Genomic DNA, 56115 nt, shown 5'->3' with positions numbered 1-56115 from the left:
GAGCACCGCCCCGGAGGCGAAGTCCCAGTCCCAGATGGCATCGTTGGTGGCTTCGGCGACCAGGCGATAGCGTTCCTGGGTTTCCTTGAGCGCAAGGCCCGCCAGGTGTTCTTCGGTGCGGTCACGCAGGATCTTGACGAAGCCGAGGGGCTCGTCGTCGTCATCGTTCAGCGCCATCATCTCGCCGGAAGCCCAGAAGCGCTGCCCGTCCTGGCGCAGGTGCCGGCGCTCGTCGATGGCGCTGCCGTCGCGCAGGGCCTTGGCCATCTCGTACTCGGCACGACGGTTGGCACGGTCCTCCGGGGTGAAGAAACGCGAGGCATCCTGGCCGATCATTTCCTGGGCGGTCCAGCCCATGACCTGCTCGGCACCGGGATTCCAGTCGGTAATGAGCCCCTCGGAGTCGCAGACCACGATGGCGAACTGGGTGGTGCTCTCCAGCACGGCGCGGCTGCGTGCCTTGCTGGGCCGGCGGATGGCGCCGGTCGGGGCCACGGCGCGGTCCTCGGTGGACCGCAGGGCGGCGCGCAAACGCAGGACTTCGGCTTCGAGTTCCTCGCGCGTCAGCGTTGCCAGGGGTGCCTCACTCATCTTGCAGGGGATCCTCGGGAAAAAGGGGTCTGAGCATCGTTCGACCACGAAAGCGGCAGAGTGTGGCGGCCTCGTGCGACGCAGGATAGGCCTTGCCGCTGATCGGCAGGCTGGGCGGAAGGAACGGCCCGGCTACTGCCCGTATTGCGGCTGCGACCAAGCGAAGCGGCCAGGGCGTAGAGGTCGCCGGGATAGAGCGGGGCAGGGGAGGCGGCCGACGGCAGCGGCTGGCACGCGGCTGTTGGGTGGCGCTGAGGAAACGACCCCTTGCGCCAGGGGAGGAGCGATGGCACCTCGGAACCCGCTTGCCGTCGGCGACCTCTACGAAAGCAAGCGGCGGCCCTTGGGATCGCCAGAATCCTTCCCGAACGGACCGCGCAGGAGCACTTCGAGCATGACCATGGAATCCTCCCCTGCAACCGCGACGCTCAAACGCGCCATCACCCTGCCCATGCTGCTGTTCTTCATCCTCGGCGACGTCCTGGGTGCGGGTGTCTATGCCTTGGCGGGTACCATCGCCGGGCGGGTTGGCGGCGCCATCTGGGCGCCCTTGCTAGTTGCCTTGCTGTTCGCCCTCCTGACCGCGGCGTCCTATGCCGAGCTGGTCACCAAGTACCCCAGGGCGGGGGGCGCGGCGGTGTTCGCCGAGAGAGCCTTCGGGCGGCCCTGGCTGTCCTTCCTGGTGGGCTTCTCGATGCTGGCCGCCGGGGTTACCAGTGCCGCAGGGTTGGCGGTGGCCTTTGCCGGTGGCTATCTACAGGCACTGGTGCCCTGGCCCGCCAGTTGGGTCTGCCTGGCCTTCCTAGTGCTCATCGGCCTGCTCAACGCCCGGGGCATCAGGGAATCGCTGTCGGTCAATCTGGTGATGACCCTGATCGAGCTGTCAGGCCTGGTGATCGTCGTCGCGGCGGCGGCCTGGTTCGTCGTCCAGGGACAGGGCGAGCCGGCGCGGCTACTGGAAGTGGATGCGCCCTCGGCCACCGTGGCCATCCTCGGTGCCTCGCTGCTGGCCTTCTATTCCTTCGTCGGCTTCGAGACCTCGGCCAATCTGGCGGAGGAAGTGCGTGACGTCAGCCGCGTCTATCCGCGAGCGCTGTTTGGCGCTCTGGTCATCGCCGGCATCGTTTACATGCTGGTGGGCGCCGGCGCCGCCCTGGTGCTGCCGGTCGACCAGCTCAAGGCGTCGGGCGCACCGCTGATGGACGTGCTCGGTGCCTCGGGCCTGGGGGTGCCGACCCGGGTGTTCGCCGTCATCGCCCTCATCGCCGTGGCCAACGGCGCACTGCTGACCATGATCATGGCCAGCCGCCTGGCCTATGGCATGGCCCGCCAGGGCCTGCTGCCGCCGGTGCTCGGCCGGGTGCTGCCACGGCGACAGACCCCCGGGATCGCCATCCTCGCCACCACCGCGGTGGCCATCGCCCTGACCTATACCAGTACCCTGGATGTGCTGGCCGAAACCGTGGTGCTACTGCTCCTGGTGGTGTTCATCAGCACCAACCTGGCGGTGCTGGTGCTCAAGCGCGACCGGGTCGAGCATGCGCATTTCCGCGTCCACTGGCTCTTTCCGGTACTGGCCCTGGGCTCCTGTGCGCTGCTGCTGGCCCAGCAGGGCGCCGCGACCTGGTGGCGCGCCGGGCTGATGCTGCTGGTGGGTGTGGCGCTCTATGGGCTGACGCGGCTGGCCGGTTCGCGCCGGGTCAACGCCTAGGCGCCCACCAGGGCGTAGAGGGTCCGCATGTCGGCCGGCTTGGTCAGGTGATGATCGAAGCCGGCCGCCAGGGCCTCGGCCTGGTCCTGGGGCTGGCCCCAGCCGGTCATGGCGATCAGCCTGACCCCCTGGCCGGCCGGGGTCGCGCGGATCGCCCGGGCCAGCTGGTGACCGGTCAGGCCGGGCATGCCGATGTCGGAGATGACGATCTCGGGGCCATAGCTCTGGAACAGTGTCAGGGCTTGCTGGCCATCGTAGGCGACCCGCACTTCGTGGCCATCCAGCTCGAGGAGTTCGGCGATGGTGTCGGCGATGTCGGGGTTGTCGTCGGCGACCAGGATCCGGCGAGTGGCGGACGCTGCCGAGGCGGCGGCCACGGTCTCCAGCGCGCTGGTGGGTGGCGCCACCGTCAGCGGCAGGCTCACGGTGAAGCGGCTGCCCTGACCCAGGCCGGCGCTGGTCACGGTGATGTCGCCACCCTGCAACCGCGCCAGTTCGCGGGAAAGGGCCAGGCCGATGCCCAGCCCGGGCGAGCGCTCGGTAAGGCGCGGATCGAGCTGGCCGAACATCTGGAACAGGTCCGCCAGGCGCTCGGGGGCGATGCCGATGCCGTTGTCGGCGATGTCTACCCGCACCTCGGTCTCGCTCGCCTGCACGGCGAGGGTGATCCGGCCTCCTGCCTGGGTGTAACGGGCGGCGTTGCCCAGCAGATTGATGAAGATCTGCTCCAGGCGCAGCGGATCGGCATGCAGCCAGAGGGGCGCCTCAGGCAAGTGCAGCGCGAAGGTCTGGCGCTTCTCCTGCATGGGCGCCAGGGTCGCCTCGGCGGCGGCCTGGAGTACCGTCTGCAGGGTGACGACGGCGTTGTGCAGGGTGATGCGGCCAAAGGTGATGCGCGAGATGTCCAGCAGATCGTTGAGCAGGGCGCCCATGCGTTCCACCTGTCGCTCGATGGTCTGGCAACTGCGCCGCTGCTGTTCGGCCGAGGCCTGGGGCGCGGCGATCAGCGCCGCCGCCTGGCGAATGGGGGCCAGCGGATTGCGCAATTCATGGGCCAGCACGGCGAGGAATTCGTCCTTTTGCCGGTCGTTGTCGTGCAGCTGTTGCTCCTGGCGCTTGCGCTCGCTGATGTCGAGAAACCAGACCGCCACGTTGCCGTCGAAGGGCGTGGCGCTGATCTGCAGCCAGCAACTGGCGCCGCTGGCATCGGCACCTTGCACTTCCACGGACCAGGCCGCCTCACCGGCCTGGTGCTCCGCACAGAGCTGCAGGATCCGCGCACTGGCCCAGGGCAGGCGGGCGTTCGCAGCGCTGCCGTCGAGGTCCAGGGTGGTGGCGCCGATGGGGTTGAGATAGTCCCAGTTGAAGGCACCCGCGGCAGCGGGCACGGCGATGCCGAAGGAGACCTGGGAGCTTTCCAGGGCCACCCGCAACCGGCGTTGCGAACGCAGGGCGGCCTCCTGGATGCGGGCGCGGTCGATCACCAGCACCGCCTTGGAGGCGCACAGGTCGGCCAGGCGCTGCTGGCGCGGCGTGGGTTCCCGGGCTTCCGGCAGGTGGACGGTGATGGCGCCGAGCGTGCCGTGCAGGGTACTGCGCAGGGGCACGGCATGCAGGGCGGCGAAGCCCAGGCGCTGGCCCAGGGCGGCCAGGGCGGCGAACTCGGGTGCGGCCGCCAGCGCCGGCACCACCACCCGGGCATCGCTGCGCAGCGCGGCGGCACAGGCGCTTTCCGCCAGCGGCAGGGTGGCCAGCTGCGCCTGATCTTCCGCCGAGAAACCGGCCGCGAAATACAGCTGCGGCGGCTTGTCGTCTTCCAGTAGCGAGACGCAGCCCAGGGACGTCTGGTGGAAGCGACAGAGGACCGCGAGGATCTCCTGCAATTGCTGCGGCAGCGAGGGCAACTGCAGCAGACGATGATTGAGCCGCTGCAGGACCTCCAGATCGGCGACCTGCAGTTGCAGCTGCTCCTGGCTCAGTTGCAGGTTGCGCAGGTAGTCGTCGCGTTCCTCTTCGATCAGCCGGCGGGCTTCGGCCGCGGTCAGCAGCGCTTCGCCCACCTGGCGGATCTCCAGCACGTCGCTGTCGGGCAGCACCGGCGGCAGGCGCTGCCCCAGCGCCTGGGCGGCCTCTTGCAGTGCCTGCACCGGCCGGCTGATCCGCCGCGACAGCAGCAGGGCCATCGCCCAGGCGAAGACCACCGACAGCACCAGGCCGCCGCCATAGAGCGCGAAGGAGCGATTGGCGGCTGCGGCCACCTCTTCGGTGGGGATCGCCGTGGTCACGGTCCAGCCGGAATCGGGCAGGCGCACGAAGGCCGTATAGACCTCGTGACCTTCCCGGGTACGGGCGGTACCGACGCCTTCTTCGCCGGGCTGGGCCAGGATCTCGGCCAGAGCTGGCAGGGCCGGCTCGCCCAGGCTCTCCTCGTGCAGGCTGGTACGGGCGACGCGCAGGCCATGGCGATCGAATACCGAGCCCACCCAGTCCTTGGGCAGGGCGCGGGCCATGCGCGCCGCGCGGATGCTCTCCGGTGTCATCACCGCGGTCAGCACGAAATTCAGCCGACCTTCGCGCAGCACCGGGACCCGGATCGGAAAGGCCAGCAGCCCGGCGGGTCCGCGGCCCAGTTGCCCGATCACCGGCCGGCGCTGGGCGAGCACCTCGGCAAAGCTGTCCGGTTCGGCGAGAGGACCGCCTGCGGGCCGGTTGACGCTCGATATCCGCCGGACGACCTCGCCCTCCGGCGTGGCGAGCAGCACCGTTCGCCAACCTGGCACCAGCGGCAGGATGCGCCCGACCAGGGTGTCGAAATCGCTCAGGTCACCCGTCCGCAACAGGGGCGACTCGGCCAATGCCTGGAGAATGGTCACCGAGCGGCGCAATTCGCTTTCGATGGTGGTGGCCGCCTGGCGGCTGGACTCCAGGGCTCGCTGTTCGGCTTCGTGCTGCTGGTGTTGGACGAGCAGCCAGAGCCCCAGGCCGGCCACCAGCGCCAGGGGCACGATTCCGGCGAAGGCGATGGCCAGCAGGCGATTGCGCAAGGGGACCAGACGCGCAGGGCGAAGCTTCGTCGGCGGCATGGGGATTTCGATTGAGGAAAAGGCTCATTCTAGCCCGACTGCGCATGGCAATTGGCCAGGGCGGCGGCTGCTCGTCAGCTTGCTGCATCGTCCTGGAGCCCGCGTCGGCTCTAGCCTGCAGCTCCTGGTGGGTGCGCCGTCGATCGCCGATGGGTGGCTATTCAGCCAGTGACGGTAGCGCCGACCAGAAGGGGTGAACATGCCTTTCCTGCCTGGAGTCGCGCCATGCGTACCCTGAAATTGTCGGCCCGCTCGGCCGTGTGCTTTGCCGCCGTTACCCTGTTGCTGCTGGTGCTGGCGGCCACCTCGGCCGTGGGCCTCAACGCGCTGTACAAAGCCGAGCAGGATGTCGAGACCAACTGGATGGCCAGCATCGCCCAGACGGCGAAGATAGACTCCCTCGTGCTCAGGCTGCGTCTGGAAACCCTGCGCATGGTGGCCTCTGAAGACGAGCAGATGAAGCAGACCGCCGCGGCGACCATCGCCCAGGCGCGCGGCCATCTGCAGCAGGAGGTGGCGGCCTACCAGGCCCTGGTGGCTTCACCTGAGGAGCAGCGGTTGGCCGATGCCGTGTCCGCCGGCGCCAAGGCCTACGATGCGCGCCTCGACGAGATCGTCACCCTCGCCCGGACCCGTCCGGCCAGCGAAGGGACCGCCTACGTCAATGCCAACATCCGGCCGCTGACCAACGACCTGCAAGAGAAGATCGTGGCCCTGGCGGACTTCAACCAGCGCGGCGCCAAGCAGGCCGGCGAACTGGCGACCCAGACCTACAGCCATAACCTCTGGCTACTCGGGATCATTTCCGCCGTGGCCGTGGTGCTCACCGTGGTGCTGGCCACGCTCTATACCCGCAGCATCCTGCAGCCGCTGCGCCAGGTGCTGGCCGTCAACCGCCGCATTGCCGAGGGTGATCTGCGGGTCGCGGCCCAGGCCGACGGCCGCGACGAGATGGCCGACCTGATGCGCGCCACGGTGCAGATGCAGCAGACCCTGCGCGACACCGTCAGCCACATCGGCGAAGCCTCGACGCAGCTGGCTTCCGCCGCCGAAGAGATGAACGCCGTGACCGAAGAGGGCAGCCGTGGGCTGCAACGGCAGAACAGCGAAGTGGAGCAGGCGGCTACCGCGGTCAACGAGATGACCGCCGCCGTCGAGGAGGTGGCGCGCAACGCCGCCTCGGCCTCGACGTCCGCGCAACAGTCGGAGCGCTCGACCGGTCTGGGCGCGGCTCGCGTCACCGAGACCGTCAACGCCATCCAGTCGCTGACCGGCACCGTGTCCCATACCAGCGAGCAGATCGTCGCCCTGGCCGGGCAGGCGCAAGGCATCGCCACCGTGGTCGACGTGATCCGCGGCATCGCCGAGCAGACCAACCTGCTGGCGCTGAACGCCGCCATCGAGGCCGCCCGGGCTGGCGAGCAGGGCCGTGGCTTCGCCGTGGTCGCCGACGAGGTGCGGGCCCTGGCCCACCGGACCCAGGAATCCACCCGCGAGATCGAGCAGATGATCGGCGGCATCCAGAGTGGTTCGGAAGGCGCTGTCCAGGCCATGCAACGCAGCCGCGACGAGGCTACCGCCACCTTGAAGATCGCCAACGAAGCGGGCGCGGCCCTGGAGGAGATCGCCCGCTCCATCACCGAGATCAACGAGCGCAATTTCCTCATCGCCACGGCCTCGGAAGAGCAGGCCCAGGTCGCCCGGTCGGTGGACCAGAATCTGGTCAGCATCCGCGACCTGTCGATCCAGACCTCGGCCGGGGCGCACCAGACCGCCGCCGCCGCCCATGAGGTCTCGCGCCTGGCGGTGGACATGAATCGCCTGGTCGGCCGCTTCTCGGTCTGATCCGACTGAACGGTGGTGAAAGGCCCTGCCGAGCGCTCCTCGGCAGGGCCTTTGCATTTCTGGCATGCGGGCAGGGGATCAATGGACGGGAACCCGCCTGGGGGCCCAGTGGGTCTGCAGCCCACTACTCCAGGAGAGATGGCCATGTACCTCGTCCAGTTGCTGCTACCCCTGAACGACAATGACGGCCAGCGCCTGTCCGGGGCGCTGTTCCAGGAGGTGCGCGAGGAACTGGTCGCGCGCTTCGGCGGGCTGACCGCCTTCAGCCGGGCCCCGGTGGAGGGCCTGTGCCAGGACGAGGCGCAGTGCGTCGAGGACGACGAGCTGCTGGTCTACGAGGTCATGACCGAGGCCCTGGATCGAGCCTGGTGGGAAGGCTATCGGCACCGTCTGGAAAAGGCCTTTCGCCAGCGCGAGATCATGATCCGCGCCCAGCCGACGGAGCGGCTCTAGCCGTCCGCCAGCACCACCCGGGCCCGCCCGGCGCGCTTGGCCTGGTACAGGGCGCCATCGGCGCGGCGGATCAGTTCGTGGACGTTGAGGCTGCCGGCGGTGCCGTGGGCGATGCCGATTGAGGAGGTGGTCGCCAGGCGGATGTCCTGCAGCGTCCAGGGCTCCTGCAGGGCCAGGCAGAGGCGCTCGGCCAGTGCCAGGGCGGTGGTGGCGGAGGTGTCGCGCAGGAAGACGATGAATTCGTCTCCACCGATCCGCCCGAGCAGATCGTCCGGGCGCAGGCAGGCGCTGACCCGGGTGACGAAGGCCACCAGCAGCCGATCTCCCACCTCGTGGCCGAATTCGTCGTTGATCGCCTTGAACCTGTCCAGGTCGAGGTAGAACAGGGCGCACTCCGCCTGGGGGGAGGCGACCGCCAGGTGACCGACGATCTGGTCGAGGATGCTGCGTCGATTGGGGATGCCGGTCAGGGCATCCAGGTAGGCCAGGGACTTGAAGCGTCTTTCGCTGTCCTGCAGGGCGGTCTCCGCCAGTTTGCGCTCGGTGACATTGCGACTGACGATGGTCAGCAGCTGGCGTCCGCCCTGGGCATCGAAGTGAGGCGTCTTGATCACTTCCCAGGTATTGATGCGTCCATCCGGCCCCATGAAGGACTTCTCGATCTGCGTGGCCACACCATTGCGCCAGGCGCGCTCGTCGGTCTCGATGTTATAGGCGAAGGCCTGGGCATGATCCGGAAACAGCTCGATCAATTCGGCATCGGTGATGCCCACGTAGTCGAAGCCGAGCATGGCGTAGGCCTCGAGCACGATGCGATTGACGAATAACCAGCGCCCGCGGCCATCCTTGGCGATGATGAATTCCTGGATCGAATCGAGGAGGGCGCGCAGATCGACATCGGAATCGGCAGGAGACATGGGCAGGGCCTGGCAGTCGCGTGGGTTTTCAGGCTATCGGCCCGCCAGCCTGGAAAATGAGGCCCTTCATCAGGTCACCCGTCGCCTGGCGCGGACCGGCGACAGGCGCAGTGGCGCGGAGCGGCTGCCGACGAATGGCAGCGGTCGCCAGGTACTGCCTTTGACGGCCGCAAGCGGAGCGGCACCGTTCCGGCGCGGGCTCGGCCAGGAACCAAGGCCTTTTCCGCGGGCCGAACGAGGTATTCATCAGCTGCCAGATGTGCCCTTCATGCAGACCACGACAAGAGCCGTTACCGGCCAGTACGCCGCCTCGAACCCGCTCAACCTGCAACCGGCCCGATCGCTCTATCAGGAATTGCTGGTGGAGCAGCCGGGCGTCAGGACGCAGGAAAGGGCTCGACGCTTTCTCGACGACCAGCTGCAGGCGGTATCTGGCATGACCGCCGACCTGCCGGAAGACCCCGAGGGCCTGGAAGCCTGGGTGCTGGAGAACAACGCCCGGGTCGGCGCCCGGTACCAGGACTACCTGGCGGCCCGCAAGGCTGGTGCGCCGCGCCGCTACTTCGGCAGCAAGGCCCATGCGCTGTACTTCCTGCGTGGCGTGGCGCCTACCAAGCTGGTGGATGGCGCCTGGCTCTATGGCACGCTCGCCCACTGGGATGACCTGCGCTATCGGGCGGCCATCCAGATCTATCTGGAAGAACTGGGCGACGGCCAGCCGGACAAGAACCATGTGGTGCTCTATCGCAAGCTGCTGGCCAGTCACGGCTGCGAAGATTTCTTGCAGCTGAGCGACGAGCACTATGTCCAGGGCGCGATTCAGCTGGCCCTGGCCCATAACGCCGATCACTACCTGCCCGAGGTGCTCGGCTTCAATCTGGGTTACGAGCAGTTGCCGTTGCACCTGTTGATCACCTCTTACGAGCTCAACGAGCTGGGTATCGACCCCTATTACTTCACGCTGCATGTAACGGTCGACAATGCCGGCACCGGTCATGCGCGCAAGGCGCTGCAGGCGGTGCACGACGCCATGCCGGCCGAGGGCCGCGCCGCCTTCTACCAGCGCGTGGTGCAGGGCTACCTGCTCAATGAACTGGGCGCTGGTACCACCTCGGTGATCGGCAGCTTCGATCTGGAGCAGGCGGTGATCGAGGTGCTGGCGGAGAAGAGCACGGTTGGCCGCTATGTACATTCGGACTATTGCCGCATCGGTGGCCGCAGCGTCAGCGACTGGCTATGCGCTCCGGCGCAGATTCCCGACTTCCTCCGGGTGATGCAGGAGCAGGGCTGGATCAAGCGTCACGAGGACCCGGTCAACAGCCGCTTCTGGCGGCTGATCCAGGGCGAGCGTGCCGAGATGTTTGGCGTCTTCACCGCCTACGAGCAGCAGTTGATCCATGACTGGATCGCCGGTGACTTCGTGCACAGTGGGGCCCGGAACCCGGCTGCCACCGAGCGGGTGGCGGTGTTGCCGCGGCGCGAGGTGAGCTTTCGCGCTCGCCAGCGTCAGCAGGAGCGCCTGTGTCCGGCGCTGGAAGCCGAGCAGGGTACGGCGGCCAATGCCAGCAAGGCCCAGGCGAGCGACTTCGATCGTGATGAGGTCGCGCTGGAGCAGCGGCTGGCGAGCCAGCCCAGTCGCGCGGCCGCCATGGCGCTGCTGGTGGAGCAGCTGTCACCGGCGCGCCATCACAGCCGTGCCGGCCTGCTGGCGACGCGGCTGTTCGTCTCCCTGTTGGACTGACCCCTATTCAAGGACCCGCGAGGGTCCTTTTTCATTTCGACTGTCATTGAAGGAACCACCCGTGACGGCCATGGAACATCCCGAACGCACCGCGACCAGCCCTGCCGCGGCCGCTGCCCTGAAACTGCTGATCGAAACGCTGCGCGCAGCGGACTATCACTTCATCACGCCCACCCCGGCCTCCCACGCGCGGGTCAATGCCCGGCCAGGCAACGCCTGGGCGCGGGATCTGCAGGGCATCTTCGGCTGGAGCCGGCCGTTTTCCCCCGAGCTGCTGCCCGGTTCTCTGGTCGCCATACTGGCGGCCGCCGAGCTGCTGACCGCGGTGCCGAGTGGCTGGCGCAGCCGGGTGCGGGTGTCGAGCCTGGGCGACCAGTTGTTCGTGCATTCCGCCTATCCCACCGAGGACGCCGATGCGGTGTTCTTTGGCCCCGACACCTATCGCTATGCCAATGCCCTGGAAGCCCAGCTGCGCTTCGAGACCGGTGACATCCGCCGCGCCGTGGACATCGGCAGCGGTGCCGGTCCCGGCGCCATCCTGGTCGCCCTGGCGCGGCCCGATGCCGAGGTGCTGGCGGTGGACATCAACGAGCGCGCCCTGGCCCTGACCCGGACCAACGCCGAGCTGGCCGGGGCCGACAATGTCAGCGCGTGCTATAGCAACCTACTGAACGATGTGGTGGGCGACTTCGATTTCATCCTGTCCAATCCGCCCTATCTGGTCGATCCCGGCGAGCGTGCCTATCGCCATGGTGGCGGTCCCCTGGGGGCCGGTCTGTCCCTGGCCATCCTGGACACGGCGCTGCAGCGCCTGGCGCCGGGCGGTACCCTGCTGCTCTATACCGGCGTTGCCATGGTCGATGGCCGTGATCCATTCCTCGAAGAAGTCCGCACCCGCCTGGATGGCCAGGACGTGGCCTGGCGCTATCGCGAGGTGGATCCGGATGTCTTCGGCGAGGAGCTGGAGAGCGGCGTCTATGCCCATACCGATCGTATCGCCGCCGTGGTCCTTACGGTAACCCGGTCGCACTGAAGGCGTACGCCAACGGCTACACTGGCGGGCGCTGCTATTACCCGCCCGTGTCCCGGAGTCCGCCATGCAACTGCTGCTGAACCAGACCTCGCCCTATGCTCGCGCCGCGCGCGTCACCGCTTTGGAAGCCGGCTTTGGCGAGCGACTGGCGCTGGTGTGGAGCGACCCCTGGAACGAGGACGCGCAGCTGTTGGCCGCCAATCCGGCCAACAAGGTGCCGGTGCTGATCACCGATGAGGGTGTGACCCTCGGCGAGACTCTGCTGATCTGCATCCATTTGCACCAGCTGGGCGGCGGCAACCCGCTTGCGGCCGAACGCCTGCAATTGGCCGGCCTGGGCCAGGGCCTGATCGACGCCGCCTTCGGCACGGTGATCGCCCGCAAGCAGGGCGGTGCGGCCCAGGGTGAATCGGTGCTGGGCGCTCGCCGGCTGGCGGCCATCGGGCGCCTGCTGGCGCGCCTGGACCAGTCTTCCACCCTGGATGCAGAGGACCTTGATTTCAGCCACTACCTGGTAGCGGTCGGGCTCGACTACCTGAGCTTTCGGCTGCCGGAAATCGACTGGTCCGCGCACCCGCGGCTGGTGGCCTTTCACCAGCGGCTCCTGGCGCGTCCCAGCTTTGCCGCGACGAGCTTCCAGTAAGGCAAAAAGCCCCACGCGGCGGCCCCCGCCAACCGCGTGGGCAAGCCCTAGAGCTCGATCAGGATCTTCAGCTGGGTCCCGGCCTTGTCCAGCAAGGCTTCGAAGCCCTGTTCCACCACGTCGTCCAGCGCGATGTGGCGGGTCACGACCTTCTCGGCCGGCAGTTGGCCGCTGGCGATCAGGGCCGCCACCTGGGGCCACATCAGCGTCGAGTAGCACCAGGAGCCGCGCAGGTCGACGTCCTTGTAGGTCAGGGTGAAGCCATCCAGCGCCGGGGGCTTGCCCTGCATCCCCACCTGGACCACCACACCCTGGCGGCGGACCGCCTCCAGGCACAGCCCCAGCGGTGCCTCGGCGCCCACGCATTCGAAGGCCACATCTACCCCCACGCCCCCGGCGGTGCGGGCACGCACCTCGCGCAGCACATCGGTGCTGCCGGGATTCAGGGTGATGAGCCCCTCCACCAGGCGGTGGGCCATCTCCAGGCGGTTGTCGTTGAGGTCCACCAGGAAGATCCGCGTGGCACCCGCCGCGCGGGCAGCCATGACCTGCAGCTGGCCAATGGGTCCGGCACCGGCCACCAGCACGCTGTCGCCAGGCTTCACGCCGCCCCGGTGAGTGGCATAGACGGTCACCGCGGTGGGCTCGATCAGCGCCGCGTGCGCGGTGCTGAGATCGTCCGGCATGGGGACGGCGTTGTAGTCCTCCACCAGGGAGTACTCGGCCATGCCGCCCCAGGGATGGGACAGGCCGATGATGGCCAGTTGTTCGCTGAGCTGGTACTGGCCGCGACGACCGTAGTAGTCGTCCCGTGGCGAGACCATGGGCTGGATGGAGACCCGGTCACCGGGTTTCACCGACGTCACTTCGCTGCCCACGGCCTCCACCACGCCGGAATACTCATGGCCGAGGATCTGCGGCACCTGGCCGCCGGTGTAGCTGTGCGGCGCGGTGGGAATGAAGATGGGACCGCCGAGGTACTCGTGCAGGTCGGTGCCGCAGATGCCACAGAACTGGTTTTTCACCAGGACCTGGGTGGGGCCCGGCTCGCCGGGGGCTGGGACGTCTTCCACCCGGATGTCGCGGGCGGCATGGAAACGGGCTGCTTTCATCGTGAGGCTCCTCTAGCGTTCGCAGCGGGGCAGGAAGGCCTGGATCAGGGCATTGACCCGGTCCGCGGCCTCCATCTGCACCATATGGCCCTGGCCCTCCAGGATCTCGACCTGGACGGTTCTGGGCAGGCCTTCGGCATGCTGGACCGGAATGATGGCGTCGGCCTTGCCCCAGATCACCAGGGCGGGCAGATCGCCGTCGAGTGCCTGGCGCAGCACCTGGGCCTGCTGGCCATTGGGGAACAGTGTGCCGGCCAGTCGCTTCAGAGCCTGGTCCACCCCTTCCAGGCGCTTGTACTTGAGCAGGTCTTCCAGCAGTGGCCGGGTGACCAGCCCGGGATCGCTGAACAGCAGGCTGACCGGTCCCTTGAGCTGGTTGCGGCTGGTGGCGGCGACGAAGCCTTCCAGGTAGGCGCCATTGATGTCCCGGCCCAGTCCCGCACTGCCGATCAGGACCAGGCCGGCGACCCGCTGCGGCGCCGTCTGCGCCAGTTGCAGGGCCACGGCGCCACCCATGGAGTGGCCGACGAGCACGGCGCGGGGGATGTCCAGATGGTCGAGCAGAGCCAGCACGGCGGCGCCCAGCTCGGCGAGATCCGCCGTGGCGAGCGTCTTGCCGGACTGGCCGTGACCCGGGAGGTCCAGGGCGATCACCCGGCGCCCGGCGGCCAGCGCCTCGTGGTTGAACAGCCAGTTGTCCAGATCGCCGGAAAAGCCGTGGATCAGCACCAGCGGCAGGCCGCCTGCACCGCGCTCCAGATAGCGCAGCGGCCGGCCGTCGAGTTCGATGCGCTGGGCCTGGGGACCGGCATCGGCGGCGTCTTCGCCACCAGGCACGAACTCCTCCTGGAAGCGCGCGATCACCGCCTCGATCTCTTCGTCGCTGGCCTCGCCTTCCACCACGATGGCCAGCAGGGCGCCTACCGCAAGGGTCTCGTCCTCGCGGGCCAGGCAGCGGCGCAGGGTGCCGGAGAAGGGCGCCTCGACGCTGCTGCTGATCTTGTCGGTCTCGACATCGAGCACCTCGTCGCCCTTGGTGATGCTGTCGCCTTCGGTCTTGAGCCAGGCGTTGACCCGACCTTCGCTCATGGACAGGCCCCACTTGGGCATGGTCAGGGTATGGATCTGGCTCATGCGGCCTGCCTCCCTTGGGTGATCTTCAGTACGGCGCACTCGATCTTGGCCGCATCGGGGATATAGAGGTCTTCCAGCGCATCGGAGAAGGGCACCGGGGTGTGCGGCGCCGTGACCAGCTGTACCGGGGCGCGCAGGTCGTCGAAGGCGTGCTCGGCAAGCAGGGCGGCGATGTCGGTGGCCACCGAGCAGCGCGGATTGGCCTCGTCGATGACCACCGCGCGGCCGGTCTTCTCGACGCTTTCCAGGATGCTGTCGCGATCCAGCGGGCTGGTGGTACGCAGGTCCAGCACCTCGCAGGAGACGCCCTGGCGCGCCAGGTTGCTGGCGGCCTCCATGGCCAGGTGCACCATGCGGCCGTAGGTGATGAGGCTGACGTCGTCGCCCTCACGCAGGAAGCTGGCCTCGCCGAAGGGGATGGCGTAGGACTCCTCTGGCACCTCGCCCTGCATCCCGTAGAGCAGCTTGTGCTCGCAGAAGATCACCGGGTCATTGTCGCGGATGGCCTGGATCAGCAGGCCCTTGGCATCATAGGGGGTGGCCGGGCAGACCACCTTGAGGCCGGGGATATGGGTCCACCAGGAAGTGAGCATCTGCGAATGCTGGGCGGCGGCGCGGAGGCCCGCGCCGACCATGGTCCGCAGCACCAGCGGGGTGACCGCCTTGCCGCCGAACATGTAGCGGAATTTGGCCGCCTGATTGAGGATCTGGTCCAGGCAGCAGCCGGCGAAGTCGACGAACATCAGTTCGCATACCGGCCGGGTGCCGCGGGCGGCGGCGCCCACCGCCGCGCCGACGTAGCCGAGCTCCGACAGCGGGGTGTCCAGCACCCGCCCGGGAAATTTGTGGTAGAGGCCCTTGGTGACCCCGAGCACGCCGCCCCAGGCGTCCTGCTCGCCAGGCGCGCCCGCACCGCCGGCGTTGTCTTCGCCCATGAGGAAGACGGTGGGGTCGCGGCGCATCTCCTGTTCCAGGGCTTCGTTGATGGCTTGCTGGTAGCTGATCTTTCTGGCCATGGTGGCGCTCCTTGTTGTTTTCCGATCAGGCGTAGGTGACGTAGACGTCGGTGAGCAGGTCTTCCGGGCCGGGCTTGGGATCGGCCTTGGCCTTGCGCACGGCGTCTTCGATGAGCTGTTCCACCTCCTGGTCGATGCTGTCGAGCAGGGCGGGCTGGAGTTGGCCGGAGCGCGTCACCCGCTCGCGGAATTGCATCAGGCAGTCGCGCTGCTCCCGGGCCTGCTTGACCTCGTTGGGATCGCGATAGGTCTGGGCGTCGCCCTCGAAGTGGCCGAAGTAGCGGGTGAACTTCACCTCGATCAGCGAGGGGCCTTCGCCGGCCCGGGCGCGGGCCACGGCGGCCGCGGCGGCTTCATGGACGGCGAAGAAGTCGAAGCCGTCCACCGTCACCCCGGGCATGCCGAAGCCGGCTGCGCGATCGGCGATGTGGTCGCAGGCCACCGACCAGTTCGAGGCGGTGGCCTCGGCGTAGCCGTTGTTCTCGGCGACGAAGATGCACGGCAGATTCCACACCGAGGCCAGATTCATGGCCTCGAACACCGCACCCTCGTTGGAGCCGCCGTCACCGAAGAAGGCCACGGCAACGGCGTCGCTGCCCTTGAGCTTGGCGGCCAGGGCGGCGCCGGCGGCCAGCGGGGCGCCGGCCCCGACGATGCCGTTGGCACCGAGCATGCCCTTTTCCAGGTCGGCGATGTGCATGGAGCCACCCTTGCCCTGGCAGACCCCGGTCTTCTTGCCGTAGATCTCGGCCATCATGCCGTAGACGTCCACGCCCTTGGCGATGCAATGGCCGTGGCCGCGGTGGGTGGAGGCGATGCTGTCCTCGTGGCCCAGGTGGGCCATGACACCGGCGGCCGAGGCCTCCTCGCCGGCATAGAGGTGGACGAAGCCGGGAATCTCGCCGGTGGCGAATTCCACGTGCAGCCGCTCTTCGAAGACGCGGATGGTGCGCATCACCCGGTAGGCATGGCTCAGGTTTTCGACGCTTACGGTCTCGCTCATCTTATTGTTCTCCAGGATTGCCGAGGGCCGACGCGGGCAGGCGGCGGACCAGCAGGCGCTGCTGCGCCGCCAGCTCCAGTACCCGCTCCACGTCGATGCTCAGGGGGCCGTCGAGGTCCAGCGTCACCTGCGGACGCTCCTCGGGGCCGAATTCGATTTCCCGCTCGCCGTCCAGCGCCAGGGTGCCGGTGGCCAGCGACAGCATCCGGGGTTCGCCGGGCAGCAGCAGGCCACTGGCGGCGATGCCGGCCTGGGCCAGCACGCCGGGGGCGAGGGGAACGGTCAGTTGCGCCGGGGCTTCCGGCTCCAGTCGCACCCAGCCGCCATGGGGAGCGCTGCGCGCGACGGGGTGCCAGAGACCGCAGAGGGCCGACAGGCCGATGGCCCAGGGCTCGGCGAAAGTGGTGAAGACTTCCGCGAGATCCTCCACCCGGGTCACCGCGCGGGCACCGAGATAGGTCTGGCGACAGACCGCCACGTCCACCAGCGCCCAGTCGCGGATGTCGCGTTCCGGCACTTCCACCCGCAGCCGCTTGTTGCGCCGCAGCGCCAGGGCCGGGTCGATGCGGCCGCTCGCCACCAGGCCACCGGCCAGGCCGGCGCTGGTGGCCTCGCGCAATTCGGGAAAGGCATTGTTGGTGCCGGTGGACAGGGTCAGCAGCGGCAGGTCGCCCACCTCGGCGGCCACCGCCTTGTGGGTGCCGTCGCCGCCGAGCACGGCGATCACCGCCGCGCCCTGGGCCAGCAACAGCCGCGCGGCGCGCCGGGTGTCGTCCACGGTCTGGGTCAGCGGCAGGTTGAGAAACCTAAGCTCCGGCCAGCGCTGCTCGCGGGCCTGGCGACTGCCGCTGGCCTTGAGCACGGCGGCCGCGATGCCGGTCATGTCCGGCGGCAGCAGCACCCGCTCTACGCCGGTGGCGCCAAAGGCCGCCAGCAGGCGCATCACCACCCCGGCCTTGTCGGTGCTGGAGGTCAGGGCGGCGTTGCCGGTCAGCCGGCGCAGGTCACGGCCCGAGGCCGGGTTGGGCAGGATGCCGACGGTTACGGGCATGGCTGAGCTCCGAGGCACGGGCCGGTGGTCAGGGCAGCCGTGCGGTGATGCCAGGGTGCGCTCATGGGTCTGGCCCTCTTGTCGTTGTGATAGGCGCCTCGCAGAGCCCTGAGCAAGGCCGGTGCCAAACCGTGATGAATCCGCTGCAGTGCAGGCAAGGCGCGGGTTTGAATGGAGGCGACTGGTCGTAGGAGGGGCGACTCCGCGCGCCGGGGCGTCTCACGCCTGCGACGGGAGGGCGAGACGCTGAGACGATTCGTCTCACGACGCGGCGGACTTGAAGGCCGGGGCCAGGGGGCGCTAAATGAAGGGCAGAACAATGACCGGCCTTCCATGCCATGACCGGAATTCAGGGAGAGACGTCCATGTTGTCTACCCAGGCCCGCTATCACGCCCGCGCCATCGACCAGGCCCTGCGCGCGCCCTTGCGCGCGGCCAGTCCGCCCGGGCGCATCCTCGATTCCTGGCGCCGTTCCTTCGAGCAATATCAGCTCGACCCGGGCTCTCTGCGGGGGCCGCGCATCCTTTCGCGCTACGAATTGCGCCAGCACCAGCAGGCGGCGGAAGACTTCCTGCGCGTCGCCGATGGCGAACTGGGCGCCCTGCATGCGCGGGTCGAGGCGGCCGACTACTGTGTGCTGCTGGCCGACGCCCAGGGCCATACCCTGGATTACCGGGTCAGCGACCGGCTCGATGAGGAATGCCGCCGCGTCGGGCTCTATCTGGGTACCTGCTGGTCCGAGCAGGAGGAGGGTACCTGCGGCGTGGCCGCGGTACTGACCGACCGGGCGCCGGTCACGGTGCACAAGGCCGATCACTTCCGCGTGGCCTTCACCGGACTGACCTGCACCGCGGCGCCGGTGTTCGCGCCGAGCGGCGAGTTGCTCGGCGTGCTGGACGTCTCGGCGCCGCGCTCGCCGGACGACCGGCGCAGCCAGCTGCTGATCCAGCAATTCACCCGCGACAGCGCCCAGCGCATCGAGAATGCCTACTTCATGCACAGCGCCCGGGGCGACTGGGTGCTCTGCGGCCATGCCCAGGCCAGTTATCTCGATACCCAGCCGGAATTCCTGCTGGCCTGGGATTCGAATGGCCGCCTGACCGGTCTGAATCGTCCGGCCCGGCAACTCTGCCTCAATCAGCTGGGCTACCTGCCGGAGCGCCTTGACGAGGTGTTCGGTCGCGACGCCTCGGCCCGTTTAAAGGAGGACGATCCTGAACCCCTGCGCCTGGGCGAGGCGCAGCTCCACGCCCGGGTCCGGGCGCCGCGGCCGCGCACGGGTGTGGTGATTCCCCTGGTGCGCGAAGCCCTGGAGACCGAAGACGAACAGGAGCCGCAGGTCAGCCAGGCGCTCGCGACCGCCCTGCGTCTCTATCGCCACGGCCTGCCGATCCTGGTGACCGGGGAGACCGGCACCGGCAAGGAGGTCTTTGCCCGCGGCCTGCACCAGGGCGGCGATCGCAGCGCGCGGCCCTTCATCGCCCTCAATTGCGCAGCGCTGCCGGAAAGCCTGATCGAGAGCGAATTGTTCGGTCATGCCGCGGGGGCCTTTACCGGCGCCCAGCGCCAGGGTCGCGACGGCCTGATCGTGGCGGCCGATGGCGGCACCCTGTTTCTCGACGAGATCGGCGACATGCCCCTGGCCCTTCAGACGCGCCTGCTGCGGGTGCTGGCCGAGGGTGAAGTGCTGCCGGTGGGCAGCGCCCAGGCGCGGCGGGTCGATGTACGGATGGTCTGCGCCACCCACCGCGACCTCCAGGCGCGGGTCGCCGCCGGACTGTTTCGCGAAGACCTGTTCTATCGCCTCAATGGCGCCGTCTTCCAGCTGCCACCACTGCGCGAACGTGCCGACCGCCTGGCGCTGGCGCGACGGCTGCTCGAAGAGGAAGGCGGCGAGCGTCCTGCGCCGGCGCTGACGCCCCAGGCGCAGGAGGCCATCCTGGCACATGACTGGCCGGGCAACGTGCGCGAGTTGCGCAACGCGCTGCGTTACGCCTGCGCCCTGTGCGACGGTGCCCGCATCACCCTCGATCACCTGCCGGCCAGCCTGCGCCCCGGACGCGCGTTGCTCACCGAACCTGAGCCCCAGGTCGACAGCCCGGAGCGACGGTCGATCCTGGCGGCCCTGGTGCGGCACCGCTGGAAGGCCATCCCCGCCGCCCGTGCCCTGGGTGTTTCCCGGGCCACCCTCTATCGGCGGCTCAAGCTGCACGGCATCGTCATGCCGCATCGCCAGACCGAAGACTGAGCTCTTCCGCCGAACGGTCGTGGGGCACGGCGGCTGCCCTGGCGCGGCGATCCCGGCGATCAAGCGAAGCGCTTGCCGTCGGCGCGCCGGGCCCCGGTCGTCCCAGGCGGGACGTCAGTGCGGTCGGCCATGGGTCACACCTCAGACACAGAACCGAGGAAGATCCCTGATGCGTACCCTGCCACTGCTCCTTGCCCTGCCTGCCGCCCTGGCCCTGTTGAACCGCACCTCGCCCCGGCGTTCCGGGCGGCCTGATCACCCGCAACTGAGCGGCCGGACCATCGTCGTCACCGGCGCCTCCAGTGGTGTCGGTCGTGGCGTGGCTCTGGCGCTGGCCCGGCACGGTGCCAATCTGGTGCTGGCAGCGCGGCGCAGCGAGGCGCTGGAAGCCCTGGCGGTCGAGGTCCAGGCCCTGGGCGTGGCCGCCCTGACAGTGCCCACCGATGTCGCCGACATGGCGCAGATGACTGCCCTGGCCAAGCAGGCCGAGCAGCGCTTCGGTCGCATCGACGGCTGGATCAACAATGCCGGTGTCGTGGCGGTGGGCCGCTTCGAGGAGATCCCGCTGGACGATCATCTGCGTCTGCTGGATACCAATGTGAAAGGCGTGGTTATTGGCACTCACCTGGCCCTGCAGCGCTTCCGTCGCCAGGGCTATGGCCGGCTGGTCAATGTGGCGTCGGTCGACGGCGAGATCCCCCACGCCTATCAGGCCTCCTATTCGGCGTCCAAGGCCGCGGTGCTCAGCCTTGGCCGGGTGCTCCAGCAGGAACTGCGGCGTGGACGCCAGCCCAACATTCAGCTGTCGACGGTGCTGCCCTGGGCGCTGGATACGCCGATCTGGGGCCATGCGGCCACCTATACCGGCCACCGTCCCGATCTGCCGACCAAGGACGCACCGGACAAGGCGGTGCAGGCCATCGTCAAGGCGCTGGTGCAACCGCAAAAGGAAATCACCGTAGGCTACAAGGCGAAGCTGGCCTACTGGGGCCATCGCCTGGCGCCGGAACTCAATGAACGCTTCACCGCCGATGCGGTGCAGCGCGCCGAGATCGACTGGAACCCGGTCAAGACCGCTACTTCGGGCAACCTGCAGCAGCCCGATCAGGCGGGGCAGGGCGTACGGGGTACGAATTTCTGAAAGGTGACCGTCCGAGCTAGTGCCAGGATGCGTACCGCGCCCCATCCCGTGTTTCGGGACCCATAATGGTCAGCTCTCCCTGGGACGCAAGGGCGGTCTGCAGCGCCCTGGCCAGGGCCGGCTGGGTGCAGAGCAGGGCGGTCGGGGCGATGCCGGCCAGGCTGGCGGCAAGCTCCGGTCCGTACGCGGGAGCCGCCGGATCGAGCTCCAGCCGCGGCAGCAGCGGTAGCCCCTCCGCCAGCATGATCTGACAATGCGCCTGCAATTCGGCGTCGGCCTCAGCGACCGACCGTTGCCGGGCGGTCACCAGGAGGATCTGACGATGCCCGAGCGCTATCAGATGCCGGGTGGCCAGGGCGATGCGTTGGCCATGCGCTTCGGCGTGACGACAGCGGATTGTCCCGGCGGCCAGCGCCACGCCTACCGGGGGAGAGATTGCAGGGGTACGCAGGTGGAGGGCGGGGCGGGTATCCATGGATTGGCCTCTGCCACGAAGGTGCGGTCAAGACACCCAGCGTGCCGGGCGCCGATGGCAGCTTCGTGACAAAACCTATCCGCTTTCTGACCCTGGATCCTTCATTGACCTCGGCATCACGAGCGACCGCAGACGCCTTGCGTTCTCTACCGCGGCGGCTAGCCTGAAGGGAGTGACGTTCCTTCGGGAGCCTGCAGATGAACAGGTTGCATGAACGCTTGGCCCAACTCGATCCACCTGTGCGCCATGAGCTGGAGCGGCGCAGTGACGGCCTGCTGATCACGCTCATCGAGGCCGATCACAATGTACGGGTGTCGCGGCTGCTCAGGGCGGACGACATGCGCGAGGTCGAGCAGGTGAATCTGATCCTGCTGCATGCCATCAACGAACTCAGACGCAAGGGTGCCCAGGTGCCCCTCGACAAGGACACCATCCTGCTGACACGCCTGCCCGGCGCGGGTGTCGGCACCCGGGTTGAGCCGTGCGGCTAGTCCGTCAACTCCAGATCCAGCAGCGCCGCGCCAAGACCCTTGCCGTGGGCATCCAGCGCCAGCGAGCGGGTGACGCCGCCGCGCAGGGCGCCGGGCAGCACGAAATTCAGCGCGCCCAAGGCGGGCAACTCGTAGCGGCGCACAGGCGCGGCGTCGGCGGGTCGGCTGTCGGCGAACCAGGCGGCGACCCGTTCCGCGGTCAGCGCCTGGCGCAGCCGGTCGAAGTCTTCGTGGCGATAGGCGATCACCGCCATGTTCGAAGTGTCTCCCTTGTCGCCGGTACGGACGTGGGCGATCTCGCGCAGTTTCATGGCAGCGTCTCCAGCTCCAGGGTAGGGATGACGGCCGCACGCGGCCACAGCAGCGAGGCCACGGCGATCACCTCGCGGACCGCCTTGGTGGCGCCACCGCCGCCGGCCGGGCCATTGGTATAGAGGGTTTCCACCTCGTTGCCGATCTGCACCGCCGCCGCGCGGGTAGCGCAGCGCCCGACCACCCGCAAGCGGACCTCCCAGGGTTCGCCGGTAGCGCGCGTGGCCAGCGTCGCGCCGTGCAGGGCGTCGCAGCCGATCAGTTCGCAGCGCAGCTCCTGAACCGGTACGTCGCAGAGTCGCAGACGCTCGCGCACCACCTCAGCCGCCAGGCGGGCGCGGGCCAGGGCGCCTGGTCCGGCGTAGGACAGCTGGCCTTCGCCATGCCAGCCGTCGCGATAACCCACCGAGACCTTGAGCTGCGCGGGTCGTGCCTTGCCTCGGGCTCCGCTGACCGCGACCCGGTCCGGCGCGGACTGCTGCAGGGCAACGCCGGAAAAGTCGGCGGTGACGTCCGGCGTCAGATAGGCCGCCGGGTCGTGTACCTCATAGAGCAGTTGCTCGCTGCAGGTCGCCGGCGTCACGCAGCCGCCGGAGCCCGCGATCTTGGTCAGGGTCGCCTGGCCCTCGGCGTCCACCTCGGCCAGGGGAAAGCCCAGGCGAGCGAGGTCGGGGACGTCCTTGTAACCGGGATCGGCGAAGTAGCCGCCGGTGACCTGACCGGCGCATTCCAACAGATGACCGACCAGGGTGCCGCGCCCGCGACGTTCCCAGTCATCCGCCGCCCAGCCGAATTCATGCACCAGGGGTGCGAGGAACAACGAGGGATCGGCTACCCGGCCGGTGATGATGACATCGGCATCCGCTTCCAGGGCCTGGACGATGCCTTCCACGCCCAGGTAGGCATTGGCCGAGATCACCCGGTCGCCCAGTTCGGCCAGGGTCTGGCCGCTGTCCAGCAGGGCGTCGGCGGGCAGCTGGGCCAGCACGTCGTCGCCGGCCACGGCAGCGATCTTCAGCCCGGTGACGCCCAGCTCTCGCGCCAGGGCCGCGACCTTGCGCGCCGCGGCGGAGGGATGGGCGGCGCCCATGTTGGTGATCACCCGCAGGCGCGGACGATCCGCCTGATTCAGCAGCGGCAGGATGCGCCGCATCCGTGCCTCCAGCAGCGGATCGAAACCGGCCTCGGGATCGGCCAGCCGCGCCTGTTGCGCCAGGGCGATGGTGCGTTCGGCCAGGCATTCGAACACCAGGTAGTCGAGGCGGCCATGCTCGGCCAGCTCCACGGCGGGTTCGATGCGATCACCGGAGTAGCCGGCGCCGCAGCCGATGCGAAGAAGACGGCTCATCTAGAAGACTCCCAGGAGCAGGGCGGTCAGGGTCATCAGCACCGAGGCCGCGAACAGAAAGGGGATGGTGAAGCGCTGGTGATCGGCCAGGTCCAGCTTGCACAGGCCCACCAGCAGGAAGGTCGCCGGGGTCAGGGGGCTGACCGGGAAACCGGTGGTGTGCACCCCGAGCAGCGAGGCCTGGGCCACCTGCACCGGATCGACCCCCAGGTTGCGGCCGACCTCGGCGATCACCGGCATGACGCCGAAGTAGAAGGAATCCGGATCGAACAGCAGGCTCAGCGGCATGGACAGGAAGCCCACCACCGCCGGGATCAATTGCCCGTGGCCAGCCGGGATGCCCGCCACCGCCACCTGGGCCATGGCCTTGAGCATGCCGCTGCCCTGCATGATGCCGGTGAAGACCCCGGCGGCGAAGAGGATGCTGGCCATGGTCAGGGCGGTCTTGGCATGGGCGTCGATGCGCGCCTTCTGGGCGTCCACCGAGGGGTAGTTCAGGCACAGCGCGGCGACGGTGCCGAGCATGAACATCACCACCGGATCGACCCAGCCCGCGATCATCACGCCCATCACCACCAGCGTCAGCAGCAGGTTGATCCAGAACCGCCCGGGGCGACGCAGGGCGCGCTCGGCATCGCTGAGTACCCGCTCCGGTGCAGCGCCCGCGCCGCTAGCGTCCAGCCAGGGCGCCTGGCCGGCCAGGGTCAGGCGCTTCTCCTCGCGGCGACCGAGCCACCAGGCACTGGCGAAGACAAAGGCCAGACCCACCAGCTGCACCGGGATCAGTGGCTGGAACAGATCGGCCACCGGCACATGCAGGGCGGCGGAGGAGCGCAGCACCGGGCCCGTCCACGGCAGGAAGTTGACCCCGGCGGCCATGGCGGCCACGCAGGCCAGGATGCGCCGGTCCAGCCCGAGGCGGGTATAGAGCGGCAGCATGGCGGGGATGGTCACCAGGAAGGTCACCGCGCCGGAGCCGTCCAGGTGCACCAGCAGGGCGAGCAGGGCGCTGCCGCAGACGATGCGCGTCGGCCGGGTGCCGACGGTGCGCAGGATGCGGTCGATGATGGGATCGAGCATCCCGGCGTCGGTCATGATGCCGAAGAACAGGATGGCGAAGACGAACATGCCGATCACCGGGGCGACGCCCTTGATGCCGGCGATGATGAAGGCGCTGGTGCCCAGGCCGAAGCCACCGATCAGGGCCGCGGCGATGGGAATGACGATCAGGGCGACCAGGGGCGAGACGCGTTTGCTCATGACCGCGACGAGCAACGCAAGAATGGTGACGACACCGAGCAGGGCGAGCATGGCGGACTCCTTGGACCGTGGCACGGCAGGCGGGCGCACGGGAGGTTTTGTTGTTGTGGGTCCAGTATTCGAAGACGCCGGATCTCCTGTAAATTGGAATCTTTCGAAGCAGCGTTCAGAAAAACAAAATGAAGAATCTGCTCCAGCACGTGCAGGCCTTTCTCGCCGTGGCCCGCCAGGGCTCCTTCGCCCGCGCGGCCGAGGAGTTGCACCTGTCCCCTCCGGCGCTCACCGTGCAGATCCAGCAACTCGAAGCCTGGCTGGAGGTGCAACTGCTCGAACGCACCCCGCGAAGGGTTCAGCTCACCACCGCCGGTGAAGAACTGCGTGGGCCCCTGGAGCGCATCCTGGTGGACCTGGGCGATGTCCAGACCCATGCCCGGGACCTGGCGGGCCTGCGCCGCGGGCGGATCACCCTGGCGGCCTTGCCGTCCTTTTTCATGGGCCCCTTTCCCGAATTGCTGAAGACCTTCCAGGCCCGCCATCCGGCCATCGAGGTCCGCCTGCAGGACGTGGTGGCCGGTAGAGTCGAGGCGCTGGTCCGGGAAGGGCAGGTGGATCTGGGCATCGGCGTCCGGCCACGGGCCGTGGGCCTGGAGTTCCAGCCGCTGTACGTCGATCACCTGCAGCTGTTCGTCCCTCGCGACCATCCCTGGGCAGGCCGCGCCGAAATCACCCTGGGCGAACTCGACGCCATACCCCTGCTGCTCACCGGTCGCGACAGCAGCGTGCGCGAATGCCTGGACTTCGCCTTCGCCGCCGCCGGCCTGCGCCTGGTGGCGGCGCTGGAAGCCAACTACATGAGCACCCTGCTGGCCCTGGTGGCGGCCGGCCAGGGCCTCGCCCTGCTGCCGGAATCGGCGGGCGGCGAGGCCCCGGTGGTGGCCCTGCCGGTCCGCGGCGAAAGCCTGGCCCGGCCGCTGGGCATCCTGACCCCCAGCGGCCGCAGCCTCACCCCGGCGGCTCAGGCCTTCGTCGCCTTGCTTCGGCAGCGGCTGCAGGCAGGCTAATAGTCGAAGGGCTGCCCCAGTTCCTGTTGCAGCCAGTCGAGAAAGCGCCGCACCCGGGCGTAGCGCGAGTGCGCCCGGGGAAACACCAGGTGGTGCGCGGCCACCGGCAGGTCGTCGTCCTGGGGCAGGACCCGCACCAGATCGCCGCGGGCCAGATAGTCCGCCGCCAGCACCGTGCTCTCCAGGGCGAAGCCCAGGCCATGGCGGGCGGCTTCCAGGGTCATGTAGGAGCGATCGAAACTCAGGGTGTAGGGACGTTCCGGCAGCGCCAGGCCCTGCTGGGCGAACCAGTTGGGCCACTTCATGAGGGTGGCCTCGGACAGGATCAACTCACTGTGCAGCAGATCCGCCGGCGACCGGACCGGGCGTTTTTCCAGCAACTGCGGCGCGGCCAGTACCGCCAGGCGTTCGCGCTGCAGGGTGCGGATCTCCAGGTTCGGCCAGCTGGGCAGGCCGTGGCGGATGTCGATGTCGACCTTGTCGCGGCTGAAATGCAGGGATTCGTAGGAGCAGGAGAGATTGATCTGCAGGTCGGGATGACTCTGGCGAAACAGCTCCAGCCGCGGCATCAGCCAGAGCAGGCCGAAGCTCGGCGCCGAGTGCAGGCGCAGGCATTCCAGGCCGGCATCGCTGGCCGCGCGATCCGTGGCCATGGCCAGCCGGTGCAGCACCTCGCTGACCTCTTCCAGGTATTGCTCCCCGGCCGGGGTCAGGGTCATGCCGCGCGCGCCGCGGACGAAGAGGGCGCGACCCACCAGGGCTTCCAGCTTGGCCAGCTGATGGCTGACCGCCGAGGGCGTCAGCGCCAGTTGCTCGGCGGCGCGGGCGACGTTGGCGAAGCGGGCGGTCTGCTCGAAGGCTTGAAGGGCTTTCAGGGGTGGCAGGGAAAGCGTCTTGGCGGAATCCATGGGGCGCGGCTTCTGTGGCCAGTTCGAGGCTGATTGTCGACAGGCCTGGCCGATCTGCCAAGCCACAGGCATGAATTTTTTTCAGCACGGTCTGACGCAGGCTGCGTTGCTGGGGCCCTGGGGCAGGGGCACTCTGGCCCTCAGCGACAGCCCTCCACAACAACAAGAAGGATAGCGTCATGCCCCTGAATGCCCTGCTGCTGCAAGACAAGATCGCCCTCATCACCGGCGCCGCCTCCGCGCGCGGCATCGGTCGCGCCACGGCCCAGGCCTTCGCCGCCCAGGGCGCGCGGGTCATCATCCTCGACCTCGATGCCAGTGCCGCGCGGGATGCCGCCGCCAGCCTTGGCGAAGGTCACCTGGGCCTGGCGGCCAACGTGGCCGACGAAGCCCAGGTCAAGGCCGCGGTCGACCAGGCGCTCGCCCAGTACGGTCGCCTCGACGTGCTGGTCAACAATGCCGGCATCACCCAGCCGGTGAAGACCCTGGAGATCGGCCGCGCCGACTACGACCGCATCCTCGACGTCAACCTGCGCGGCACCCTGCTGATGTCCCAGGCGGTGATCCCGGCCATGCGCGCGCAGGGCGCTGGCAGCATCGTCTGCCTGTCCTCGGTGTCCGCCCAGCGTGGCGGTGGCATCTTCGGCGGACCGCACTACAGCGCCGCCAAGGCCGGGGTGCTGGGCCTGACCAGGGCGATGGCGCGGGAATTCGGGCCGGACGGTGTCCGCGTGAATGCCCTGACCCCAGGCCTGATCCAGACCGACATCACCGGCGGACTGATGCACGACGAGCGCCGCCAGTCGATCATCGACGGCATCCCGCTGGGTCGCCTCGGCGAGCCCAAAGACGTGGCCAATGCCGCGCTGTTCCTGGCCAGCGATCTCTCCGGCTACCTGACCGGCGTCACCCTGGACGTCAACGGCGGCATGCTGATCCACTGATCGCCCCCTCGTTTTCAACGCTCTGCATCGACAAGGGCGCCCGCGGCTGCGGCGCCCATAACAACAAGAGATCAGACCATGACTACGCTCACCCTGGCAGCGGCCACCTCGGCGCGCGCCAATGCCTATCGCAAGACCGCCTGGCGGCTGATGCCCTTCCTGATGCTGTGCTACTTCTGCGCCTATCTGGACCGGGTCAACGTCGGCTTCGCCAAACTGCAGATGATGAACGACCTGGCGCTGAGCGAAGCCGTCTACGGCCTCGGCGCCGGCATGTTCTTCATTGGCTATTTCCTCTGCGAGGTGCCCAGCAACATCATCCTGCACAAGGTCGGCGCGCGACGCTGGATCGCCCGCATCATGATCACCTGGGGCATCCTTTCGGGGCTGTTCGCCTTCGTCGAGACGGCCTGGCAGTTCTATCTGCTGCGCTTCCTGCTCGGCGTGGCTGAGGCGGGCCTGGCGCCCGGTCTGCTGCTCTATCTCACCTACTGGTTTCCCACCTACCGCCGCGCCCGCATGACGGTGCTCTGGTTCGTCGCCATTCCCCTGTCGGGCGTGATCGGCGGCCCGCTGTCGGGCTGGATCATGAATCAGTTCGCCGGCGTCCACGGCTGGGCCGGCTGGCAGTGGATGTTCGTCATCGAAGCCATCCCCACGGTGCTGGTGGGGGTGTTGGTGCTCGGCTATCTCAAGGACGGCGTGCACCAGGCGACCTGGCTGGACGACGAGGAAAAGGCGCTGATCCAGAAGGAACTGGCCGAGGACAACCAGCACAAGACCGAGCACGCCAGCGTGCGCGACTTCATCCGTGATCGCCGGCTGTGGCTGCTGGCCGCCATCTACTTCTGCGTGGTCATGGGCCAGTACGCCATCACCTTCTGGCTGCCGACCCTGGTGCGCAATTCGGGGGTCGCCGATCCACTGCACATCGGCCTGCTCACCAGCCTGCCCTACATGTGCGCCATCGTCGCCATGCTGCTGGCCGGGCGCAGCGGCGACCGGCACCGCGAGCGCCGCTGGCACCTGGTGATTCCCATGCTGCTGGGCGCCTGCGGCCTCAGCCTCGCCGCGGTCTTCGGCCACAACGTCACCCTGTCGATCCTCAGCCTGTGCCTGGCTGCGGCCGGCGTCCTTTCGGCGTCCTCGCTGTTCTGGATGCTGCCCACCACGCTGCTGGGCGGGGTCACCGCCGCCGCCGGCATCGCCGCGGTGAATAGCTTCGCCAACCTGGCCGGCTTCTGCTCGCCCTACCTGATCGGCTGGATCACCACCAGCACCGGCTCCAGCGCCATCGGCATGTTCCTCATCACCGGGGTGCTGGTGATAGGCGCCACGCTGGTCCTGCGCATTCCTGCCGCCCTGGTCAATCGCTAATCGAGGTACAGATCATGACCGCTTCTTCGCCACAGCTCGCACCGCTCTCGCTGGCCGAGCGCGCCCACAACATCCGCCGCCATGCCCTGCGCATGGGCCAGATCCAGGGCCAGGGTTATGTCGGCCAGGCCCTGGGCGTCGCCGACGTCCTGGCCGTCGCCTACTTCCACGCCCTGAGCTACCAGCCACAGGACCCCGAGTGGGAAGGGCGCGACCGCTTCTACCTGTCCATCGGCCACTACGCGATAGCCCTCTACGCCGCGCTGATCGAGGCCGGCGTCGTGCCGCAGGAAGAGCTGGAAACCTATGGCTGCGACGACAGCCGCCTGCCCATGTCGGGCATGGCCGCCTACACCCCGGGCATGGAGATCACCGGCGGTTCCCTCGGCCAGGGCCTGGGCATCGCCGTGGGCGCCTGCCTTGGTCTCAAGCGCAAGCAGTCCGGCGCCTTCGTCTACAACCTGCTGTCCGATGGCGAACTCAACGAGGGCGCCACCTGGGAAGCGGCCATGTCGGCCTCCCACTGGCAGTTGGACAATCTCATCGCCCTGGTGGACGTGAACAACCAGCAGGCCGACGGCCATTGCCGCGAGATCCTGGCCTTCGAACCCCTGGCCGAGCGCTGGCAGGCCTTCGGCTGGTTCGTCCAGCGCGTCGACGGCAACGACCGCGCGGCACTGGTTGCCGCCTTCGATCGCGCCCGCCAGCACCCCGGCCGACAGCCCCGGATCATTCTCTGCGATACCCGCATGGGCAAGGGCGTGCCCTTCCTGGAAACCCGCGACAAGACTCACTTCATCCGCGTCGAGGCGCACGAATGGGCCCTGGCCCTCGACGCCCTGGATGCCGGGAGGGACTTCTGATGACTACCAGCACCGCCACCAAGCCACGCCTGACCACCTCGGCGATGATCGCCAGCATCGCCGCCGAGGGCCAGCCGACGCGACCGGCTCCGTTCGGTCACGCCCTGGCGGCCCTGGCCGAGCAGCGCCAGGACATCGTCGGCCTCACCGCCGACCTGGCCAAGTACACCGACCTGCACATCTTCGCCAAGGCCCATCCCGAGCGCTTCTACCAGATGGGCATGGCCGAGCAGCTGCTGATGAGCGCCGCCGCCGGCCTGGCCCGCGAAGGCTGCGTGCCCTTCGCCACCACCTATGCGGTATTCGCCTCGCGCCGCGCCTACGACTTCATCTGCATGGCCATCGCCGAGGAGAATCTCAACGTCAAGATCGTCTGCGGGCTGCCGGGGCTGACCACCGGCTACGGCCCCAGCCACCAGGCCACCGACGACCTGGCGATCTTTCGCGCCATGCCCAACCTCATGGTCATCGACCCCTGCGACGCCCTGGAGATCGAGCAGGCGGTGCCGGCCATCGCCGCCCACCAGGGGCCGGTCTACATGCGCCTCCTGCGCGGCAACGTGCCCCTGGTGCTGGACCGCTACGACTACCGGTTCCAGCTCGGCAAGGCCCAGGTGGTGCGCCCCGGTCGCGACGTGCTGGTGGTGTCCACCGGCCTGATGACCATGCGCGCCCTGGAGGCCGCCGAGGCCCTGGCCGCGGATGGCGTGGACGTCTCGGTGCTGCACGTGCCGACCATCAAGCCGCTGGACGAGGCGACGATCCTGGCGGAAGCCCGCAAGCCGGGGCGGCTGGTGGTGGCGGCGGAGAACCATTCGCTGATCGGTGGCCTGGGGGAGGCGGTGGCGACCACCCTGCTGCGCAACGGCGTGACGCCCACCTTCCGCCAGATCGCATTGCCCGACGCCTTCCTCGACGCCGGGGCGCTGCCGACCCTGCACGACCGCTACGGCATCTCCACCACGGCGGTCTGCCAGCAGATCAAGGGTTGGTTGTAGGGCCGGGAGGAGGCGCCTGGTTACCCTCGGGATTGCACCGAGGGAGCCAGGCGCCGCCAGGGCGATTCGAAGACTCGACGCCGCCCGCCCATCCGGGCAAGGTGGGCAGCTGTCTTCCATCGCCTGCTGGCTGCCATGTCCGATACCGATGAACTCACCCTGCGCAAGCTGGAGATCTTCCTGGCCTTCATGCGCAGCCGGAACCTGGCGCGGGCCGCCGCCGAGCTGGGTACCAGCCATGTCAGCGTGCACCGCGCCATCCATTCGCTGGAGAACGCCCTGCGCTGTCCGCTGTTCAAGCACGAGGGGCGCACCCTGACGCCGCTGGATGGCGCCTTCGTGCTGGAGGCACGGGCCGAACGACTGATGCAGGACCTGGCCGAGACGGTACGCCTCACGCGGCAGGCGGCCGGCTTTTCGGCCGATCGCTTCCGCCTGGGCGCGCTCTATTCGCTGACGGTCAAGACCGTGCCCCAGCTGATCATGGGCCTCAAGCTCAGGCGCAGCGAACTCAACATTGACCTGGTGCTGGGCTCCAACGCCGACCTCGCCGTGCAGCTGCACGACTTCAAGCTGGACGCCATGCTGGTGGCCCTGGACGACGCCGTGGTGGATGCTGACTGCGAGAGCGTCGAGCTGTTCAGTGACGACATCTTTCTCGCCGCGCCCAGCGACTCGCCCTTCGCCGACCAGGCCGAGGTGGACCTGCGCGACCTCGCGGGGGTGCCCTTCGTGACCCTGACCCAGGGCTTCGCCACCTTTCGCGACGGCCGCCAGGTGTTCGCCCAGGCCGGGTTCGAGCCGGAGGTGATCATGCAGGTCAACGACATCTTCTCGCTGATGAGCATGGTCAGCTCCGGGGTGGGCTACGCGCTGTTGCCCGGGCGGGTCGAGGCGGTCTACCAGAGTCGCCTCAAGCTGCTGCCCCTGGCGCCGCGCTACCGGCTGCAGCAGCGCATCGGCGCGGTGTTCCTGCGCAGCCGCGAGCGCGATCCCAATCTGCTGGCCTTCGTCGCCGAATGCCGGATGTACGCGCGCGGCTGACTCCGCGTCTCAACCGCCGACGACGGCGCGGGTCGCCAGGAACAGCAGCGAAGGGCCGAGCAGACATCCCAGGGCCGTGTAGAAGGCCGCCGTCAGGCAACCATAGGGCACCAGGCGCGGATCGGTGGCGGCGAGGCCTCCGGCCACGCCGCTGGAGGTGCCCATCAGGCCGCCAAAGATCACCGCCGTGCGCGGATTATTCAGGCCGATGTAGGGCGCCAGGAAGGGCGTGGCGATCATCACCACGATGGACTTCACCAGGCCGGCGGCGATGGACAGCGCCATGACGTCGGAGCTGGCGCCGATGGCCGCGCCGGTGACCGGACCGACGATGTAGGTCACCGCGCCCGCGCCGATGGTGGTGAGGCTCACGGCGTCGGTGTAGCCAAAGGCCAGGGCGATGGCGACGCCAGCGATGAAGGAAGAGAACACCCCCATCAGCAGGGCGATGACTCCGGCGATGCCCGCTTCGCGCAGCTCGCGCATGTTGACGCCAAAGGCCGTCGCGGCGATGGCGAAGTCGCGCAGCATGGCGCCGCCGAGCAGGCCCAGGCCGCCCAGCAGCGGCAGGTCGACCAGGCCCTTCTGGCCACCGCTGACGACCCCGCCGACATAGGCGAGCAGCAGGCCGAGAAAGATGGCGATGGCCGAGCCGTGCAGGCGACCGCGGGTGAGTTTGTCGGAGAGCCAGTAGGAAACCCACATGATGACGCCGATCACGGCGAAGGAGGCGATCAAACCGTAGGACTGGGTGGTCTTGCTCAGGGCTTCGATCAGCATGGCGGTCACCGGGCGGTCTGGCTAAGGGAAGCGGGGGTGGCTGTGGCAGGCTTCTTGCGACCCAGGCGATCGAGCACCGGCACCAGGGCGAAGGCGATACCCACTGCCGTCAGGCCGGCGAGGATGGCCATGGGGCCGCTGTGCAGGGCTCCCACCACGTTCTGCTGCGCCGCCATGGCGACCACGATGGGGATGTAGATGGCACTCCAGAACTCCACGCCCTGTTCGGTCTTGGGCTTGAGGCCGGTGCCGCGATTGCTGATCCAGCTGCTGAAGAAGATCAGCAGCAACATGGCGATGCCGACACCGCCGACGTTGGCGGGCACGCCGATGAGCCGGCCCAGGACTTCGCCGGCGAAGATGCCGGCCAGGGTGCAGAGGGAAAGTAAAGCGACACCGTAGATGATCATTGTTGTTGTCCTCGGTTGTGCTTGGGGGTGGGGTGAAGCCTGGCCGCTGCTCGCGCTTTTACCCCCTCTCCCGCGGGGAGAGGGCGGGGGTGAGGGCAGCCGCCGTATGGGGAATGTTCAGTCCGGTCGCGCCGCCTCCTCGCGCCGCAGCGCGTCCAGGGTTTCGGGGTGGGTATCCTGCCAGGCCAGTACGCCGCTGGCGGGCAGTACGCGCCTGGCCAGTTGGCTGAGCACGCTGCCCGGCGCCAGCTCGATGGCCAGGCGCACGCCGCGCTCGCGGGCGGCTTCCAGGGTGGCGTGCCATTCGATGGTCCGCGCCATGTTGAAGGCCAGGTCGTCGCGCAACTGCTCGGCACGCACCAGCCGTCTTGCCGAGGTACCGCTCAGATAGGCCAGCCGGGGCGCGCGTAGCTCGACCTCGGCAAAGGCCTTATTCAGAGTCTGGGCTGCTTCGGCGAGGAGCGGGCAGTGGGACGGCACGCTCATGGCCAGGCGCTTGGCCGCTGCGGCACCCTGGGCGCGCGCGGCTTCGGCCAGCGCGGCCAGGCCGGCATCGCTGCCCGCGACCACGTATTGCTGCTCGGCATTGGCATTGGCCAGGTACAGCGGCGCGGCAGGGCGATGGTGGTCAGCGACCAGGCTCTCCACCGCGCCACGCCCCAGGCCCAGGATCGCCAGCATGCCGTAGCCGGACGGGTAGGCCGCCTGCATCAATTCGGCGCGACGGGCCACCAGGCGCAGCGCATCGGCGAAGTCCAGGGCCTCGGCCACCACCGCGGCGGCATAGGCTCCGATGGACAAACCCGCCACCAGCTGTGGCGCCGGTCCGCGGCTCAGCAGCAGGCGCGCCGTGGCGACGCCGGCGATCAGCAGGCAGAGCTGCACGGCGCGGGTATGTTCCAGGGCCTGGACGGAGTCCAGGTTCAAGGGATCGAGGTCCAGCACCGCGGCGGCTTCCGCCAACGTCCGCCGGACCTCGGCGTCGTCGGGCAGGGCATGCAGCATGCCGGAACGCTGGGCACCCTGGCCGGGAAACTGGAAGAGGGTACTCATGCGGCGCGTGCCTCTGGCCAGGGATCGCCTACCAGCTGGGGACCGGCAGCGGTCTTGAGCAGCACCCTGGGCGCGTTCGCCGCCCAATCCGCCAGGGCCACGCCGCCGAGCGGGGTCTCCAGCAGGATGTCCAGGCGACAGAGCGCCTGTGTTTGCAGGGACGCCAGCAGGGCCCGCGCCTGCTCGCGTGGCAGCGGGGCTGCGCAACGGATCAGCAGATCCAGATCGCTCCTCGCATGCAGGGCTGGCCAGCCAGAGGCCAGTTCGTAGCCCGCGGCGCCGGTGGGGCCCCAGGGCAGGCCCAGGTCATCCAGCCGGGTTTGTAAGCGGCCAAGGGTGTCGAAGACGGGCAGATCGCGGCAGCCGTTCGTGATCCGCAGCGCCTCGGGAGACCGCCGCTGCAGCACGACAGCAGGCGCCAGCCAGGCCGCCAGCCGCTCGGCGCGGGTGGTGCCGCGCAGGCCGACCGGGATGCGGCCGGGCTCAGGTGTCGCGCGGCGGACGACGACGGGCAGGCCGGTTTGGGCGACCTGGTGGGCCCAACTGGGGGCGCGCGCGGGCAGGGCGTCCGGGGTGAGGCCCCAGAGGAGGTCGTGGGGCCGGTGTTGGGCTTCGCTGCGCTCAACCCAACCTACCTGAGCCTCGCAGGTTGGGTTGAGCGCAGCGAAGCCCAACGATCCCACCATCCGCCCGCTCATCACGCGCTCCATCCCGCCCGCAGGCGTTCACGTACTGCGCGAGAGGCCGCGCGGTTGGCGCCGTCCAGCCGGAGTTTGAGATCGGTGGTACCGCTGGCGAGCACATCGGCCTGGGCCTCGACCAGGGCCTGGCGTACCTGCTGCAGATCTGCAGTCGAGGGCTGGTCGGGCTGGGCCACCTCCAGCTGGCGCCAGAGCAGGCCCAGGGAGGCATAGCTGTCCAGGTCGTAGGCCATGGGGGGGATGTCCGCCGCCAGGCGTTCCAGCTCCTCGACACTGCGCAGGGTGACCCGCGCGGCCGAGGCCTTGCCCATGGCATGCACCTGCACCTGGGGATCGCGCAGGGCCAGCAGGCGATTGGCCTGGTAGCCATGGGCGAGAAAGCCGCCGGACATGGCCTTGCCCACCAGCAGGCCCAGTACCGGGTGGCCGGCCAGGCGCGCCTCGGCGTAGGCCCCGGCGGCCCCGGCCAGGGCCTGGTGGATGCCATAGGCTTCCTCGCGGCGACCGTAGGCCTGGCTGGGCACGTCCACCAGGGCGATCAGGGTGCGTTTCACCGCGGCGTCACGATCCTCGGCAATGGACTGCTGGATGGCCCGGGCCAGGCCCCAACCCTCCAGCAGACCGACCTCGCCCTGGCGGGCCCGGGGAAAGGGATTCTCGGCATCCGCTACCACCGCCAGCCAGCGCGCGGGGCGTCCGGCCAGTTCGAGGTCGGCGACGCGCAGGGAGGCGGGCAGGCCGGCGACGGCCTCACCCTGGCCGGCCAGGGCCTGGAACCAGGTCAGGCCGCGTTGCGAAGGCTGGGTGCTCATGGCTGGTCTCCGGCATAGAGGTGGCGGACCGCGGCGGCGTCCGCCTGGGGACGGGTGTCGAGATCCTCGAGGCGCGTCAGGTAGTGTTCGGCTTGCTGGCTGCGGTAGGCGTCGGCAGCGCCCTGGGTAAAGCTCTGGCGGATGGCGGCAGTCACGGCGGCGCTGTCGTCGGCGACGAAGACATCGGCCAGGCCCGTGGCGACCCGCTGTTCGCCGCCGGTCAGACTCCAGATGAAGGGGCGGTCGCGGGAATCGTATTCCTCGATGCCGGCTTCCTGTTCGATCACCTGGGGCCCATTGAGTCCCAGGCGGGCCTCGCGGGTGACGATCAGCTGACTGCACAGACCCGCGGCGATGGACATGCCCCCAAAGCAGCCGACGCTGCCAGCGATGACGCCAATGACCGGCTGGTGCGCGCGCAAGGCGACGATGCCCGCCTGGATCTCGGCGATGGCGGCCAGCCCCAGATTGGCTTCCTGCAGGCGCACGCCGCCGGTTTCCAGCAGCAGCACGGCGCGGGTCGGGGTGCCGGCGAGATTGTCTTCCAGCGCCAGCTCCAGGGCACCGGCGATCTTGGCGCCGCCCACTTCGCCCATGCTGCCACCCTGGAAGGCGCCCTCGATGGCGCAGACCACCGCGGGCTGGCCGTCGATCAGCCCCTTGGCCACCACCACGCCGTCATCGGCCTGGCAGACGATGCCCTGCTTGGGCAGCCACGGCGACATCAGCCGTTCGAAGGGACCGACCAGCTCGCGAAAGCTGCCGGCATCGAGTACCACACGGGCCCGCTCGCGGGCGCCGAGTTCGACGAAGCTGCGGCTGTGCAGCAGCTCCTGGACATCGGGAAGGGTGGCTTCAGCCATGGGTGCTGTCCTCCAGGTCGAGGGTTTCCAGACCCTGCTCCAGGCGCAGGCGCACCACGCCCGGGGTGGCGCCGAAGTCATGGATGTCGAGGGTCAGGGCCGGCAGGTCCTCACGGGTGGCGAACAGCCGGTCGAAGAGGGCACGCCAGCGCGGTTCGCTGCCGTTGACCGAGGTGGTCACCTTGAGGGTGAAGTCGGCGTTGGCGGGTTCGAGGAGGACTTCCAGGTCCCCCGAGCCGACGCAGCCCACCAGGGCACGGCCCTGGCGGCGCTGGCTGGCCGGATAGCGGCAGGTGAAGTGTTCCATCAGAGGTCTCCAGGGAGCCATGGCTCCAGGCGATCGACGAGAAGGGTAGCGGCCAAGAGATCGGCGGCGCCGCCGGGAGAGGCGTTGGCGGCCAGCAACTGGCGATCCAGGGTCAGCAGCTGGCGCCGCCCGGCGAGACTGGCGCTGCCCCCGGCCTGCAGCACGGCGCGGGCGCCCTGCTGCATGGTGGTGAGGGCCGCCGGGCCGCCCCGGTGCAGCACGCAGGTATCGTCCAGCGCGGTCATGATGGCCAGGAGCGCATCCAGGCGAGCGTTCTGTTCGCCCGCACCGGCCTGGCGGCTGGCGCGCAACTGCGGCAGACCGCGCTGGTGGATGGCAGGAAAGCCCGCGGCGGCCTCGGCCCGGGCGCCGCCGACGCCATAGCGCTGGGCGACGCGCTGGCCATGGCTGGGCGCTGCCTGGGGCACGTCCGGATCGGGCAGGCTGGCCAGGCGCCCGGCCGCCAGGCACAGCGCCTGGGCGGAAGTCGGACGTTCATGCACGGTCGCCGTCACCAGCAGCCCCAGCGCCCAGATGGCGCCGCGGTGAGTGTTGACCCCGTGGGTGACCTGCAGCATGGCGGCTTCGCCGTCACGCCCCAGTTGGCCGATCAGGCGGCGCAGTTCGGCGGCGGGCAGCCCTCGCTCTGCGGCTTCGGCCATGGCCTGGAAGCAGGGCTGCAGGGCCTGGGCCGAGGTCAGCATTAGGCCAAGGCTGAGATCACTGTGGGCGCCCTGGCCGCGGCGATCCACCAGGGCCGGCTTGGGCGAGAGTTCGGCTTCGTCCACCAGGGCGGATACGGCCCACTCGGCCAGGCGCTCGGCGGGCGATGAGGTACGGCGGGCGAGGGCGCGCATCACCAGCTCCTGAACTTGGCCGGGGGTTGATAGAGGCCGCCGGACCATTCCACCAGCTCGCCGATGCTCTTGGCGGCGAGCAGCTCGCGACTGGCATCGGTGCGGCGGATGCCGAGGTCCTCGGGCAGGGCCACCAGGCCTTCCTGGCGCAGGCGGCGGGCCTCGGCCGGATCGCTGCGCAGGCCGATGGCGGTGACCCCGGCCACGGCGGCGATCATCGCCCGGCGCTCTTCCAGGGAGCGGGCGCGGTAGAGATAGGCGATGCCTTCCTCGGTGAGCAGGTGGGTGACGTCGTCGCCATAGACCATGATGGGCGCCAGCGGCATGCCGCTCTTGCGCGCCACCTCCACGGCGTCCAGGGTGTCGACGAAGGTGGGCTTGCCGCCTTCCTGGAAGGTCTCGACCATCTGCACCACCAGCTTCCTGCCGCGTTCGAGCAGGGCCGGTGCGCCGTCGCCGGTCTGCTGCCGCATGTCCAGCCAGGCCGGGGTGGGGTGACGCCGACCGTGCGGATCATGGCCCATGTTCGGCGCGCCACCGAAGCCGGCCAGGCGCCCCCGCGTCACGGTGGAGGAATGGCCGTCGCCATCCACCTGCAGGGTGGCGCCGATGAACAGGTCCACGGCGTACTGACCGGCCAGCTGGCAGAGCAGCCGGTTGGAGCGGAGCGAGCCATCGCGACCGGTGAAGAAGACGTCCGGGCGCTGGGCGATATAGCCCTCCATGCCCAGTTCGGTGCCGAAGCAGTGCACGCTTTCCACCCAGCCGCTCTCGATGGCCGGGATCAGCGTGGGGTGGGGATTGAGCGTCCAGTGCCGGCAGATCTTGCCCTTGAGGCCCAGGCGCTCGCCGTAGGTGGGCAGGATCAGCTCGATGGCCGCGGTGTTGAAGCCGATGCCATGGTTGAGCGACTGCACCTGGTGGCGTTCATAGATGCCGCGGATCGCCATCATCGCCATCAGCACGTGCACCGGCTTGATGTGGCGCGGATCGCGGGTGAACAGCGGCTCGATATAGAAGGGCCGGTCGGCCACCACCACGAAATCCACCCAGTCCGCGGGGATGTCGACTCGCGGCAGTTCGGACACGTCGTCCACCAGCTGGTTGACCTGGACGATGACGATGCCGTCGCTGAAGGCCGCCGGCTCGATCAGCGCCGGGCTGTCCTCGGTACTGGGACCGGTGTAGATATTGCCGGCGCGATCGGCCATGAAGCCGGCGCTGAGTACCACCTTGGGAATCAGGTCCACTAGCAGCCGGGCATAGAGTTCGATGTAGGTGTGGATGGCGCCGACTTCGAGCAGCCCGTCCTCCAGCAGCTGGCTGATCCTCAGGCTCTGGGTGCCGGCAAAGGAGAAGTCCAGCTTGCGGGCGATGCCGCGCTCGAACAGGTCCAGGTGCTCGGCGCGACCGACGCTGGGCATGATCATGTGCAGGTCGTGCAGCCGGGCCGGATCGACCTGGGCAAGGCTGCGGGAGAGGAAGTCGGCCTGCTTCTGGTTGTTGCCTTCCAGCACCACACGGTCGCCGGGGGCCAGCAGCTGTTCCAGGGCCGCGACGATGGAGGCGGTGGGCAACACCTTGCCATCGGCCAGCGTGGCCACCCGGTCCAGGCGCTGCTGCTTGTCGCTGCGGCGCCTGGCGATCCGAGCCGGTGGGGAGGATGTCGTTGTCATTGGAATCTCCACGAATCACCTGTCGTGGAGTCACCCTAGACCTCGACTGCCGGGCGTTCAATCAACCTGAGGACGGAATCGTTACGCTGAAGTTAACGATTCCATTGGCCTCAGGGGTCTGCGCCCGGCTCAGGTCTTGTCGACCGGGGTGAAGACCGTGGTGGTCCTGGAGAACCAGCTGCTGGGGGTCACGTCGACATTGGCGTTGTCGAATCTCAGGCTGTTCTGCACCTGCTTGAGCGTGAGGTTCGCCTGCCAGTATTGCTCGTGGCCCAGCTCCTGGTTGGCCCTGTGCACCAGGTCCAGGGTTTCCTGGGCCGGCAGCACTGCGGTGGAGTAGTCGACGTCGACGCCGGCCACCTTGAGGATCGCGCCAGCGCCCTGGGTGTCACCCTGCTGGATCTTCTCGTTGGCCTGGGCCACGGCCTGATTCTTGGCCGGGGTGGCGACATAGTCGTCACGCAGCGCCATACCGCTCCAGATCGGCAGCCAGGACGTGGCCTTGGCGTCCTGCGCGGAGACCTGCATGAGTTTGCCGTCCTGACCCCGCAGGTCTTTGGCCGACTTGAGATAGGCGGTCTTGTCGGTCTGGGCCGTTTGCAGGGCGCTCTCGGCGGCACCCAGCTGCTGCTTGGCCTGATCGACGTGACCTTCGAAGAGATCCTGGCGCGCGGCGATCACGTCCCTGAAGGCCGATTGGCCCTGCTGGGATATCGCCGGCAGGGTGGCGACCTGCTGGGTGGCGACATCGGGTCGGGTGTCGGCCAGGGCGGCGGTGGAAAACACCGAGGCGATGGTCAGGACGAGAAGGCTCTTGGCGATACGACGATTGAGGTTCATGTGCTTCTCCCGGATACGAAAGTGACTGGAACCGCGGGGTATCGGGCGGGGCTGCGAGATACCTTGGGGTTAGTGTCGATCCGGTGAGCTTAACGATCGCTTAGCAGGCTATCGGTAGGTGTAATCCGATGTGTCGGACGCTGAAACGGAAGCAGCGCCCGCCCCGGAGATTCCGGAGCGGGCGCTGCTGGCGGGCTGGGGCGTCTCAGCGCACCAGGCAGGGCTTCTTGTTATCGAAGGTCCAGTTGGGCGAGAGGAATTGCATGGCCATGGCGTCGTCCCGCGCGCCCAGGCCCTTGGTCTTGTACAGCTCGTGGGCGCGGGCGAGGGCGTCCAGATCCAGCTCCACGCCAAGGCCACCCTGCTGCGGCACCGCGACCAGGCCGCCCTTGATCTCCAGCGGCTGGCGGGTGAGGCGTTGACCATCCTGCCAGATCCAGTGGGTATCAATGGCGGTGATCTTGCCCGGCGCCGCGGCGGCGACATGGGTGAACATGGCCAGGGAGATGTCGAAGTGGTTGTTGGAGTGCGAACCCCAGGTCAGGCCCCAGTCGTTGCACATCTGCGCCACCCGCACCGAGCCCTGCATGGTCCAGAAGTGCGGATCGGCCAGGGGGATGTCCACCGATTGCAGCTGGATGGCGTGACCCATCTGGCGCCAGTCGGTGGCGATCATGTTGGTGGCGGTAGGCAGGCCGGTGGCGCGGCGGAATTCGGCCATCACCTCGCGTCCGGAATAGCCGTTCTCGGCGCCACAGGGGTCCTCGGCGTAGGCCAGCACCTGGTGCTGGTCGCGGCACAGGCGGATGGCTTCCTTGAGCGACCAGGCGCCATTGGGGTCCAGGGTCACGCGCGCCTCCGGGAAGCGCTCGGCCAGGGCGGTGACCGCCTCGATCTCGGCATCGCCACTGAGCACGCCACCCTTGAGCTTGAAGTCCTTGAAGCCGTAGCGGTCATAGGCGGCCTCGGCCAGGCGCACCACGGTCTCCGGGCTCAGGGCCTCTTCGTTGCGCACGCGGAACCAGGCGTCGTCGCTGTCGGCTTCGCTGCGGTAGTCCAGCGTGGTCTTGTTGCGGTCGCCGACATAGAACAGGTAGCCAAGCATCTCCACGGCATCGCGCTGCTGGCCTTCGCCGAGCAGGGCGGCTACCGGAACCTCCAGGTGCTGACCGAGCAGGTCGAGCAGGGCGGCTTCGATGGCGGTCACCGCATGGATGGTGACGCGCAGGTCGAAGGTCTGCAGGCCACGACCGCTGGCATCACGCCCGGCGAAGGCCTGGCGGACCTGGCCGAGGATGCGCTGGTACTGGCCCAGTGGCTGGCCGATCAGGAACTGGCGGGCGTCTTCCAGCGTCTGGCGGATGGTCTCGCCGCCGGGCACCTCGCCGACGCCGGTGCGACCGGCGTTGTCCTTGAGGATCAGCACGTTGCGGGTGAAGTAGGGACCGTGGGCGCCGCTGAGGTTGAGCAGCATGCTGTCCTGGCCGGCGACGGGCACGACTTCCAGCGAGGTGACCACCGGGGTGCCGGTGTGCAGGGCAGGCGTGGCGTTGAATTGCGTCATGGTCGGGCTCCTTGGTGATCAGCGAGGGGTTTCAGCGGCGAGCGGGGCTTCGGCGGGCGGCGTGGGCACACCGCGCAACTCGACACGCTTGATCTCGCCGACGACGAACAGGTAACTGATGGCCGCCACCAGGGCGTTGGCACCGACGAACACCAGGGCCATCTTGAACGAGCCGGTGGCGGCGATGATGTAGCCGATGATGATCGGGGTGGTGATGGAGGACAGGTTGCCGATGGTGTTGAACAGGCCACCGGAGAGGCCGGCGATCTGCTTGGGCGAGGTGTCGGAAACCACCGCCCAGCCCAGGGCGCCGATGCCCTTGCCGAAGAAGGCCATGGCCATGAAGCCCACCACCATCCAGTCGGCGTCGACGTAGTTGCAGAGGATCATGCTCATCGACAGCAGCATGCCGGCGACGATGGGGGTCTTGCGCGCCACGCTCAGGCTGCTGCCGCGGCGCAGCAGGTAGTCGGAGATGACCCCGCCGAGCACGCCGCCGATGAAGCCGCAGATGGCCGGCAGGGAGGCGATGATGCCGGCCTTGAGGATGGTCATGCCGCGTTCCTGCACCAGGTAGACGGGGAACCAGGTGAGGAAGAAGTAGGTGAGGGCGTTGATGCAGAACTGGCCCAGGTAGATGCCGGCCATCATGCGATTGGTCAGCAGCTGGCCGATGTAGCTCCACTTCGGGCCTTCGCTCTTCTTGCCGGGAGTGTCCAGGTCGACCAGGCCGCCGTTGCTGGCGATGTAGTCGATCTCGGCGGCATTGGCGCGGGGATGTTCGCGGGGGCTGTAGATCACCGCCAGCCAGACCGCCGAGAAGGCGATACCCAGGGCGCCCATCACCACGAAGACGTGCTGCCAGCCGAAGTGGTAGACGATCCAGCCCATCAGCGGCGCGAACAGCACGGTGGCGAAGTACTGCGCCGAGTTGAAGATCGCCGAGGCGGTGCCGCGCTCCTTGGTGGGGAACCAGGCGGCGACGATGCGGGCGTTGCCGGGGAAGGAGGGTGCTTCGGCCAGGCCGACCATGAATCTCAGGGCGAACAGCAGGAATACCGCGGTGCCGATGCCGAATTCACCGATGTAGCCTTGCAGCATGGTGAACACCGACCAGGTGAAGATGCTCGCCGCATAGACCTTCTTCGAACCGAAGCGATCGAGCAGCCAGCCGCCGGGGATCTGGCCGAGCACATAGGCCCAACCGAAGGCGGAGAAGATGAAGCCGAGAGAGACGGCACTGATGCCGAGGTCTTTTTGCAGGGCGGAGCCGGCGATGGAAATGGTGGCGCGGTCGGCGTAGTTGATCGTGGTCACGACGAACAGCATGAACAGGATCAGATAGCGGACGCGCGTCTGCTTGGTTTCGTGCATGGAGAGCTCCCACTGGTTTGTTTTTGTGTGCGGGCTGACATCGTGTAGCGGGCTTATGTTGTAAGTCGTCTGACAACGATAGCGCTATCATTAAACAGATAACGTTATCATTCAACCGCTAAATCTGTGGCCGCGTGCAAAAAATCCGCTAGGAGCTCTGCCGCTCGATCAGGGCGAAACCGGTATCGAGACTCACCGCGGTCTGCTCGCCCGCGAGACGGTCGAGCAGCGCCTGGGCGACCCGCTGGCCCATGGCGTCGGCATTGACGCTGACCGTGGACAGCGCCGGGGTAGCGAAGCGGCCATTGGTGGTGTCGCCGAAGCCGACCACCGCCAGTTGCGCGGGAATGCGCAGGCCGCGGCTGCTGGCCTCGGCGACCACGCCCAGGGCCAGGGTGTCGGAGCTGCACAGCACCAGCTCCGGCGGCTCGGGGCGTTCCAGCAGGCGCGCCAGGCCGATCCGGCCGACTTCCCAGGTGGCGGGCAGCGGCAGCACCTCCATGGGCAGTTCGGGGATGCCCAGCGCCACCAGGCGGGCCTGCAGGGCCAGGTTGCGGCGCATGGCGCGGGGATCGTCCACCGAGATCACCCCGAAGCGGCGATAGCCACGGGCGACGAAGTGCTCCGCCAGGGCGACGCCGACCTGCTCGTGGGAAAAGCCCACCTGCATGTCCAGGGCCTCGGCGCTCAGGTCCCAGGCTTCCACCACCGGGATGTTCAGCGCCGCCAGCCGTGCGCGACTGGCTGGGGTGTGCAGGGTGCCGGTGAGGACGATGCCATCGGGGCGGCGGCCAAGGATGGCTTCCAGCAATTCCTCTTCCTTTTCCGGCGAATAGCCGGTGGGACCGATCAGCGCCTGGTAGCCCGCCTCGGTGAGGCGATCCATGATCGCCTGCACCACGGTGGCGTAGATGGAATTGGCGATGGTGGGCAGGAGGATGGCCACCAGCCGGCTCTTGCTGGAGGCGAGGCTGCCCGCCAGCAGATTGGGCACGTAGCCCAGCTCCTTGACCACGGCCAGGACATGCTCGCGGGTGGCGGCGCTCACCAGGCTCGGTCGGTGCAGGGCCCGGGACACGGTAATGGGCGACACCCCGGCGGCGAGGGCGACCTCGCGCACGGTGAGGGGCAGCTCGGTGGTGCCATCGAGCTGGGCGAGTTCGCGTCGGGACTTCCTGGCCAAAGCGGGTCCTTGGGTGAGAGAGGCCGCCATTATGGGAGCAAGCCCCGGCGGTTGCCATGGGCGCTCGCCAGCGCCCCTGCTAGTCGACCGCTCGCGCCGCCCGGGCGCGGCCGACCCGCGACTGATTGGATCGACCCAGCAGGGCGGAGACGTCCTGCCCGGCCTCGACCAGTCTGGCGAGGTCGACGCCGGTCGCCAGGCCCAGGCCATCCAGCAGATAGACCAGGTCCTCGCTGGCGACATTGCCGCTGGCGCCCCGGGCATAGGGACAGCCGCCCAGCCCGGCGACGGAGCTGTCGAACACCGCGATGCCTTCGAGCAGGCTGGCGTAGACGTTGGCCAGGGCCTGGCCATAGGTGTCGTGGAAATGCCCGGCCAGGCGGCCGAGCGGCACCTCCCGACCGACTCGCTGCCAGAGCGCCCGGGTGCGGCCCGGGGTGCCGACGCCGATGGTATCGCCCAGGGAGACCTCGGCGCAGCCCAGCTCCAGCAGCTCGCGGGTCACGCTGGCCACCTGGTCCGGGGCGATCGCGCCGTCGTAGGGGCAGCCCAGCACACAGGACACATAGCCGCGGACCCGGATGCCCGCCGCCCGCGCGCCCTCGACCACGGGCACGAAGCGCGCCAGGCTCTCGGCGATGGAGCAATTGATATTGCGCTCGGAGAAGCCCTCCGAGGCAGCGGCGAAGACGGCGATCTCATCCACTCCCGTAGCCAGGGCGGCCTCGAAGCCCTGCATATTGGGCACCAGCACCGAACGGACCACGCCCGGCGGCCGCCCGAGTCCCGCCAGTACCTCGGCGGTCCCGGCCATCTGCGGCACCCAGCGGGGCGAGACGAAGCTACCCACTTCCAGATGCTGCACGCCGCTGGCGATTAGCGTCTTGCACAGCTGGATGCGCTCGGCGACGCCCAGCGCCCGGGGCTCGTTTTGCAGGCCATCGCGTGGCCCGACCTCGACCACCCGCACCCGGGACGGCAGGGCCTCGCTCATGGTGCGGCCTCCTCCAGTTCCACCAGGGCAGTGCCCTCGGCCACCAGTTCGCCAGGGCTGCAGAACAGCGCGGCCACGACGCCCGCACGGGGCGCGCGGATGCTGTGCTCCATCTTCATCGCCTCCAGCACCACCAGCGGTGCGCCGGCTTCCACGGTGTCGCCGACGGCCACCGGTACGGCGACCACGCTGGCGTTCATCGGTGCCGTGAGTCCGCCTGCATCGGCCTGGCGCTTGGCCTCGGCCAGCGGATCGGCCCAGGTGACGGCTTCGAGGCGGTTCTGCCACTCCATAAACAGCGTTTGCCCACGGCGATGGATGTGTGTGCTCTGACGGATGCCCTCGGCCTGCCAGTGGAGGCGATCACCATTCAGCTCGACCGCCGCCGAACCGGGCAGGGCGACGGCGCGCACCTCTCCGCGACAGGCCAGGCGTAGCGAGACAAGTGATGGCCCACCCAGGCGCCAGCCCTGGCGGGAAGCCCAGGGTGACGTCGAATCGGCATGGGCCGGCAGCGTTGCCAGCCAGGCCTGGGCCGCCAATGTCCAGAAGGCGTCGGTCAGCTCTCCGGGTGCGGGCAGCAAGGCATCCCGGTGACGCTCGATGAAGCCGGTGTCCAGCTCGGCCGCGGCAAAGGCCGGATGGGCGAGCAGGCGCTGCAGGAAGGCGAGGTTGGTGGCGAAGCCGCCCACCGCGGTGTCGTCGAGCATGGCCAGCAAGCGCTTGCGCGCCTGTTCGCGGTTGTCGCCCCAGGCGATCAGCTTGGCCAGCATGGGATCGTAGAAGGGCGACACCTCGTCGCCTTCCTCCACGCCGCTGTCCACCCGCCGCCCTGGACCGGCCGCCGGCTCGCGATAGAGCTGCAGGGTGCCCGAGGCCGGCAGGAAGCCCTGGTCGGTGTCCTCGGCATAGAGCCGTACCTCGATGGCATGGCCGTGCAGCGGCACCTGGGCCTGGGTGAGGGGCAGGGGCTCGCCAGCGGCCACGCGCAGCTGCCAGGCCACCAGGTCCAGACCGGTGATGGCCTCGGTGACCGGGTGCTCCACCTGCAACCGGGTATTCATCTCCATGAAGAAGAAGTCGCCGCGGGCGTCGAGCAGGAATTCCACGGTGCCGGCGCCGACGTAGCCGATGGCCTGGGCCGCCTGCACCGCCGCCTCGCCCATAGCCCGGCGCAACGCGGGCGTAAGACCCGGCGCGGGGGCTTCCTCGATCACCTTCTGGTGACGGCGCTGGATGGAACAGTCGCGTTCGTTGAGATAGAGGCAGTGGCCGTGCCCGTCGGCGAAGACCTGGATCTCCACGTGGCGCGGTTGCAGCACGTATTTCTCCACCAGCATCCGCGCATCGCCAAAGGCCGCGCGCGCTTCGCGCTGGGCCGAGGCGAGGCCTTCGGCCAGGTCGGCTTCGCGCTCGACGATCTTCATGCCCTTGCCGCCGCCGCCGGCGGTGGCCTTGAGCAGCACCGGATAGCCGATGCGCGCCGCGGCGTCGCGAAAGCTGGCCAGGGACTGGTCCTCGCCGTGATACCCCGGCACCAGGGGCACTCCGGCGTCGGTCATCAGCGCCTTGGCCGCGGACTTGCTGCCCATGGCGCGGATCGCTGCCGCGGGTGGCCCGACGAAGACCAGCCCGGCCGCGGCCACCGCCTCGGCGAAGGCGGCGTTCTCGGAGAGAAAGCCGTAGCCGGGATGGATCGCCTGGGCGCCGGTGGTCAGGGCGGCGGCGATGATGCGCTCGCCCAGCAGATAGCTGTCGGCCGGCTTGGTCCCGCCCAGGTCCACCGCCTGGTCGGCCTGGCGCACGTGACGGGCGCCAGCATCGATGGCGCTGTGCACGGCGACGGTGCCCAGGCCGAGGGCCTTGGCGGTGCGCATCACCCGACAGGCGATCTCGCCGCGGTTGGCGACCAGCAGACGGTCGAAGGTCATGGCGAGTTCTCCTGCCAGGCGGGGCGACGTTTTTCCAGGAAGGCCTGCAGGCCTTCCTGGGCTTCGGGGGTGACGCGCACGGCGGCGATCAGGCTCTCGGTGAACGAGCGCACCTGGGCGCTGGGTGTGCCTTCGCCAGCGCCGTCCAGCAGCCGCTTGCAGGCGCGCAATGCCTGGGGGCCATTTTCCAGCAGCCGGGCGATCCAGGCCTCGACCAGGGCCTCCAGGTCGGCGGTCGCGGCGGTCTCGGCCACCAGGCCCAGCTCGGCGGCGCGTTCGCCGGAAAAGCGCTCGGCGCCGAGCATGTAGCGCCGCGCTGCCCGCTCGCCCAAGGCGCGGATCACGAAGGGGCCGATGACCGCCGGCACCAGGCCGATGCGCACCTCCGACAGGCAGAAGGTAGCGTCACTGGCGGCCAGGGCCAGGTCGCAGCAGCTGACCAGGCCCACGGCGCCGCCAAAGGCCGCGCCTTGGACCACCGCCAGGGTGGGCAGCGGCAGGGCCTGCAGGCGATACATCACCTCGGCCAGCCGCTCGCTGTCGGCGCGGTTGGCGGCGGCGTCCAGATTGGCCGAGGCCTGCATCCAGGCCAGGTCGGCGCCGGCGCAGAAGTGCCGCCCGCGGCCGCGCAGGAGCAGGAAGCGCAGTTCCTGATCGCTGGCGATCTCGGCCAGCACGGTGCCCAGCTCGGCGATCAGCTGCGCATCCAGGGCATTGTGGCGATCCGGACGGTCGAGCCAGAGGGTGGCGAAGCCGCGCGGATCGCGGATCAGTTCCAGGGTGTGGAAGTCAGTCATGGCCTACATCCGGAAGATGCCGAAGGTCGTCGGCTCGAGCGGGGCGTTGAGACTGGCCGACAGGGCCAGGGCGAGGACCTCGCGGGTCTGGGCCGGGTCGATCACCCCGTCATCCCACAACCGCGCGCTGGAGTAATGGGCATGGGCCTGGCGCTCGTACTGCTCGACGATGGGGCCCTTGATGCGCGCCGCCTCTTCGTCGTCGAAGGCCTCGCCGGCCCGTTCGGCCTGCTCGCGCTTGACCTGCACCAGCACCCCGGCCGCCTGCTCGGCGCCCATCACGCCGATGCGCGCGTTGGGCCACATCCACAGGAAGCGTGGATCGTAGGCGCGACCGCACATGCCGTAGTTGCCGGCGCCAAAGCTGCCACCGATGATCACGGTGAACTTGGGCACCCGGGCGCAGGCCACCGCGGTAACCAGCTTGGCACCGTGCTTGGCGATGCCGCCTTCTTCATATTTCTTGCCGACCATGAAGCCGGTGATGTTCTGCAGGAACAGCAGCGGGATGCGGCGTTGGCAGGCCAGTTCGATGAAGTGCGCGCCTTTCTGCGCCGATTCGGCGAAGAGGATGCCGTTGTTGCCGAGGATGGCCACCGGATGGCCGTGCAGATGAGCGAAGCCGCAGACCAGCGTGGTACCGAATTGCGCCTTGAATTCATCGAAGACGCTGCCGTCCACCAGCCGCGCGATCACCTCGCGCACCTCCAGCGGCTGCTTGGGATCGACCGGGACCAGGCCGTGCAGCTCCTCGGCCGGATACAGCGGTGCGCTGGGCGTCTTCAGTTGCAGCTCGCCCAGCTTGCGCCAGTTGAGGTTGGCGATGCAGCGCCGCGCCAGGGCCAGGGCATGGGCGTCGTTCTCGGCGTAGTGATCGGCCACGCCGGAGGTACGGCAGTGGACATCGGCGCCGCCCAGTTCCTCGGCGCTGACCACCTCGCCGGTGGCGGCCTTCACCAGTGGCGGGCCGGCGAGAAAGATGGTGGCCTGCTGGCGCACCATGATGGTCTCGTCGCTCATGGCCGGCACATAGGCGCCGCCGGCGGTGCAGGAGCCCATGACCACGGCGATCTGCGGGATACCCTGGGCGCTCATGGTCGCCTGGTTGAAGAAGATCCGCCCGAAGTGCTCGCGGTCGGGGAAGACGTCTTCCTGGCGCGGCAGGTTGGCGCCGCCGGAGTCCACCAGATAGAGGCAGGGCAGGCGATTCTGCAGGGCGATGGCCTGGGCGCGCAGGTGCTTTTTCACCGTCAGCGGATAGTAGGAGCCGCCTTTCACGGTGGCGTCGTTGGCGATGATCATGCACTCGACGCCCTCGATGCGGCCGATGCCGGCCACCACCCCGGCGGCCGGTACCTCTTCCTCGTAGACGTCGAGGGCGGCCAGGGCGCCGATCTCCAGGAAGGGCGAGCCCGGGTCCAGCAGGAGATCGATGCGCTGGCGGGGCAGCAGCTTGCCGCGCGCGGTATGGCGCGCCTGGGCCTTGGTACCGCCGCCTTCGCGGATGCGCGCCAGCAATTGGTCGAGCCGGGCCAGCTGCGCTGCCATGGCGGCGGCGTTGCGCTGGTAGTCCGGGGTGCGCCGGTTCAGGGTGGAGGTCAGCACGGTCATTAAGGCGTCCTCACCGGGTTTCGTTGAACAGCTCGCGGCCGATCAGCATGCGGCGAATCTCACTGGTGCCGGCGCCGATCTCGTAGAGCTTGGCGTCGCGCAGCAGGCGGCCGGTGGGGTATTCGTTGATATAGCCGTTGCCACCCAGGATCTGGATGGCTTCCAGCGCCATCTGGGTAGCCTTCTCGGCGGTATAGAGGATCACCCCGGCAGCGTCCTTGCGGGTGGTCTCGCCGCGGTCGCAGGCCTGGGCCACCGCATAGAGATAGGCGCGGCTGGCGGCGAGGCCGGTGTAGAGGTCGGCCACCTTGCCCTGGATCAGCTGGAATTCGCCGATGCTCTGGCCGAATTGCTTGCGGTCATGGACGTAGGGCAGGACCACGTCCAGGCAGGCCTGCATGATGCCCACCGGGCCGCCGGCGAGGACCACGCGCTCGTAGTCCAGGCCGCTCATCAGCACCCTGACCCCGCCATTGACCTGGCCCAGCACGTTTTCCTCCGGCACCTCCACGTCGTCGAAGAACAGCTCGCAGGTGTTGGAGCCGCGCATGCCCAGCTTGTCGAACTTGCTGCCGCGGCTGAAACCGGTCCAGTCACGCTCGACGATGAAGGCGGTGATGCCATGGGCAGCCTTCTCCGGCTCGGTCTTGGCATAGATGACATAGGTGTGGGCATCGGGCCCGTTGGTGATCCAGGTCTTGCTGCCGTTGAGCACGAAGCGATCGCCGCGGCGGTCGGCGCGCAGCTTCATGGAGACCACGTCCGAGCCGGCATTGGGTTCGCTCATGGCCAGGGCGCCAATGTGCTCGCCGCTGACCAGCCGGGGCAGGTAGCGCGCCTTCTGCTCGGCGCTGCCATTGCGGTGGACCTGGTTGACACAGAGATTGGAGTGGGCGCCATAGGACAGGGCGACCGAGGCGGAGCCGCGGCTGATCTCCTCCATGGCCACCGCATGGGCCAGATAGCCGAGTCCGGAGCCGCCGTATTCCTCGCCCACGGTGATGCCGAGCAAGCCCAGGTCACCAAAGGTGCGCCACAGGTCCATGGGAAAGCTGTTGCTGGCATCGATCTCGCCCGCGCGAGGCGCTACCTCGCGGGCGACCAGGGTGCGCACCTGATCGCGCAGCAGATCGAGGGTCTCGCCCAGGGCGAAGTTGAGACTCGGGTAGCTCATGGGGTCACCTGTTGTTGGGATTGTCGGGTGAGAGCGGTCGGCCGATCGGGCGCGCATGGGGCGGCCACCCGGTACGGCGCGGAGCTGAAAGAAACAGGACGGGGCAGCGCTGATGGCCAGGCGCGGGCGTGGCGCGCAGGTGGACGCTGGAAAACCGTCGGGCAGGGCGGCCGACGGCAGGACAAGGGTGCGCACGGAGCGCGGCTGAGGAACGCGGGCGCCAGGGCGCGCATGGTCCGTCCTCCTGTTCATTATTCTTGTCATGGCGACCGCGAGAGGAAGGCGGCGCGCCTGTGCCTCTGAGTCTAGGAGAGGAAATGCGCTATCGTGAAACGATAAAAATAGAATCCAGGTATTGGAAAATCAGATGGCAGTGCTCAAGGATATTTCGATGCGGCAGCTGCGCTACTTCGTCGCCGCCGCCGAGAACAGCCAGTTTTCCCTGGCCGCCAGCGCGGTCAACGTCAGCCAGTCGGCGGTCACCACGGCGGTCAGCCAGCTGGAGGCGCTGCTCGCCGTGCGGCTATTCGAGCGCCTGCCCCACGGCGTCAAGCTCACGGCCGAGGGGCATCAGTTCTATCACCATGCCCGGCACATCCTCGACACCCTGCAGGACGCCGTCAGCCAGCCACTGTTCCAGAGCCATGCCCTGACTGGCCAGGCGCGCGTCGGCGCCTCCTATGCGGTGCTCGGCTACTACCTGCCGACCCTGCTGGCGCGCTTCAAGCGCAGCTATCCGCAGATCGACATCGACCTGCGCGACATGGACCGGCCCAGCATCGAGGCCGGCATCACCGATGGCACCCTGGAGCTGGGCCTCACCGTCATCTCCAACGTCGACGCCACCCAGCCCTTCGAACGTCATCTCCTGATGCGCTCGCCGCGCCAGCTCTGGCTGCCCAGCGCCCATCCGCTGCTGGCAGCGGAGCGCGTCACCCTGGCCGACATCGCTCCCTATCCCTACATCCTCGCCACGGTGGACGAAGGCGAGACCTCGACCCTGCGCTACTGGCACGCGGCGGGTCTTGCGCCCAACGTGGTGTTCAAGACCTCGTCCATGGAGTCCCTGCGCGGCCTGGTCGCCCATGGCTTCGGCGTGACCATCCTCTCCGACATGCTCTATCGCGGCTGGTCGCTGGAAGGCCGCAAACTGGAAGCCCGGCCGGTGGCCGACGCCATCCCGCCCATGGAGTTGGGCCTAATCTGGAGTCCCGAAGACCGCCTAGGGGCCGGTGCCCAGGCGTTTCGCCAGTTCCTGGTGTCGGCGAGTGGCGAGGCCCGTGAACGTTAGGCGCACCCCGCAACAGGGCTTCCGTCGGACCGGATGAACGTGGCGCTGGCGGAGACAAAGGACGACGCCTTGAATGTCGGTTGGTATACCATAATCCATCTATTGGGTGGTTCAGCCGGGGCTTGCCAAGAGCCTCGCTTCGATAAGGAGATGGGTATGCGCACCTGGTTCAAGGATCTGAAGACGACCCTCAAGCTGGCCCTGGGTTTTGGCAGCGTCCTGCTGCTGACCCTGGCCATCGCCGCGACCGGGTGGAGCACCATCGGCCTGCTGGCGCGCAGCGGCGACCGCCTGGCGGCCATCGGTGAACTCACCGAGGCGGCGAAGGACCTGGGCATCGCCCGGCAGGCCTATGCCCAGGCGGTCGGCGAAGCCGTGGCCCAGCCGGTGACGGCGCGTCTGGCCGCCTTGCGCGAGCAGCAGGCGGCATTGCAGCGGCTGGGCCTGGACGCCGCCAGCCAGCACCTGCTCGACGCGCAGAGCGAATTGGCCGCTGCCTATGCGCAGACCTTTACCGCTCAGGTGAGCGCCTATAAGCGGCGCGGTGAAGCGGCGACCCTGCTCGGCACCCGTGCCGACGAAGCGTTGCAGGGCGTGGGTGAGATCGAGCAGAACCTGGCCACCAACGAAGCACCCGAACTCTATCCCGGCCAGCGACTCGGCCAATTCCGGGCCATCGGCGTACTGGAGCGCCGCCTGCGCGAGGTGAGGTACAGCCTGCAGCGCTACCTGCTCGGTGGCGATCCCGCCCAGGAGGCCAAGGCGAATGCCGACATGACGGCCACGGTCGCCGAACTGCAACGCCGCCTGGCCAGTGCCTCCAGCCGCGACGCGCCCATCCTGCGGCGGGCCGAAGAGGCACTGCTGCATTACCAGGACTCCATAGGCACCTTCCAGCAGGCCAACCAGCAGGCCGCCCAGGCCGCCGAGGCACTGCGCGGCCTGGAAGACCGCCTGCTCGACACCGGGCGCCAGCTGGTGCGCCAGACCATCGTCCAGCGCGAGGCGGCCAGCGAGCAGGCCTATCGCTGGCTGGCGCTGATCAGCGTGCTGGCGTTGCTGGCCGGTCTGCTGGCCGGCTGGCTCATCACCCGCCAACTGATGCAGCCGCTGCGCGCCTCGCTGCAGCAGGCCCGGCGCATCGCCGGTGGTGATCTGTCGTCCGTGCCGCCGGTGACGCGGCGGGACGAACTCGGTCAGTTGCAGGCCAGCATGGGCGAGATGACCGCCGGCTTGCGCGAGCTGGTCGGCCAGGTCCGGGAGAGCACCACGCAGCTGCAAGGCGCGGCTCAGGGGCTCACCGGCAGCGCCGAGCGGACGCGTGACGGAGTGGAACGCCAGGGCCAGGAAACGCGCCTGGTGGCTACCGCCATCGTGCAGTTGACCGCCAGTGCCCAGGAGGTGGCCACCCATGCCGAAATGGCGTCCCAGACCTCTCGGCAGGTCGAGCGCGCGGCGGACGATGGCGATGCACGGGTACGCCAGGCGATCACCGCGGTTGACGCGCTGGTGCAGGAGATGGTGCAGGCCGCCACGGCGATGGATGCGCTGTTGCGCGAGAGCGAGCGTATCGGCACGGTCACCGGGGTCATCAAGGCGGTCGCCGAGCAGACCAACCTGCTGGCGCTCAACGCGGCCATCGAGGCGGCCCGCGCCGGGGAGGCCGGACGTGGCTTCGCGGTGGTGGCGGACGAGGTGCGCAACCTGGCTCGTAGCACCCAGCAGTCGGTCACCGAGATCGAGCGCAGCGTCGCCGATCTGCGTGGCCGCGCCGCTCAGGCCGCGGCGCGCATGGACGCCAGTCGTTCGCAGACCGGCCAGGCGGTGACCCTGATCCAGCACGCTGGCGAGGCGTTGCAACTCATCGGCAGCCAGGTCACGAGCATGCAGGCGATGAACCTGCAGATCGCGGCCGCCGCCGAAGAGCAGAGCCGGGTCGCCGGTGAGGTCGGGCAGAGCGTCGCCGTCGTCGAGGCCCTGGCGGAAGCCAGTGTCAGTTCCAGCCAGGAGATGTCCGCGGCCAGCGCGGAACTGGGACAGCTGGGTGCGGAATTGACCGCCCGGATCAGTCGCTTCCGCCTGTAGGCACGTCAAAGGCCTCGACCCTCCACAGGGGCGGATGAGGCTCGCCGGGCGAAGGCGGCTGCGGCGAGCGCTCTCCTCGCGAACGTCAGTGCGGGTCCTGGCCTTCGCCAACCCGCTGCCGGCGATCCGGCGTGCTGCGCGCGCCCGGATCCGGACGCGCGAGGTGGGTCATGCAGGGAGGAACGCCGCGCGCTGGGAGGTGAGGCCGCTGACCTGGCCGGTCGGATCGCGCTCGGCGGGTAACGAAGGCAGGGCGGCGATCCGCGCTGCCATGCAGGGACTTCAGTGCGCGGCGGCCTTGCTCAGGTCGGCTTCGTTCCACTCGGTATAGACGCAGGCATCGCTGGCCGCCCAGCGCAGCCGTACCACCTGGCCAGGCTGCAGGCCCTGGGCATGGGCCAGCGACTTGACCATCAACTGGGCGCCCCCCGCGGTCTGCAGCATGCAGCTCTGGCTCTCGCCCAGGAACAGTGCCTCGCCGACCCGTGCCGGGATCTCGTTCCAGCCCGCCGGCATGGGCAGGGTCGCGGCCTGTTCGGTAGTCAGCAGCTGCAGCTTTTCCGGTCGCAGCATCAGCAGCAACGCCTGCTCCGGTCTGAAGCCGGCGGTCGGGCGCATCGCCAGCTCCTGACCTTCGAAGGTGCAATGGGCCTGGGCCCGGGCGGTGACCTTGAGGAAGTTGGAGTTGCCGAGGAAGGCCGCGACGAAGGCATTCGGCGGATTCTGGTAGAGGTCGTAGCCACTGCCCAGGCCGACGATGCGCCCGTGACTGAAGATGGCGATGCGCTGCGACAGCCGCAGGGCTTCTTCCTGGTCGTGGGTCACGTAGACGATGGTGATTCCCAGTCGCCGGTGCAGCTGGCGCAATTCGTCCTGCAGGTCTTCGCGGAGCTTCTTGTCCAGGGCGCCGAGGGGTTCGTCCATCAGCAGGATGCGCGGTTCATAGACCAGCGCCCTGGCGATGGCCACCCGCTGCTGCTGGCCGCCGGAGAGCTGCGCCGGCCGCCGATGGGCGAAGGCATCGAGCTGCACCAGGCGCAGCATGGCGTCGACCCGCTGGTTGCGCTCGGCCGCGCCGACCTTGCGGATGTCCAGGGGGAAACCGATGTTGTCGCGCACCGAGAGGTGCGGAAACAGCGAATAGCGCTGGAACACCATGCCGATGTCGCGCTGGTGTGGCGGCACCCGCAGCAGCGAGCGACCGGCGACGCTGATGGCGCCGGAGCTGGGGGTCTCGAAGCCGGCCAGCATCGACAGGGTGGTGGACTTGCCGGAACCGCTGGAGCCGAGGAAGGTGAGGAATTCACCCTCCTGGATGTCCAGCGTGAGATCGTCCACGGCGGTGAAGTCGCCGTAGTGCTTGTTGAGGTTCTGCAGGCGGACCAGCGGGGCCGCGGGGGTGTGGTTCTGGAGTACGGCGCTCATGGCAGGCTCCGGGAGCTCAGCGGGAAAGGGGTTGGCGGCGGCGCAGCAGGGCAGCCGCGAGCATCACCAGCAGGGAAAGGCCGATCAGCACGGTGGAGGCCACGGCGATCACCGGCGTCAGGTCCTGGCGCAGGGTCGCCCACATCTTCACCGGCAGGGTCTGCAGGTTGGGGCTGGCCATCATCACGCTCAGCACCACCTCGTCCCAGGACACCAGGAAGGCAAATAGAGCCCCGGCGAACACCCCCGGCCAGATGCCAGGCAGGGTCACCCGGTAGATCGCCTGCAGGCGCGAGGCACCGCAGATCACCGCGGCATCCTCGATGGACTGATCGAACAGCTTGAGCGAATTGATGACGGCGATCAGCGCGAAGGGCAGGGCGACGATCACGTGGCTGACCACGAAGGCCAGCAGGGTGCCGGTGTAGCCCAGACGCAGGAACAGCGCATAGATGGCCACGGCGATCACCACCAGCGGCACGATCATCGGCAGGGTGAAGACCGCATAGAGCGTCTTGCGCCCGGGAAATTTGCCGCGTACCAGGGCGAAGGCGCAGGGTACCGCCAGGGCCACCGAGACCAG

The 56115-nt window shown here is 68.7% G+C and carries 50 protein-coding genes and 1 pseudogene (2 of these 51 cut by a window edge); 18 read left to right on the top strand and 33 right to left on the bottom strand.

The genetic code is table 11. From position 1 onward, the window contains the following. On the bottom strand, positions 1 to 591 hold the 5' portion of the coding sequence (locus tag OMP44_RS10260) for a PAS domain-containing hybrid sensor histidine kinase/response regulator (RefSeq protein ID WP_280307635.1). 2331 nt of this gene lie to the left of the window's left edge; the window shows 591 of its 2922 coding nt (coding positions 1–591); its start codon is at positions 589 to 591; its stop codon lies beyond the left edge, outside the window. Positions 592 to 985: 394 nt separating this feature from the next. Here OMP44_RS10260 and OMP44_RS10255 point away from each other — a divergent pair, with 394 nt between their 5' ends. After that, the gene (locus OMP44_RS10255; RefSeq protein ID WP_431312630.1) at positions 986 to 2302 is read left to right on the top strand and encodes an APC family permease; all 1317 of its coding nucleotides are present in this window, start codon (positions 986 to 988) and stop codon (positions 2300 to 2302) included. Here OMP44_RS10255 and OMP44_RS10250 read toward each other — a convergent pair. After that, positions 2299 to 5385: an ATP-binding protein gene (locus OMP44_RS10250; protein ID WP_280307633.1), complete on the bottom strand. Its 3087-nt coding sequence runs from the start codon at positions 5383 to 5385 to the stop codon at positions 2299 to 2301. The genes OMP44_RS10255 and OMP44_RS10250 overlap by 4 nt on opposite strands. 225 nt (positions 5386 to 5610) lie before the next feature. On the opposite strand from OMP44_RS10250, the gene OMP44_RS10245 reads away from it, so the two are divergent. Both OMP44_RS10245 and OMP44_RS10240 read left to right on the top strand, forming a co-directional pair. Further along, entirely contained in the window at positions 5611 to 7230 is a 1620-nt protein-coding gene (locus tag OMP44_RS10245; protein ID WP_280307631.1) for a methyl-accepting chemotaxis protein, read from the top strand. Positions 7231 to 7374: 144 nt separating this feature from the next. Next, entirely contained in the window at positions 7375 to 7683 is a 309-nt protein-coding gene (locus OMP44_RS10240; RefSeq protein WP_280307630.1) for a hypothetical protein, read from the top strand. Here the strand turns inward: OMP44_RS10240 and OMP44_RS10235 are convergent. Further along, positions 7680 to 8600, bottom strand: coding sequence for a sensor domain-containing diguanylate cyclase (locus tag OMP44_RS10235; RefSeq protein WP_280307629.1), 921 nt, complete (start codon positions 8598 to 8600; stop codon positions 7680 to 7682). The genes OMP44_RS10240 and OMP44_RS10235 overlap by 4 nt on opposite strands. A 268-nt stretch (positions 8601 to 8868) precedes the next feature. On the opposite strand from OMP44_RS10235, the gene OMP44_RS10230 reads away from it, so the two are divergent. From OMP44_RS10230 to OMP44_RS10220, 3 genes are all read left to right on the top strand, one after another. Then, positions 8869 to 10341 (top strand): iron-containing redox enzyme family protein, encoded by a 1473-nt coding sequence (locus OMP44_RS10230; RefSeq protein WP_280307628.1) that lies wholly within the window; start codon positions 8869 to 8871, stop codon positions 10339 to 10341. A gap of 70 nt (positions 10342 to 10411) precedes the next feature. Then, positions 10412 to 11374, top strand: a complete 963-nt coding sequence (locus OMP44_RS10225) for a methyltransferase (RefSeq protein WP_280307742.1) — start codon at positions 10412 to 10414, stop codon at positions 11372 to 11374. Between the two features lie 64 nt (positions 11375 to 11438). Beyond that, positions 11439 to 12017, top strand: coding sequence for a glutathione S-transferase family protein (locus tag OMP44_RS10220; protein WP_280307627.1), 579 nt, complete (start codon positions 11439 to 11441; stop codon positions 12015 to 12017). Between the two features lie 47 nt (positions 12018 to 12064). Here OMP44_RS10220 and OMP44_RS10215 read toward each other — a convergent pair whose 3' ends face one another. Genes OMP44_RS10215 through OMP44_RS10195 form a run of 5 tightly spaced genes read right to left on the bottom strand, consistent with a single transcriptional unit; the run spans position 12065 to position 17333 of the window. Beyond that, the gene (locus OMP44_RS10215) at positions 12065 to 13129 is read right to left on the bottom strand and encodes a 2,3-butanediol dehydrogenase (protein ID WP_280307626.1); all 1065 of its coding nucleotides are present in this window, start codon (positions 13127 to 13129) and stop codon (positions 12065 to 12067) included. A gap of 12 nt (positions 13130 to 13141) precedes the next feature. Next, positions 13142 to 14263 carry an acetoin dehydrogenase dihydrolipoyllysine-residue acetyltransferase subunit gene (locus OMP44_RS10210; RefSeq protein WP_280307625.1) on the bottom strand — a complete coding sequence of 374 codons (1122 nt, stop codon included), beginning with the start codon at positions 14261 to 14263 and terminating at the stop codon, positions 13142 to 13144. Beyond that, the gene (locus OMP44_RS10205) at positions 14260 to 15279 is read right to left on the bottom strand and encodes an alpha-ketoacid dehydrogenase subunit beta (protein ID WP_187979445.1); all 1020 of its coding nucleotides are present in this window, start codon (positions 15277 to 15279) and stop codon (positions 14260 to 14262) included. Before OMP44_RS10205 ends, OMP44_RS10210 begins: the two co-directional genes overlap by 4 nt. Positions 15280 to 15304: 25 nt before the next feature. Further along, positions 15305 to 16282, bottom strand: coding sequence for a thiamine pyrophosphate-dependent dehydrogenase E1 component subunit alpha (locus OMP44_RS10200; protein WP_133860739.1), 978 nt, complete (start codon positions 16280 to 16282; stop codon positions 15305 to 15307). Between the two features lies 1 nt (position 16283). Then, positions 16284 to 17333, bottom strand: coding sequence for an ATP-NAD kinase family protein (locus tag OMP44_RS10195; protein WP_273862069.1), 1050 nt, complete (start codon positions 17331 to 17333; stop codon positions 16284 to 16286). 365 nt (positions 17334 to 17698) lie between these two features. On the opposite strand from OMP44_RS10195, the gene OMP44_RS10190 reads away from it, so the two are divergent. Both OMP44_RS10190 and OMP44_RS10185 read left to right on the top strand, forming a co-directional pair. After that, positions 17699 to 19582, top strand: a complete 1884-nt coding sequence (locus OMP44_RS10190; RefSeq protein ID WP_280307624.1) for a sigma-54-dependent Fis family transcriptional regulator — start codon at positions 17699 to 17701, stop codon at positions 19580 to 19582. A 169-nt stretch (positions 19583 to 19751) separates the two neighbouring features. Beyond that, positions 19752 to 20723 carry an SDR family NAD(P)-dependent oxidoreductase gene (locus OMP44_RS10185; RefSeq protein ID WP_280307623.1) on the top strand — a complete coding sequence of 324 codons (972 nt, stop codon included), beginning with the start codon at positions 19752 to 19754 and terminating at the stop codon, positions 20721 to 20723. A gap of 16 nt (positions 20724 to 20739) precedes the next feature. Here OMP44_RS10185 and OMP44_RS10180 read toward each other — a convergent pair whose 3' ends face one another. Beyond that, positions 20740 to 21198, bottom strand: coding sequence for a type 1 periplasmic-binding domain-containing protein (locus tag OMP44_RS10180; RefSeq protein ID WP_280307622.1), 459 nt, complete (start codon positions 21196 to 21198; stop codon positions 20740 to 20742). A gap of 197 nt (positions 21199 to 21395) precedes the next feature. Here OMP44_RS10180 and OMP44_RS10175 point away from each other — a divergent pair, with 197 nt between their 5' ends. Continuing rightward, entirely contained in the window at positions 21396 to 21689 is a 294-nt protein-coding gene (locus OMP44_RS10175) for a hypothetical protein (RefSeq protein ID WP_280307621.1), read from the top strand. On the opposite strand, the gene OMP44_RS10170 is transcribed toward OMP44_RS10175, so the two are convergent. From OMP44_RS10170 to OMP44_RS10160, 3 genes are read right to left on the bottom strand one after another with little or no spacing between them, the layout of a single operon-like run. Further along, entirely contained in the window at positions 21686 to 22000 is a 315-nt protein-coding gene (locus OMP44_RS10170; RefSeq protein ID WP_187979438.1) for an AtuA-related protein, read from the bottom strand. The two genes, OMP44_RS10175 and OMP44_RS10170, sit on opposite strands and share 4 nt — an antisense overlap. Next, positions 21997 to 23349: an acyclic terpene utilization AtuA family protein gene (locus tag OMP44_RS10165; RefSeq protein WP_187979437.1), complete on the bottom strand. Its 1353-nt coding sequence runs from the start codon at positions 23347 to 23349 to the stop codon at positions 21997 to 21999. The genes OMP44_RS10170 and OMP44_RS10165 overlap by 4 nt, the downstream gene beginning before the upstream one ends. Continuing rightward, positions 23350 to 24660: a CitMHS family transporter gene (locus tag OMP44_RS10160; RefSeq protein ID WP_187979436.1), complete on the bottom strand. Its 1311-nt coding sequence runs from the start codon at positions 24658 to 24660 to the stop codon at positions 23350 to 23352. A gap of 128 nt (positions 24661 to 24788) precedes the next feature. On the opposite strand from OMP44_RS10160, the gene OMP44_RS10155 reads away from it, so the two are divergent. Further along, positions 24789 to 25670, top strand: a complete 882-nt coding sequence (locus OMP44_RS10155; protein ID WP_187979435.1) for a LysR family transcriptional regulator — start codon at positions 24789 to 24791, stop codon at positions 25668 to 25670. On the opposite strand, the gene OMP44_RS10150 is transcribed toward OMP44_RS10155, so the two are convergent. Beyond that, positions 25667 to 26578: a LysR substrate-binding domain-containing protein gene (locus OMP44_RS10150; RefSeq protein ID WP_273862061.1), complete on the bottom strand. Its 912-nt coding sequence runs from the start codon at positions 26576 to 26578 to the stop codon at positions 25667 to 25669. The genes OMP44_RS10155 and OMP44_RS10150 overlap by 4 nt on opposite strands. A gap of 194 nt (positions 26579 to 26772) precedes the next feature. On the opposite strand from OMP44_RS10150, the gene OMP44_RS10145 reads away from it, so the two are divergent. From OMP44_RS10145 to OMP44_RS10125, 5 genes are all read left to right on the top strand, one after another. Continuing rightward, positions 26773 to 27522, top strand: a complete 750-nt coding sequence (locus tag OMP44_RS10145) for an SDR family NAD(P)-dependent oxidoreductase (protein WP_187981362.1) — start codon at positions 26773 to 26775, stop codon at positions 27520 to 27522. A gap of 78 nt (positions 27523 to 27600) precedes the next feature. Next, a complete protein-coding gene (locus tag OMP44_RS10140; RefSeq protein ID WP_280307620.1) occupies positions 27601 to 28899 on the top strand; it encodes an MFS transporter in 1299 nt (432 codons plus the stop codon). Positions 28900 to 28913: 14 nt separating this feature from the next. Continuing rightward, entirely contained in the window at positions 28914 to 29762 is an 849-nt protein-coding gene (locus OMP44_RS10135; RefSeq protein ID WP_280307619.1) for a transketolase, read from the top strand. After that, positions 29762 to 30760: a transketolase family protein gene (locus tag OMP44_RS10130; protein WP_133860726.1), complete on the top strand. Its 999-nt coding sequence runs from the start codon at positions 29762 to 29764 to the stop codon at positions 30758 to 30760. Before OMP44_RS10135 ends, OMP44_RS10130 begins: the two co-directional genes overlap by 1 nt. A 135-nt stretch (positions 30761 to 30895) precedes the next feature. After that, complete coding sequence (locus tag OMP44_RS10125; protein WP_158891024.1) at positions 30896 to 31804, top strand: LysR family transcriptional regulator; 909 nt, start codon at positions 30896 to 30898, stop codon at positions 31802 to 31804. 9 nt (positions 31805 to 31813) lie between these two features. Here the strand turns inward: OMP44_RS10125 and madM are convergent, their stop codons facing one another. The 18 genes from madM to OMP44_RS10035 all read right to left on the bottom strand — a co-directional run bounded on the left by madM (position 31814) and on the right by OMP44_RS10035 (position 50731). Further along, on the bottom strand, positions 31814 to 32581 hold the full coding sequence (madM, locus tag OMP44_RS10120) for a malonate transporter subunit MadM (protein WP_187981361.1): 768 nt from the start codon (positions 32579 to 32581) through the stop codon (positions 31814 to 31816). Positions 32582 to 32589: 8 nt separating this feature from the next. Further along, positions 32590 to 32994, bottom strand: a complete 405-nt coding sequence (madL, locus tag OMP44_RS10115) for a malonate transporter subunit MadL (RefSeq protein ID WP_187979432.1) — start codon at positions 32992 to 32994, stop codon at positions 32590 to 32592. 117 nt (positions 32995 to 33111) lie between these two features. Then, complete coding sequence (mdcH, locus tag OMP44_RS10110) at positions 33112 to 34047, bottom strand: malonate decarboxylase subunit epsilon (protein ID WP_280307618.1); 936 nt, start codon at positions 34045 to 34047, stop codon at positions 33112 to 33114. Further along, positions 34044 to 34730: a malonate decarboxylase holo-ACP synthase gene (locus OMP44_RS10105; protein ID WP_431312632.1), complete on the bottom strand. Its 687-nt coding sequence runs from the start codon at positions 34728 to 34730 to the stop codon at positions 34044 to 34046. Before OMP44_RS10105 ends, mdcH begins: the two co-directional genes overlap by 4 nt. A 14-nt stretch (positions 34731 to 34744) precedes the next feature. Then, complete coding sequence (mdcE, locus tag OMP44_RS10100; RefSeq protein ID WP_280307615.1) at positions 34745 to 35560, bottom strand: biotin-independent malonate decarboxylase subunit gamma; 816 nt, start codon at positions 35558 to 35560, stop codon at positions 34745 to 34747. Next, the gene (locus tag OMP44_RS10095; RefSeq protein WP_280307613.1) at positions 35557 to 36423 is read right to left on the bottom strand and encodes a biotin-independent malonate decarboxylase subunit beta; all 867 of its coding nucleotides are present in this window, start codon (positions 36421 to 36423) and stop codon (positions 35557 to 35559) included. Before OMP44_RS10095 ends, mdcE begins: the two co-directional genes overlap by 4 nt. Next, on the bottom strand, positions 36416 to 36730 hold the full coding sequence (locus OMP44_RS10090) for a malonate decarboxylase subunit delta (RefSeq protein WP_133860715.1): 315 nt from the start codon (positions 36728 to 36730) through the stop codon (positions 36416 to 36418). Before OMP44_RS10090 ends, OMP44_RS10095 begins: the two co-directional genes overlap by 8 nt. Beyond that, positions 36730 to 37587, bottom strand: a complete 858-nt coding sequence (locus OMP44_RS10085) for a triphosphoribosyl-dephospho-CoA synthase (protein WP_187979427.1) — start codon at positions 37585 to 37587, stop codon at positions 36730 to 36732. Before OMP44_RS10085 ends, OMP44_RS10090 begins: the two co-directional genes overlap by 1 nt. Then, entirely contained in the window at positions 37587 to 39263 is a 1677-nt protein-coding gene (gene mdcA, locus OMP44_RS10080) for a malonate decarboxylase subunit alpha (RefSeq protein ID WP_158896446.1), read from the bottom strand. The genes OMP44_RS10085 and mdcA overlap by 1 nt, the downstream gene beginning before the upstream one ends. A gap of 129 nt (positions 39264 to 39392) precedes the next feature. Continuing rightward, positions 39393 to 40103, bottom strand: a complete 711-nt coding sequence (locus tag OMP44_RS10075; protein WP_280307611.1) for a YfdX family protein — start codon at positions 40101 to 40103, stop codon at positions 39393 to 39395. 205 nt (positions 40104 to 40308) lie between these two features. Continuing rightward, complete coding sequence (gene gudD, locus OMP44_RS10070; RefSeq protein WP_187979425.1) at positions 40309 to 41667, bottom strand: glucarate dehydratase; 1359 nt, start codon at positions 41665 to 41667, stop codon at positions 40309 to 40311. 18 nt (positions 41668 to 41685) lie between these two features. After that, entirely contained in the window at positions 41686 to 43041 is a 1356-nt protein-coding gene (locus tag OMP44_RS10065) for an MFS transporter (RefSeq protein ID WP_133860710.1), read from the bottom strand. 148 nt (positions 43042 to 43189) lie between these two features. Continuing rightward, the gene (locus tag OMP44_RS10060; RefSeq protein ID WP_273862054.1) at positions 43190 to 44224 is read right to left on the bottom strand and encodes a LacI family DNA-binding transcriptional regulator; all 1035 of its coding nucleotides are present in this window, start codon (positions 44222 to 44224) and stop codon (positions 43190 to 43192) included. Between the two features lie 79 nt (positions 44225 to 44303). Further along, positions 44304 to 45218 (bottom strand): hydroxymethylglutaryl-CoA lyase, encoded by a 915-nt coding sequence (locus tag OMP44_RS10055; protein WP_280307608.1) that lies wholly within the window; start codon positions 45216 to 45218, stop codon positions 44304 to 44306. Continuing rightward, positions 45215 to 47149 (bottom strand): ATP-binding protein, encoded by a 1935-nt coding sequence (locus tag OMP44_RS10050; protein WP_280307606.1) that lies wholly within the window; start codon positions 47147 to 47149, stop codon positions 45215 to 45217. The genes OMP44_RS10055 and OMP44_RS10050 overlap by 4 nt, the downstream gene beginning before the upstream one ends. Then, positions 47146 to 47946 carry an enoyl-CoA hydratase-related protein gene (locus OMP44_RS10045; protein ID WP_280307605.1) on the bottom strand — a complete coding sequence of 267 codons (801 nt, stop codon included), beginning with the start codon at positions 47944 to 47946 and terminating at the stop codon, positions 47146 to 47148. Before OMP44_RS10045 ends, OMP44_RS10050 begins: the two co-directional genes overlap by 4 nt. Positions 47947 to 47949: 3 nt before the next feature. Further along, positions 47950 to 49557 carry a carboxyl transferase domain-containing protein gene (locus tag OMP44_RS10040; RefSeq protein ID WP_280307604.1) on the bottom strand — a complete coding sequence of 536 codons (1608 nt, stop codon included), beginning with the start codon at positions 49555 to 49557 and terminating at the stop codon, positions 47950 to 47952. Positions 49558 to 49567: 10 nt separating this feature from the next. After that, on the bottom strand, positions 49568 to 50731 hold the full coding sequence (locus OMP44_RS10035) for an isovaleryl-CoA dehydrogenase (RefSeq protein WP_280307603.1): 1164 nt from the start codon (positions 50729 to 50731) through the stop codon (positions 49568 to 49570). 367 nt (positions 50732 to 51098) lie between these two features. Between OMP44_RS10035 and OMP44_RS10030 the strand changes: the two genes are divergently transcribed. The 3 genes and pseudogenes from OMP44_RS10030 to OMP44_RS24950 all read left to right on the top strand — a co-directional run bounded on the left by OMP44_RS10030 (position 51099) and on the right by OMP44_RS24950 (position 54107). Continuing rightward, a complete protein-coding gene (locus tag OMP44_RS10030) occupies positions 51099 to 52022 on the top strand; it encodes a LysR family transcriptional regulator (protein WP_280307602.1) in 924 nt (307 codons plus the stop codon). Positions 52023 to 52055: 33 nt separating this feature from the next. Next, a pseudogene (locus OMP44_RS24955) lies at positions 52056 to 53252 on the top strand (methyl-accepting chemotaxis protein); the annotation flags it as partial. Beyond that, complete coding sequence (locus OMP44_RS24950) at positions 53235 to 54107, top strand: methyl-accepting chemotaxis protein (RefSeq protein WP_372240107.1); 873 nt, start codon at positions 53235 to 53237, stop codon at positions 54105 to 54107. The pseudogene OMP44_RS24955 and the gene OMP44_RS24950, both read left to right, overlap by 18 nt. A gap of 282 nt (positions 54108 to 54389) precedes the next feature. Here OMP44_RS24950 and OMP44_RS10020 read toward each other — a convergent pair whose 3' ends face one another. Both OMP44_RS10020 and OMP44_RS10015 read right to left on the bottom strand, forming a co-directional pair. Then, positions 54390 to 55532: an ABC transporter ATP-binding protein gene (locus OMP44_RS10020; protein WP_280307600.1), complete on the bottom strand. Its 1143-nt coding sequence runs from the start codon at positions 55530 to 55532 to the stop codon at positions 54390 to 54392. 16 nt (positions 55533 to 55548) lie between these two features. After that, positions 55549 to 56115, bottom strand: the 3' portion of a protein-coding gene (locus OMP44_RS10015) for an ABC transporter permease (RefSeq protein WP_133860698.1). It continues 243 nt past the right edge of the window; only the last 567 of its 810 coding nucleotides appear in the window; its start codon lies off the right edge, out of view; the stop codon is at positions 55549 to 55551.

This window comes from Pseudomonas flavocrustae, assembly GCF_029872515.1.
Classification (GTDB): Bacteria; Pseudomonadota; Gammaproteobacteria; order Pseudomonadales; family Pseudomonadaceae; genus Chryseomonas; species Chryseomonas aestiva.
This window is presented reverse-complemented; position numbering and strand designations above follow the sequence as displayed.

Bases quoted from the DNA above. Each gene is read 5' to 3' on its own strand.
- OMP44_RS10255 (WP_431312630.1), top strand. From the start codon at position 986: ATGACCATGGAATCCTCCCCTGCAACCGCGACGCTCAAACGCGCCATC.
- OMP44_RS10250 (WP_280307633.1), bottom strand. From the start codon at position 5,385: ATGCCGCCGACGAAGCTTCGCCCTGCGCGTCTGGTCCCCTTGCGCAAT.
- OMP44_RS10245 (WP_280307631.1), top strand. From the start codon at position 5,611: ATGCGTACCCTGAAATTGTCGGCCCGCTCGGCCGTGTGCTTTGCCGCC.
- OMP44_RS10240 (WP_280307630.1), top strand. From the start codon at position 7,375: ATGTACCTCGTCCAGTTGCTGCTACCCCTGAACGACAATGACGGCCAG.
- OMP44_RS10235 (WP_280307629.1), bottom strand. From the start codon at position 8,600: ATGTCTCCTGCCGATTCCGATGTCGATCTGCGCGCCCTCCTCGATTCG.
- OMP44_RS10230 (WP_280307628.1), top strand. From the start codon at position 8,869: ATGCAGACCACGACAAGAGCCGTTACCGGCCAGTACGCCGCCTCGAAC.
- OMP44_RS10225 (WP_280307742.1), top strand. From the start codon at position 10,412: ATGGAACATCCCGAACGCACCGCGACCAGCCCTGCCGCGGCCGCTGCC.
- OMP44_RS10220 (WP_280307627.1), top strand. From the start codon at position 11,439: ATGCAACTGCTGCTGAACCAGACCTCGCCCTATGCTCGCGCCGCGCGC.
- OMP44_RS10215 (WP_280307626.1), bottom strand. From the start codon at position 13,129: ATGAAAGCAGCCCGTTTCCATGCCGCCCGCGACATCCGGGTGGAAGAC.
- OMP44_RS10210 (WP_280307625.1), bottom strand. From the start codon at position 14,263: ATGAGCCAGATCCATACCCTGACCATGCCCAAGTGGGGCCTGTCCATG.
- OMP44_RS10205 (WP_187979445.1), bottom strand. From the start codon at position 15,279: ATGGCCAGAAAGATCAGCTACCAGCAAGCCATCAACGAAGCCCTGGAA.
- OMP44_RS10200 (WP_133860739.1), bottom strand. From the start codon at position 16,282: ATGAGCGAGACCGTAAGCGTCGAAAACCTGAGCCATGCCTACCGGGTG.
- OMP44_RS10195 (WP_273862069.1), bottom strand. From the start codon at position 17,333: ATGCCCGTAACCGTCGGCATCCTGCCCAACCCGGCCTCGGGCCGTGAC.
- OMP44_RS10190 (WP_280307624.1), top strand. From the start codon at position 17,699: ATGTTGTCTACCCAGGCCCGCTATCACGCCCGCGCCATCGACCAGGCC.
- OMP44_RS10185 (WP_280307623.1), top strand. From the start codon at position 19,752: ATGCGTACCCTGCCACTGCTCCTTGCCCTGCCTGCCGCCCTGGCCCTG.
- OMP44_RS10180 (WP_280307622.1), bottom strand. From the start codon at position 21,198: ATGGATACCCGCCCCGCCCTCCACCTGCGTACCCCTGCAATCTCTCCC.
- OMP44_RS10175 (WP_280307621.1), top strand. From the start codon at position 21,396: ATGAACAGGTTGCATGAACGCTTGGCCCAACTCGATCCACCTGTGCGC.
- OMP44_RS10170 (WP_187979438.1), bottom strand. From the start codon at position 22,000: ATGAAACTGCGCGAGATCGCCCACGTCCGTACCGGCGACAAGGGAGAC.
- OMP44_RS10165 (WP_187979437.1), bottom strand. From the start codon at position 23,349: ATGAGCCGTCTTCTTCGCATCGGCTGCGGCGCCGGCTACTCCGGTGAT.
- OMP44_RS10160 (WP_187979436.1), bottom strand. From the start codon at position 24,660: ATGCTCGCCCTGCTCGGTGTCGTCACCATTCTTGCGTTGCTCGTCGCG.
- OMP44_RS10155 (WP_187979435.1), top strand. From the start codon at position 24,789: ATGAAGAATCTGCTCCAGCACGTGCAGGCCTTTCTCGCCGTGGCCCGC.
- OMP44_RS10150 (WP_273862061.1), bottom strand. From the start codon at position 26,578: ATGGATTCCGCCAAGACGCTTTCCCTGCCACCCCTGAAAGCCCTTCAA.
- OMP44_RS10140 (WP_280307620.1), top strand. From the start codon at position 27,601: ATGACTACGCTCACCCTGGCAGCGGCCACCTCGGCGCGCGCCAATGCC.
- OMP44_RS10135 (WP_280307619.1), top strand. From the start codon at position 28,914: ATGACCGCTTCTTCGCCACAGCTCGCACCGCTCTCGCTGGCCGAGCGC.
- OMP44_RS10130 (WP_133860726.1), top strand. From the start codon at position 29,762: ATGACTACCAGCACCGCCACCAAGCCACGCCTGACCACCTCGGCGATG.
- OMP44_RS10125 (WP_158891024.1), top strand. From the start codon at position 30,896: ATGTCCGATACCGATGAACTCACCCTGCGCAAGCTGGAGATCTTCCTG.
- madL (WP_187979432.1), bottom strand. From the start codon at position 32,994: ATGATCATCTACGGTGTCGCTTTACTTTCCCTCTGCACCCTGGCCGGC.
- mdcH (WP_280307618.1), bottom strand. From the start codon at position 34,047: ATGAGTACCCTCTTCCAGTTTCCCGGCCAGGGTGCCCAGCGTTCCGGC.
- mdcE (WP_280307615.1), bottom strand. From the start codon at position 35,560: ATGAGCACCCAGCCTTCGCAACGCGGCCTGACCTGGTTCCAGGCCCTG.
- OMP44_RS10095 (WP_280307613.1), bottom strand. From the start codon at position 36,423: ATGGCTGAAGCCACCCTTCCCGATGTCCAGGAGCTGCTGCACAGCCGC.
- OMP44_RS10090 (WP_133860715.1), bottom strand. From the start codon at position 36,730: ATGGAACACTTCACCTGCCGCTATCCGGCCAGCCAGCGCCGCCAGGGC.
- OMP44_RS10085 (WP_187979427.1), bottom strand. From the start codon at position 37,587: ATGCGCGCCCTCGCCCGCCGTACCTCATCGCCCGCCGAGCGCCTGGCC.
- mdcA (WP_158896446.1), bottom strand. From the start codon at position 39,263: ATGACAACGACATCCTCCCCACCGGCTCGGATCGCCAGGCGCCGCAGC.
- OMP44_RS10075 (WP_280307611.1), bottom strand. From the start codon at position 40,103: ATGAACCTCAATCGTCGTATCGCCAAGAGCCTTCTCGTCCTGACCATC.
- gudD (WP_187979425.1), bottom strand. From the start codon at position 41,667: ATGACGCAATTCAACGCCACGCCTGCCCTGCACACCGGCACCCCGGTG.
- OMP44_RS10065 (WP_133860710.1), bottom strand. From the start codon at position 43,041: ATGCACGAAACCAAGCAGACGCGCGTCCGCTATCTGATCCTGTTCATG.
- OMP44_RS10055 (WP_280307608.1), bottom strand. From the start codon at position 45,218: ATGAGCGAGGCCCTGCCGTCCCGGGTGCGGGTGGTCGAGGTCGGGCCA.
- OMP44_RS10050 (WP_280307606.1), bottom strand. From the start codon at position 47,149: ATGACCTTCGACCGTCTGCTGGTCGCCAACCGCGGCGAGATCGCCTGT.
- OMP44_RS10045 (WP_280307605.1), bottom strand. From the start codon at position 47,946: ATGACTGACTTCCACACCCTGGAACTGATCCGCGATCCGCGCGGCTTC.
- OMP44_RS10040 (WP_280307604.1), bottom strand. From the start codon at position 49,557: ATGACCGTGCTGACCTCCACCCTGAACCGGCGCACCCCGGACTACCAG.
- OMP44_RS10035 (WP_280307603.1), bottom strand. From the start codon at position 50,731: ATGAGCTACCCGAGTCTCAACTTCGCCCTGGGCGAGACCCTCGATCTG.
- OMP44_RS10030 (WP_280307602.1), top strand. From the start codon at position 51,099: ATGGCAGTGCTCAAGGATATTTCGATGCGGCAGCTGCGCTACTTCGTC.
- OMP44_RS24950 (WP_372240107.1), top strand. From the start codon at position 53,235: ATGGGCGAGATGACCGCCGGCTTGCGCGAGCTGGTCGGCCAGGTCCGG.
- OMP44_RS10020 (WP_280307600.1), bottom strand. From the start codon at position 55,532: ATGAGCGCCGTACTCCAGAACCACACCCCCGCGGCCCCGCTGGTCCGC.